This is a genomic window from Marinomonas sp. TW1 (assembly GCF_001625355.1).
Classification (GTDB): domain Bacteria; phylum Pseudomonadota; class Gammaproteobacteria; order Pseudomonadales; family Marinomonadaceae; genus Marinomonas.
In genome coordinates, this window is sequence record NZ_JSEE01000014.1 from 57672 (window position 1) to 115342 (window position 57671).

Annotated in this window: 57 protein-coding genes and 1 riboswitch (2 of these 58 cut by a window edge); of the genes, 8 read left to right on the forward strand and 49 right to left on the reverse strand. The window is 44.4% G+C overall.

The window, feature by feature from the left end; genetic code table 11:
• The 33 genes from OA79_RS13615 to bioB all read right to left on the reverse strand — a co-directional run.
• On the reverse strand, nucleotides 1–1113 hold the beginning of the coding sequence (locus OA79_RS13615) for a chemotaxis protein CheA (protein WP_063333786.1). It extends 1197 nt beyond the left edge of the window; the window shows 1113 of its 2310 coding nt (coding positions 1–1113); it begins with the start codon at nucleotides 1111–1113; the stop codon falls past the left edge of the window.
• 12 nt (nucleotides 1114–1125) lie between these two features.
• Nucleotides 1126–1911: a protein phosphatase CheZ gene (locus OA79_RS13620; RefSeq protein ID WP_063333787.1), complete on the reverse strand. Its 786-nt coding sequence runs from the start codon at nucleotides 1909–1911 to the stop codon at nucleotides 1126–1128.
• A gap of 10 nt (nucleotides 1912–1921) precedes the next feature.
• Nucleotides 1922–2302 (reverse strand): chemotaxis response regulator CheY, encoded by a 381-nt coding sequence (locus tag OA79_RS13625; protein WP_013795356.1) that lies wholly within the window; start codon nucleotides 2300–2302, stop codon nucleotides 1922–1924.
• A 55-nt stretch (nucleotides 2303–2357) separates the two neighbouring features.
• Nucleotides 2358–3095 carry an RNA polymerase sigma factor FliA gene (locus tag OA79_RS13630; RefSeq protein WP_063333788.1) on the reverse strand — a complete coding sequence of 246 codons (738 nt, stop codon included), beginning with the start codon at nucleotides 3093–3095 and terminating at the stop codon, nucleotides 2358–2360.
• A gap of 96 nt (nucleotides 3096–3191) precedes the next feature.
• Entirely contained in the window at nucleotides 3192–4592 is a 1401-nt protein-coding gene (gene flhF, locus OA79_RS13635; protein WP_063333789.1) for a flagellar biosynthesis protein FlhF, read from the reverse strand.
• Nucleotides 4593–4693: 101 nt separating this feature from the next.
• Entirely contained in the window at nucleotides 4694–6811 is a 2118-nt protein-coding gene (gene flhA, locus OA79_RS13640) for a flagellar biosynthesis protein FlhA (protein ID WP_063333790.1), read from the reverse strand.
• Between the two features lie 34 nt (nucleotides 6812–6845).
• On the reverse strand, nucleotides 6846–7982 hold the full coding sequence (flhB, locus tag OA79_RS13645; RefSeq protein ID WP_063333791.1) for a flagellar biosynthesis protein FlhB: 1137 nt from the start codon (nucleotides 7980–7982) through the stop codon (nucleotides 6846–6848).
• Nucleotides 7975–8757, reverse strand: coding sequence for a flagellar biosynthetic protein FliR (fliR, locus tag OA79_RS13650; RefSeq protein WP_063333792.1), 783 nt, complete (start codon nucleotides 8755–8757; stop codon nucleotides 7975–7977). The genes flhB and fliR overlap by 8 nt, the downstream gene beginning before the upstream one ends.
• Nucleotides 8757–9026, reverse strand: a complete 270-nt coding sequence (gene fliQ, locus OA79_RS13655; protein WP_013795350.1) for a flagellar biosynthesis protein FliQ — start codon at nucleotides 9024–9026, stop codon at nucleotides 8757–8759. Before fliQ ends, fliR begins: the two co-directional genes overlap by 1 nt.
• A 2-nt stretch (nucleotides 9027–9028) precedes the next feature.
• Entirely contained in the window at nucleotides 9029–9769 is a 741-nt protein-coding gene (gene fliP / locus OA79_RS13660; RefSeq protein WP_063333793.1) for a flagellar type III secretion system pore protein FliP, read from the reverse strand.
• Nucleotides 9766–10182 carry a flagellar biosynthetic protein FliO gene (gene fliO, locus OA79_RS13665; RefSeq protein WP_231908875.1) on the reverse strand — a complete coding sequence of 139 codons (417 nt, stop codon included), beginning with the start codon at nucleotides 10180–10182 and terminating at the stop codon, nucleotides 9766–9768. Before fliO ends, fliP begins: the two co-directional genes overlap by 4 nt.
• Nucleotides 10183–10192: 10 nt before the next feature.
• Nucleotides 10193–10660 carry a flagellar motor switch protein FliN gene (fliN, locus tag OA79_RS13670; RefSeq protein ID WP_063333795.1) on the reverse strand — a complete coding sequence of 156 codons (468 nt, stop codon included), beginning with the start codon at nucleotides 10658–10660 and terminating at the stop codon, nucleotides 10193–10195.
• Between the two features lies 1 nt (nucleotide 10661).
• The gene (gene fliM, locus OA79_RS13675) at nucleotides 10662–11639 is read right to left on the reverse strand and encodes a flagellar motor switch protein FliM (protein ID WP_063333796.1); all 978 of its coding nucleotides are present in this window, start codon (nucleotides 11637–11639) and stop codon (nucleotides 10662–10664) included.
• A 6-nt stretch (nucleotides 11640–11645) separates the two neighbouring features.
• Nucleotides 11646–12155, reverse strand: a complete 510-nt coding sequence (locus tag OA79_RS13680; protein WP_063333797.1) for a flagellar basal body-associated FliL family protein — start codon at nucleotides 12153–12155, stop codon at nucleotides 11646–11648.
• 129 nt (nucleotides 12156–12284) lie between these two features.
• Entirely contained in the window at nucleotides 12285–14153 is a 1869-nt protein-coding gene (locus OA79_RS13685) for a flagellar hook-length control protein FliK (protein WP_063333798.1), read from the reverse strand.
• A 45-nt stretch (nucleotides 14154–14198) separates the two neighbouring features.
• Nucleotides 14199–15908 (reverse strand): fused response regulator/phosphatase, encoded by a 1710-nt coding sequence (locus OA79_RS13690; RefSeq protein WP_063333799.1) that lies wholly within the window; start codon nucleotides 15906–15908, stop codon nucleotides 14199–14201.
• A gap of 5 nt (nucleotides 15909–15913) precedes the next feature.
• Complete coding sequence (locus tag OA79_RS13695; RefSeq protein ID WP_063333800.1) at nucleotides 15914–16219, reverse strand: STAS domain-containing protein; 306 nt, start codon at nucleotides 16217–16219, stop codon at nucleotides 15914–15916.
• Nucleotides 16220–16249: 30 nt separating this feature from the next.
• Nucleotides 16250–18127, reverse strand: a complete 1878-nt coding sequence (locus OA79_RS13700; RefSeq protein ID WP_063333801.1) for a hypothetical protein — start codon at nucleotides 18125–18127, stop codon at nucleotides 16250–16252.
• Between the two features lie 9 nt (nucleotides 18128–18136).
• Nucleotides 18137–20023 (reverse strand): hypothetical protein, encoded by a 1887-nt coding sequence (locus tag OA79_RS13705; protein WP_063333802.1) that lies wholly within the window; start codon nucleotides 20021–20023, stop codon nucleotides 18137–18139.
• A gap of 45 nt (nucleotides 20024–20068) precedes the next feature.
• Nucleotides 20069–20503: a flagellar export protein FliJ gene (gene fliJ / locus OA79_RS13710; RefSeq protein WP_063333803.1), complete on the reverse strand. Its 435-nt coding sequence runs from the start codon at nucleotides 20501–20503 to the stop codon at nucleotides 20069–20071.
• A 54-nt stretch (nucleotides 20504–20557) separates the two neighbouring features.
• Nucleotides 20558–21889 (reverse strand): flagellar protein export ATPase FliI, encoded by a 1332-nt coding sequence (gene fliI / locus OA79_RS13715; RefSeq protein ID WP_013795338.1) that lies wholly within the window; start codon nucleotides 21887–21889, stop codon nucleotides 20558–20560.
• Nucleotides 21890–21891: 2 nt separating this feature from the next.
• The gene (locus OA79_RS13720) at nucleotides 21892–22695 is read right to left on the reverse strand and encodes a FliH/SctL family protein (RefSeq protein ID WP_063333804.1); all 804 of its coding nucleotides are present in this window, start codon (nucleotides 22693–22695) and stop codon (nucleotides 21892–21894) included.
• Nucleotides 22696–22702: 7 nt separating this feature from the next.
• Nucleotides 22703–23716, reverse strand: a complete 1014-nt coding sequence (fliG, locus tag OA79_RS13725) for a flagellar motor switch protein FliG (protein ID WP_063333805.1) — start codon at nucleotides 23714–23716, stop codon at nucleotides 22703–22705.
• Complete coding sequence (gene fliF, locus OA79_RS13730) at nucleotides 23716–25389, reverse strand: flagellar basal-body MS-ring/collar protein FliF (protein ID WP_063333806.1); 1674 nt, start codon at nucleotides 25387–25389, stop codon at nucleotides 23716–23718. Before fliF ends, fliG begins: the two co-directional genes overlap by 1 nt.
• A gap of 27 nt (nucleotides 25390–25416) precedes the next feature.
• Nucleotides 25417–25779 (reverse strand): flagellar hook-basal body complex protein FliE, encoded by a 363-nt coding sequence (fliE, locus tag OA79_RS13735; RefSeq protein ID WP_063333807.1) that lies wholly within the window; start codon nucleotides 25777–25779, stop codon nucleotides 25417–25419.
• Between the two features lie 66 nt (nucleotides 25780–25845).
• On the reverse strand, nucleotides 25846–27195 hold the full coding sequence (locus OA79_RS13740) for a sigma-54-dependent transcriptional regulator (protein ID WP_063333808.1): 1350 nt from the start codon (nucleotides 27193–27195) through the stop codon (nucleotides 25846–25848).
• Nucleotide 27196: 1 nt separating this feature from the next.
• Nucleotides 27197–28351, reverse strand: coding sequence for a sensor histidine kinase (locus OA79_RS13745; RefSeq protein ID WP_063333809.1), 1155 nt, complete (start codon nucleotides 28349–28351; stop codon nucleotides 27197–27199).
• Complete coding sequence (locus OA79_RS13750; protein ID WP_063333810.1) at nucleotides 28351–28821, reverse strand: helix-turn-helix domain-containing protein; 471 nt, start codon at nucleotides 28819–28821, stop codon at nucleotides 28351–28353. Before OA79_RS13750 ends, OA79_RS13745 begins: the two co-directional genes overlap by 1 nt.
• Nucleotides 28822–28911: 90 nt before the next feature.
• Nucleotides 28912–29592, reverse strand: coding sequence for a dethiobiotin synthase (gene bioD / locus OA79_RS13755; RefSeq protein ID WP_063333811.1), 681 nt, complete (start codon nucleotides 29590–29592; stop codon nucleotides 28912–28914).
• A gap of 12 nt (nucleotides 29593–29604) precedes the next feature.
• A complete protein-coding gene (bioC, locus tag OA79_RS13760) occupies nucleotides 29605–30417 on the reverse strand; it encodes a malonyl-ACP O-methyltransferase BioC (protein WP_063333812.1) in 813 nt (270 codons plus the stop codon).
• Nucleotides 30401–31204: an alpha/beta fold hydrolase gene (locus tag OA79_RS13765; protein WP_063333813.1), complete on the reverse strand. Its 804-nt coding sequence runs from the start codon at nucleotides 31202–31204 to the stop codon at nucleotides 30401–30403. Before OA79_RS13765 ends, bioC begins: the two co-directional genes overlap by 17 nt.
• 12 nt (nucleotides 31205–31216) lie before the next feature.
• Entirely contained in the window at nucleotides 31217–32398 is a 1182-nt protein-coding gene (gene bioF, locus OA79_RS13770; RefSeq protein WP_063333814.1) for an 8-amino-7-oxononanoate synthase, read from the reverse strand.
• A complete protein-coding gene (bioB, locus tag OA79_RS13775; protein ID WP_197465398.1) occupies nucleotides 32382–33452 on the reverse strand; it encodes a biotin synthase BioB in 1071 nt (356 codons plus the stop codon). Before bioB ends, bioF begins: the two co-directional genes overlap by 17 nt.
• Before the next feature lie 290 nt (nucleotides 33453–33742).
• Between bioB and OA79_RS13780 the strand changes: the two genes are divergently transcribed.
• Both OA79_RS13780 and bioA read left to right on the forward strand, forming a co-directional pair.
• On the forward strand, nucleotides 33743–34234 hold the full coding sequence (locus tag OA79_RS13780) for a ComF family protein (protein WP_231908876.1): 492 nt from the start codon (nucleotides 33743–33745) through the stop codon (nucleotides 34232–34234).
• A 335-nt stretch (nucleotides 34235–34569) separates the two neighbouring features.
• A complete protein-coding gene (gene bioA, locus OA79_RS13785) occupies nucleotides 34570–35856 on the forward strand; it encodes an adenosylmethionine--8-amino-7-oxononanoate transaminase (RefSeq protein ID WP_063333816.1) in 1287 nt (428 codons plus the stop codon).
• Nucleotides 35857–35931: 75 nt separating this feature from the next.
• On the opposite strand, the gene OA79_RS13790 is transcribed toward bioA, so the two are convergent.
• From OA79_RS13790 to rpsF, 6 genes are all read right to left on the reverse strand, one after another.
• Nucleotides 35932–37494: a methyl-accepting chemotaxis protein gene (locus OA79_RS13790; protein WP_063333817.1), complete on the reverse strand. Its 1563-nt coding sequence runs from the start codon at nucleotides 37492–37494 to the stop codon at nucleotides 35932–35934.
• Between the two features lie 73 nt (nucleotides 37495–37567).
• Entirely contained in the window at nucleotides 37568–38944 is a 1377-nt protein-coding gene (gene dnaB, locus OA79_RS13795) for a replicative DNA helicase (protein ID WP_063333818.1), read from the reverse strand.
• A 122-nt stretch (nucleotides 38945–39066) separates the two neighbouring features.
• Nucleotides 39067–39510, reverse strand: a complete 444-nt coding sequence (gene rplI / locus OA79_RS13800) for a 50S ribosomal protein L9 (protein ID WP_063333819.1) — start codon at nucleotides 39508–39510, stop codon at nucleotides 39067–39069.
• Between the two features lie 19 nt (nucleotides 39511–39529).
• Nucleotides 39530–40393: a hypothetical protein gene (locus tag OA79_RS13805; RefSeq protein ID WP_063333820.1), complete on the reverse strand. Its 864-nt coding sequence runs from the start codon at nucleotides 40391–40393 to the stop codon at nucleotides 39530–39532.
• An 18-nt stretch (nucleotides 40394–40411) separates the two neighbouring features.
• Nucleotides 40412–40642 carry a 30S ribosomal protein S18 gene (rpsR, locus tag OA79_RS13810; protein WP_013662377.1) on the reverse strand — a complete coding sequence of 77 codons (231 nt, stop codon included), beginning with the start codon at nucleotides 40640–40642 and terminating at the stop codon, nucleotides 40412–40414.
• 23 nt (nucleotides 40643–40665) lie between these two features.
• Nucleotides 40666–41070: a 30S ribosomal protein S6 gene (gene rpsF / locus OA79_RS13815; RefSeq protein WP_063333821.1), complete on the reverse strand. Its 405-nt coding sequence runs from the start codon at nucleotides 41068–41070 to the stop codon at nucleotides 40666–40668.
• 236 nt (nucleotides 41071–41306) lie between these two features.
• On the opposite strand from rpsF, the gene OA79_RS13820 reads away from it, so the two are divergent.
• Genes OA79_RS13820 through OA79_RS13830 form a run of 3 tightly spaced genes read left to right on the forward strand, consistent with a single transcriptional unit; the run spans nucleotide 41307 to nucleotide 43888 of the window.
• The gene (locus tag OA79_RS13820; protein WP_063333822.1) at nucleotides 41307–42056 is read left to right on the forward strand and encodes a MipA/OmpV family protein; all 750 of its coding nucleotides are present in this window, start codon (nucleotides 41307–41309) and stop codon (nucleotides 42054–42056) included.
• A 14-nt stretch (nucleotides 42057–42070) separates the two neighbouring features.
• The gene (locus OA79_RS13825; RefSeq protein WP_082825474.1) at nucleotides 42071–42967 is read left to right on the forward strand and encodes a DMT family transporter; all 897 of its coding nucleotides are present in this window, start codon (nucleotides 42071–42073) and stop codon (nucleotides 42965–42967) included.
• Nucleotides 42968–42988: 21 nt separating this feature from the next.
• On the forward strand, nucleotides 42989–43888 hold the full coding sequence (locus OA79_RS13830) for a DMT family transporter (protein ID WP_063333823.1): 900 nt from the start codon (nucleotides 42989–42991) through the stop codon (nucleotides 43886–43888).
• Here OA79_RS13830 and OA79_RS13835 read toward each other — a convergent pair.
• From OA79_RS13835 to hldE, 7 genes are all read right to left on the reverse strand, one after another.
• Complete coding sequence (locus OA79_RS13835) at nucleotides 43885–44748, reverse strand: DMT family transporter (RefSeq protein WP_063333824.1); 864 nt, start codon at nucleotides 44746–44748, stop codon at nucleotides 43885–43887. The two genes, OA79_RS13830 and OA79_RS13835, sit on opposite strands and share 4 nt — an antisense overlap.
• 59 nt (nucleotides 44749–44807) lie before the next feature.
• A complete protein-coding gene (locus OA79_RS13840; RefSeq protein ID WP_063333825.1) occupies nucleotides 44808–45515 on the reverse strand; it encodes a thiamine ABC transporter ATP-binding protein in 708 nt (235 codons plus the stop codon).
• Complete coding sequence (thiP, locus tag OA79_RS13845; RefSeq protein WP_231908877.1) at nucleotides 45502–47085, reverse strand: thiamine/thiamine pyrophosphate ABC transporter permease; 1584 nt, start codon at nucleotides 47083–47085, stop codon at nucleotides 45502–45504. The genes OA79_RS13840 and thiP overlap by 14 nt, the downstream gene beginning before the upstream one ends.
• Nucleotides 47086–47105: 20 nt before the next feature.
• The gene (gene thiB / locus OA79_RS13850) at nucleotides 47106–48119 is read right to left on the reverse strand and encodes a thiamine ABC transporter substrate binding subunit (RefSeq protein WP_063333827.1); all 1014 of its coding nucleotides are present in this window, start codon (nucleotides 48117–48119) and stop codon (nucleotides 47106–47108) included.
• Between the two features lie 57 nt (nucleotides 48120–48176).
• Nucleotides 48177–48293: riboswitch (TPP riboswitch) on the reverse strand.
• 22 nt (nucleotides 48294–48315) lie between these two features.
• Nucleotides 48316–49542: a 3-deoxy-D-manno-octulosonic acid transferase gene (locus tag OA79_RS13855; protein ID WP_063333828.1), complete on the reverse strand. Its 1227-nt coding sequence runs from the start codon at nucleotides 49540–49542 to the stop codon at nucleotides 48316–48318.
• Between the two features lies 1 nt (nucleotide 49543).
• A complete protein-coding gene (gene msbA, locus OA79_RS13860) occupies nucleotides 49544–51328 on the reverse strand; it encodes a lipid A export permease/ATP-binding protein MsbA (RefSeq protein ID WP_063333829.1) in 1785 nt (594 codons plus the stop codon).
• Entirely contained in the window at nucleotides 51329–52756 is a 1428-nt protein-coding gene (gene hldE, locus OA79_RS13865; protein WP_197465400.1) for a bifunctional D-glycero-beta-D-manno-heptose-7-phosphate kinase/D-glycero-beta-D-manno-heptose 1-phosphate adenylyltransferase HldE, read from the reverse strand.
• Nucleotides 52757–52853: 97 nt separating this feature from the next.
• On the opposite strand from hldE, the gene OA79_RS13870 reads away from it, so the two are divergent.
• Both OA79_RS13870 and OA79_RS13875 read left to right on the forward strand, forming a co-directional pair.
• Nucleotides 52854–54002: an AGE family epimerase/isomerase gene (locus tag OA79_RS13870; protein WP_063333831.1), complete on the forward strand. Its 1149-nt coding sequence runs from the start codon at nucleotides 52854–52856 to the stop codon at nucleotides 54000–54002.
• Between the two features lie 49 nt (nucleotides 54003–54051).
• A complete protein-coding gene (locus OA79_RS13875; RefSeq protein WP_063333832.1) occupies nucleotides 54052–54879 on the forward strand; it encodes a glycosyltransferase family 2 protein in 828 nt (275 codons plus the stop codon).
• A gap of 65 nt (nucleotides 54880–54944) precedes the next feature.
• Here the strand turns inward: OA79_RS13875 and OA79_RS13880 are convergent, their stop codons facing one another.
• The 3 genes from OA79_RS13880 to OA79_RS13890 all read right to left on the reverse strand — a co-directional run bounded on the left by OA79_RS13880 (nucleotide 54945) and on the right by OA79_RS13890 (nucleotide 57407).
• Nucleotides 54945–55256: a hypothetical protein gene (locus OA79_RS13880; RefSeq protein WP_082825475.1), complete on the reverse strand. Its 312-nt coding sequence runs from the start codon at nucleotides 55254–55256 to the stop codon at nucleotides 54945–54947.
• 29 nt (nucleotides 55257–55285) lie between these two features.
• Nucleotides 55286–56455, reverse strand: a complete 1170-nt coding sequence (locus OA79_RS13885) for a nucleotide sugar dehydrogenase (RefSeq protein ID WP_063333833.1) — start codon at nucleotides 56453–56455, stop codon at nucleotides 55286–55288.
• A 115-nt stretch (nucleotides 56456–56570) separates the two neighbouring features.
• A complete protein-coding gene (locus OA79_RS13890) occupies nucleotides 56571–57407 on the reverse strand; it encodes a sulfurtransferase (protein ID WP_082825476.1) in 837 nt (278 codons plus the stop codon).
• 101 nt (nucleotides 57408–57508) lie between these two features.
• On the opposite strand from OA79_RS13890, the gene OA79_RS13895 reads away from it, so the two are divergent.
• A protein-coding gene (locus tag OA79_RS13895) for a TlyA family RNA methyltransferase (protein WP_063333858.1) crosses the window boundary here: on the forward strand, nucleotides 57509–57671 show its beginning. It continues 599 nt past the right edge of the window; 163 of the gene's 762 nt are visible here — the first part of the coding sequence; its start codon is at nucleotides 57509–57511; its stop codon lies beyond the right edge, outside the window.

A 57671-nucleotide genomic window follows, 5' to 3' on the forward strand; every position in this document is an offset into this window, starting at 1 on the left:
CGCTGGCGCTTCGGCTTCTTTCGTTGCTGCTTTTGGCTTAGGCTTGGCTTTTGGTGCTGCTGGGCTGGCTTTTGGTTTCGACGCTTCAGCTTTTTTAGGTTCAGCTTTAGGTTTAGCATCACTAGCAGGTGAAGCCTTAACTTGAGCTTTTTGTTCACTTTCTTTGGCTTGCAAACTGTCTAATAAAGACTCAAATTCATCTTCAGTGATGAGATCTGATTCCCCATTTGCCGGTGCGCTGTCTTTTTTAGGCTCAGATACTGACGCTTTTTCATCCTTCGCAGGCTTATCAGTCGACTCTTTCGCATCTGGTGTCCCTGGCGCACTTTCACCATGAAGACTGTCTAACAGTTGCTCAAACTCATCTTCGGTAATTTCATCAGACTCTGGCGCTGAATCGCCACCTTGTGGAGCGGCATCTTTTGCCTCCTCGTCCAAACCAGGAGCGCTACTGCCATGAAGCTGATCAAGTAGAGCATCAAATTCATCTTCAGTGATGTCATCATCACTTGCAGGTGCGGCTTCAGAAGCTGCTTTTTCCGGAGCTGGGGATGAGTCATCACCTAACGCATCCAATAAGGATTCAAATTCATCATCAGAAATATCAACGGATGCGTCACCTTCTGGCTTTTCTTCAGATGAAGGCTCTTCAACCGTTTCAGACACAGGCTCTTCTACCACTTCAGCCTCTTCCTCTTCGACACCAGCCAACTCTTCTTCTGTTGGTGGTACCGCATAGGTACTCAAGGTAGCAATAAGCTCAGGATCCGCTGGTTCAGGCTCTCCGCCTGCGCGAACAGTATCAAACATTTCGTTTACGGCATCTAAAGCTTGTAATACCGTATCCATCAAATCAGAATCAATTTGACGTTGCCCATTCCTTAGAATGTCAAAAACGTTCTCTGCGTAGTGACAGCAGTCAACCAAAGCGGTTAACTGTAAAAAACCTGCACCACCTTTAACCGTGTGAAAACCTCGAAATATTGCATTCAATAAAGGCTTGTCATCAGGATTTTGCTCTAGATCTACTAATTGTTCGGAAAGCTGTTCAAGGATTTCTCCAGCCTCTACCAAAAAATCCTGTAGAATTTCTTCATCGACTTCGAAACTCATCCTCAGCTCCTTCTAGAAACCAAGACTTGATAGCAAGTCGTCTACTTCGTCTTGACTATTCAGTACTTCAGGGTTGTTTTGTTTATTAATAGACGGGCCATGACCGCGTGTATCATCCTGTTCAGACTCTTTCTCTTGATGCTCAATGCCAGAGATACTGTCAACACGTCCAGCGACAGCAACCAGATGCACAAGTTTTTCTTCTACATCACGGATCAGTTCATTCACTCTAGAGATCACCTGACCGGTTAAGTCTTGGTAACCTTGCTCTAGAAGAATTGTGTTTAAGTTAGAATGCAAGGTGGTTGCGCTTTCATCTGCATAGGTTAGAAACACATCGATTCTTTTATATAAATCACGAAATTCTTGTGGGGTAAGGTCTCGTTGTATCAAGCGCCCCCAATCTTTGCGTAGCTCTCTTGCCTGGGTTTGTAGCTCACTCGCCACAGGCACGCTGCTGTCTACCATATCCATGGTTTTGTTGGCCGCTGAACTAGTCGTTTCGATGACATAATTTAGTCGGTCAGACGCATCAGTGATCTTATTAGCAGAATCTGCCCCTTCACCGACAACAAGGTCCATCGAGTCTATTTGAAAATCACGAATAGCATCATGCAGACTTCGCGTCAGATAACCAACTTCGTTATAAAAGTTATTGTGACGAGCTTCGCTCAATTCCTGGATTATTTTAATCGCACTACTGAAATCACCGACTTCAATATGGTTTAAAAGCTCCACTGCGCCATCTTTTACTTGTTTTTCAAAATCCACTAGTCCAGATCCCAATACGTTTGACATCTAAATATCCCTATTTGGCAGCATCGATTCGTTCGAATATCTTTTCAATTTTTTCTTTCAGTGCTACAGCGGTAAAGGGCTTCACAACATAACCATTTACCCCAGCCTGAGCGGCCGAAATAATCTGATCACGTTTGGCTTCCGCCGTTACCATCAATACAGGAATACTTTTCAATTTTTCATCAGCACGGACAGCCCTTAAGAGCTCAATACCAGTCATTCCCGGCATGTTCCAGTCCGTTACCAAAAAATCAATCGTACCAGCTTGAAGTATAGGCAACGCAGTCGTTCCATCATCCGCTTCAACTGTATTGGTAAACCCTAAATCCCGTAGCAAGTTTTTAATGATTCGTCTCATTGTCGAGAAATCATCAACAATCAGGATCTTCATGTTTTTATCCAATGCAACCTCCACACCCCAAAGGTATATTTCCACAACTCATAATTTAATCTCGCCAATCGCTTAATCTTGATCGTAATCTCATAGCCGCCTGGCTATGGATCTGACTGACTCTTGACTCACTAACGCCTAACACAGCGCCAATTTCCTTTAAGTTTAGCTCATCATTGTAATACAAGGACAAAACCAACTTTTCTCGCTCTGGTAGATTCTCGATCTCACTGGCCAATTGACCCTGAAAACCGTTTTCTTCTACCAAAGAGTACGGGGCATTTTCACTATCTGTTTCCGCCCCATCGAAATTGTTTGCATCAGAATCCAGCATTTCTTCGTAGCTGAATAACTGAGTAGACATGGATGAATGCAACATTTCATGATATTCATCCATTCCAATGCCCATATGGGCTGCCACTTCCATATCGGATACATCTCTTCCTAACTTTGCTTCTAATTCTTTAATTGCATTTGTCACCGCTCGGCCATTGCGACGAACAGATCTTGGTGCCCAGTCAGACTTTCGTACTTCGTCCATAATAGAACCACGAATACGAATGCCGGCATAGGTTTCAAAACTGGCACCTTTGCTTGACTCAAACCGCTTGTAGGCTTCAATCAACCCCATCATGCCTGCCTGAGTCAGATCATCTATATCCACACTATCCGGCAGACGAGCTAAAAGATGATAAGCAATTTTCTTTACCAAATACCCATACTGCTCAACAATCGCATCAATCGATAACGTTGCCTTCTTGGAATAGGTGTTATATCCACTTTTGGTTTGCATAAAATCGTTTGAGCAACCTTTTACAGTTAAGTTAGTTGCGCAATCAAACTGTACTACATAGTTTGGCGCAACGCTTTCAGAAATAACATAATTTTACTAACTACCATACTTTAGTGACCCAAAGAGCTGGCTGTAATGTTCGGCCGTGTATACTGCTCGGCTAATTAAGTTATGCGCTCGAGCTGGTTCAATATCATCTGGGATACGCTGACCATCTGCCAGATATACTACAGGCAAACCCTCTTCAATCACCACACTTATCGCTTCTCCCAAAGAAGCCGATTCATCCAGTTTACTCAGAACACAACCATCTAGCTGGACTTGAGAGTAAACATCTACAACGGTTTTCAACACTTGTCTTTGACTAGTGCAAGGCAAGACCAACAACTTTTTGAGACCTGCGCGTGCTCGCTTCATCATAAGCAATTGACGCTCTAAATTGGAATCTCGAGGATTCATACCCGCCGTATCAACCAATACTAAAGAATAGTGAGCGTACTTTGCCAATACTTCATTTAAATCAGAATACTCATTCACCACTTCAACAGGCACGTTTAAAATGCGCCCGAAGGTACGTAACTGCTCATGAGCGGCAATACGATAAGTATCTGTTGTAATCAGTACCACGCCATCTGAGCCATGTTTTAACACATGCTGGGCTGCGATCTTACCAATGGAAGTGGTTTTACCAACACCTGTCGGCCCCATGAAGGCAATGCAGCCACTCAATTCTGATCCATTAGAACGTACTGGGATGTAATCCGCTAAGTGAGCCAACAAACGATTCCAGTCGTCTTCTCTACCCTTTAAATCAATGTCATCCATTAAACGTGATGCGACTAGATCAGACAAGCCTAAGCCTTTTAATTGCTGGCGCGCCTTCATTTCCAAGCTATCACGCTTACCTTTACTTGACGAATCTGCTTTTTGTCGCTCTTCAAGCATAGCACGAACACTTTGCAACTCTTTTTCCATTTCTTTAAGTTGTTGCGTGCTATCAGAATGTCGAATAGACAAAGCCTCTTCTACTTCTGGTAATTCACCGTCCGCCGTAGCAGGCATATCAAATTGTGTCGTTTTAGGCTGATTGTGACGCGGTGAACTAGAGGAAACTTGCTGTGTTGGCGTTTCTGCTGGATGTCCATACCTAGAATTAACCGGTGCAGAATTGGTTTGAGATGACAGAGAGTCAGGACTATTTTGTTGTTTCGCTCGCTCAATGCGCTCTAAATAATCCAAACTTGGATCTTGGGCGGTATCCTGTTTAGAAGAAGGACTTTCGGTCGATGTTTGGCGAGTATAATCAGAGCGAGTAGATGCCGCTCCCTTTGTCATAGACGTCGGCATAGAGCCGTCATAATCGAGAGCCGCTACAATTTCTATTTCCCCTGTCGGGAGACGCTGATTTGATAAAATCACTGCGTCTGGACCTACGGCATCACGGACTTTCCGTATCGCTTGCCGCATGTCAGGTGCTCGAAACCGCCTAATTTGCATGAATAACCTAATCCTTCCAGCTTATTTTTCTTACAAATCCATAGCTTACCCGAAAGATTCAGATAAATATAGCCACAATATTTACCATTAATAGGCAAATTTTATTGGCCAATTACACCAACTACAGTAATACGCTTATGATCAGGCACCTCTTGGTAAGACAGCACAGCCATATTCACCATACCATAACGCATAAAGCGAGCGAGCATAGGCCTGATTGGGGCTGACACAATAAGAATTGGCGTATTCCCCATCGCCTCTTGCTGCTCAGCAGATTGACGCAATGACGTTTGCAACTGTTCGGCCATTTGCGGTTCAAGAATAAGCGCCTCTTCGTTTTTGATGCCTGACTGCTGACTCTGCTGTACCGTTTGCATCAGCATTTTTTCCAACTGAGGCTCCAGAGTTAATACTGGAATTTCTTCAACACCATCCGCTAAGGTTTGAATAATCAAGCGTGACAAAGCGGTTCGAACGGCGGCGGTTAATATCATGGGGTCTTGAGTTTTTGGCTGCACCCCCATTATCGCCTCAGCGATGGTTCGCATATCTCGCAGTGGCACACCTTCAATAAGTAAGTTCTGCAACACTTTTAGCAACACACTTAAAGGCACTGTATTCGGTACCAACTCCTCAGCCAACTTAGGATTGTATTGTTTTAACAAACTAAGCAATTGCTGAACTTCATCATGACCAATCAACTCATAAGCGTGCTTATGCATGATTTGGTTTACATGAGTTGCCACCACTGTACTCACATCCACCACAGTATAACCATAAGTTTGAGCTTGATCGCGTTTTTTAGGATCAATCCAAACCGCGTCCAAGCCAAAAGACGGGTCCTTCCCAGGTACACCCTCAATAGTGCCGAACACTTGACCGGGATCAATCGCCAAATCTTTATCTGGGTGTACTTCCGCTTCAGCCAAACTCACCCCCATTAAGGTCACTCGGTAGGCGTTTGGCATCAGATCCAAGTTATCTCGGATGTGCACACTTGGCACCAAAAACCCTAAATCTTGAGACAACTTACGACGTACCCCTTTGATACGCGCCAACAACTCACCGCCTTGAGTTTTGTCAACCAGAGGGATCAAACGATACCCCACCTCTAACCCAAGCATATCGACAGGAGCCACATCATCCCAACTCAAGTCCTTCGCTTCAGCAGGCATAGGTGCATCACCAGAGGCGGAGGCAGACGGTTTTTGACCCTCTTTGAGTTTTTGTTTCTTGCGATATTCAAGGAAATACGCCAACCCACCTAAGCAAGCCGCCAAGGAAAGGAAAGAAAAGTGCGGCATACCAGGCACAATGCCCATAATAGTCATGACGCCTGCCGCAATGTAAAGGGCTTTAGATGAGCCAAACATCTGCTTAACAACCTGCGACCCCATATCCCCGGTTTCATTGACTCGGGTAACCATAATAGCCGCTGCGGTGGACAGCATAAGAGAAGGCAACTGTGCGACCAAGCCATCTCCAATCGTTAACAAAGAGTATCGTTCAATCGCTTCCGTAAAAGACAAATCATGCTGCGCCATACCAATGGATAAACCACCAATAATGTTAATTCCAAGAATCAACAGGCCAGCAATCGCATCCCCTTTAACAAATTTAGAAGCACCATCCATAGAACCATAAAATTCAGCCTCTGATGCTATCTCGGTACGGCGCTGCTTAGCTTGATCCGCATCAATCATGCCCGCATTTAAATCCGCATCTATGGCCATTTGCTTACCCGGCATCGCATCTAAGGTAAAACGCGCACTGACTTCCGATATACGTCCCGCACCCTTAGTCACAACGGCGAAGTTAATGATCATCAATATGGCAAAAACTACAAAACCGACGACATAATTACCGCCAATAACAACTTCACCAAACGCTTGAATCACCTTACCAGCTGCATCACCACCCTCATGACCATTCAGCAACACCACTCGAGTAGAGGCGACATTCAAGGCCAAACGCATCAGAGTAGAGACCAACAACACGGTTGGAAACACAGCAAAGTCTAAAGGTCGCATTGAGTAAATAGCCACCAACAGGACAACGATGGCCAAAGCAATATTGAAGGTAAACAACACATCCAGCAAAAACGCTGGTATAGGTAGGATCATCATCGCCAACAGCGACAACAATAAAACAGGTATTCCTAAATTCCCGCTAAAAATACTCTGAACTTGTCCAGCAACACGGCTCCGGTCGAAATTCACACAATATCCCTAGCAGTTAAAATTAAAAACATGATCAATTACCATCCCATTGAAATTCATCAGGCACATCTAAATTGGGCATAACATCTGGCATTGGCGCCCCTGTCCGAGCATTACGCAACTGGTAGACGTACGCCAACAACTGCGCAACGACCTTAAACAAACCTTGCGGTATTTCCTCACCAATTTCCGTATGATGATAGACCGCACGAGCCAATGCAGGGGATTGTATCACAGGGATATCATAATGATTTCCCACTTCGCGAATCTTCAAGGCGATAAAATCCCCACCTTTTGCTAACAAAATAGGAGCTTCGCCACTCACTTGATCGTATTTAAGTGCCACTGAGAAATGCGTCGGGTTGGTAATAATAACATCCGCTTCAGGCACATCAGACATCATTCGACTCATTGCCGCTTGACGTTGCAACTGACGAATACGACCTCGCACTAAGGGGTCACCTTCTTGCTGTTTAAATTCGTCTTTTACTTCTTGCTTGGTCATTTTCAATTTTTCTTTATGAGACCAAACCTGAAAAGGCACATCAATCGCGGCAATAAACACCAAAGCCAAGGTCACAAAAATAAATGACCAAATAATGATATCAATGCCATGCTCCATCGCCAGCTCAATGGTTTGAAACGTCAACCCTATAGTTTCTGGTAAAAAGTGCAGCACGACCAACACTGAAATCAACGCCACCAAACCTACTTTAGCAATGGCCTTAAACAACTCAACCAAAGACTGCACCGAAAACATTCGTTTCAGTCCCGCGATGGGGTTCATTTTACTGAGTTTAGGAATCAAAGGCTCCCAAGAAAAATTCAAGCCTCCTAGCGCAATACTACCAATGATACCTGCCGCTGCGAGCACAGACATCAACAACACCATTGAATCCATCATGGCTACCACCGACTCATAAAGGTGAAACACCATGCGATTAAGATCAAACAAATCCGATCGTTCGACCAAAAAGTTAAAATCAAACAGTAACGCCAAATCTCTTACTAGCAAAGTACCAGTGCCATACAAGGTGACAGCAGCAACGATCAATAAGAGCGCCGTACTCAAATCTTTAGAACGAGGAATATTGCCTTTATTACGAGCATCTTGAAGCTTCTTACTACTGGCACTTTCCGTTTTTTCACTACCGTCTTCGTTTTCAGCCATTAACCTGAATCCCCCAAGTGACCTTAAGCCAATTTGTCATCTCTCCAAAGAATAGAGTATAGATGCGCAAAAACTCTTCCAACATAATCCAAAAGAAAAACAAAGAAAACAGCATGATAATAGGAAAACCAAGAGCAAAGATATTTAACTGAGGTGACGCTTTTGCGACCACCCCAAATGCCAAGTTAATAATAAGAACCGCTATCGCCAAAGGCAACACAATCAACAAAGCTTTCTCAAACATCCAACCGCCAAGCAACACTAACTGCCAATATCGCTGACTATCAAAACCACCGCCAATTGGCCAATAGTTAAAACTTTCTGCCAGATACTCAATCATCACCAAATGACCGTTGGTCCCCAGAAACGCCAACGCCACCATAGATAGATAATACTGCCCCAGTGTGGCTACTGAAATGCCGTTAGCCGGATCATTCGACATCGCAAAACCCAGACCTGCCTTCATGGCAGCCAGCTGCCCTGCTAACGAAAACAATTGAAATAAAATCGTTACCACAAACCCAAGCACAAACCCAATCACCAACTGCTCTGCAATCAACAAAATATAGCCGGGTGAAATAGGATCATAAGTCGGCACATTAATCACTGGCGTGATAATAATAGACACAATAAAGGCAAAGGAAATTCGAACAGGAGGGCTGACCAAGCGACTACCAAATAATGGCAAGGCCATAAAAAAAGCGCCGATACGAAAGAAAGGTAATAAAAAACTGATGGTTAATTCGAGTAGCTGTTCAGTATTAAGCTCAAGCATTAGCCGATTATCATTGGGATATTAATAAACAAGTTGGTCGTGAAATCCATTAATTTCGTTAGAATCCAAGGCCCAAGTTGCATAATCACCAGGATCGTCACGATCAACCTTGGTAAAAACGATAAAGTCTGTTCATTTATTTGTGTTGCGGCTTGAAACACACTCACCATCAAACCCACCAGCAAACTTGGCATCATCACCACACCGACAATCAAGACAATAAGGTAAAATCCTTGTCCGTATAGATCCAATACCACTTGCGGGTTCATAACTAAATCCCAAAGCTCGCTGCTAGTGTTCCCATAATCATAGCCCAACCGTCCACCATGACAAAGAGCATAATCTTGAACGGCAATGAAATGATGATGGGAGACAACATCATCATACCCATGGCCATCAACACACTGGCCACCACCATATCAACGATCAAAAAGGGAATAAAAATCATAAAACCAATCTGAAATGCAGTCTTTAACTCACTCGTCACAAAAGCCGGCATCAAAATAGTGAAAGGCAAACTTTCCAAAGAATCGATACTGCCCTCTCGTCCCGCCAACTTCACAAACAGACTAATATCGTCTTCTCGTGTCTGAGCCAGCATAAAATCCCGAATTGGCACCGACGCGGCTTCAACCGCTTGCACCGACGTCATTTCCTCATTCAAATATGGCTGCAACGCCACTTCATTCACTCGATCCAAGGTCGGCGTCATGATGAACAAGGTCAGAAACAAAGCCATACCAATCATAATCTGATTAGACGGTGTCTGCTGTAAACCAATGGCCTGACGCAAAATCGCCAACACGACCACAATACGAGTGAACGAAGTCATCATCATTAAGGCCGCAGGCAACAGCGTCAGGGCCGTCATAATGAAAAGAATTTGCAGAGAAACTGAATATTCCTGACTACCATCAGGATTGGTCACCAACTTAACCGCCGGCAACCCAACTTCCGCCCAAGACACACTCGGCATGATTAGCAAAAAAGACAATAACAGCAGACGAATCATTTATCCTTATCCTCCGCCGATGCGGATTGCTGTTGAGCTTCAGCCAACTCATTGGTAAATGAAGTGCCCCTTACCGGAAAACTTTTAAGATGTGAAATAGTCTGTCCCGTTACGCCAATCAGAATTTTTTCATGCTCGACTTCAAGCAGCATAATCTTTTCTTTTGCACCGAGAGACTGAACACTTAATATTTTAATGTCTGATTGACGCCCCAATTTCATCTGCGTTAATTGAAAGCGTTTAACCAGCCACAAACAAGCTGGGATAAAAGCAATAATGAACACCAGTGAGGCAACTACTTTCCACATTGAAGAAGCGACAGACATTTCCTGTACGCCAGATGCAGAAACGCCAGCAGCATACAAAACGATACCACTGGCCAGTAAAATTTTATTAAACATTGATAAAATCAAAGTAGGCTACTTACTTAAGACGTTTAATACGCTCAGAAGGACTGACAACATCCGTCAGACGAATACCGTATTTATCATTCACGACAACCACTTCACCATGAGCGATGAGGGTACCATTAACCAATACGTCCAATGGCTCACCTGCAAACCGATCTAACTCGACAACCGAGCCTTGTGTAAGTTGCATCAAATTACGAATGGCGATGTCTGTATTACCTAATTCCATAGACAACACAACGGGGATATCCATGATAAGATCCAAATCAGATCCTACACCACCGTCAGGTACATTCGGTGCCGTCAAGGTCTCTAGCTTAACCGGCTCCGCTTCCTGCTCATTCATGGCGGCGGCCCATTCATCGTCCACAGCACCTTCATCCGAATCGCCAGTTTCACCTGCTTCAGACATAGCGGCTGCCCACTCATCCGCCAAGTTCTCGTCCATTCCTTCTTGATCTGGTGATTGCTCTTCTGCCATGTTATTTCGTTACCTTGCTCGATTTAATATTCTCTGTCACCTGAATCGAATAGCGTTCATTACTGACGCCTAATTTCCCTTTAAAGCTGGGCACACCATTAGCACGAACCGTAATGTATTCAGGCATTTCTACGGGGATAATATCACCCGTTTTAAACTTCAAGACCTCTCTCAGTGTAGTCTTTTTATTCGTCACATTCACTGAGAGTTTAACACCAATATCTTGCACATCTTGCTCTAGGGATTTTCCCCAGCGATCGTCTTTTTCATCAACATCACTCTGGACACCAGCATCTAACAACTCGCGCACAGGTTCAATCATAGAATACGGCAAGGTAATGTGCAGCTCACCGCCACCGCCATCCAATTCGATATGAAATGTCGATACCACAACCACTTCACTCGGACTAACAATGTTGGCCATCGCCGGATTCACTTCCGAACTGATATATTCAAGCTCCAATTTTAAAACAGGCGCCCAAGCTTCTGTGAGATCCACAAACACTTGCTCTAACATCAACTGAACAATACGAATTTCGGTAGGCGTAAACTCACGACCTTCAATCTTCGCGTGACGACCATCACCACCAAAGAAGTTATCCACCAATTTGAAGACGAGCTTGGCATCCAATATAAACAAAGCGGTACTGCGTAACGGGCGAAATTTCACTAAATTCAAACTGGTTGGTACATACAGAGTGTGCACGTACTCGCCAAATTTCATTACTTGCAAACCACCAGAAGACACATCCGCTGTACGTCGTAACATGTTAAACAAACTGATCCGCGTGTAACGCGCAAAACGCTCATTTATCATTTCCAACGTTGGCATTCGCCCACGAACAATACGCTCTTGACTGGTTATGTCATAGGACGCAACGCCATTTTCATCTGCATTATCATCGTCAGCAGGCTTTTCATCAGCGCCGTGTAAGAGCGCATCAATCTCGTCCTGGGATAAAAGATCTTGAGCCGACATAATTTTTTACTGCATCACAAAATTAGTAAACAAGACACCATCAATACCGCCTTGCCCAGTTTCTTGTTCGAGAATGCCATTAATGGCATCCAACGCCGCAAGCTTCAACGCTTCCTTACCTTCTGTGGTTTTTAACTCATCAAATGATTGACTGGAAAAAAGCAACACTAGGCTATTACGAATCAATGGCATGTGAGATGTCACCGCGTCCATTTGCTCTTCATTTTTCGACTTAACCGTCATATTTAATTGCACATAACGCTGTCGATCATCCACCATCATATCAATTGTAAACGCAGGCTCTAGAGGCAAATAAATCGATGGCTCGCTTGCCAAGGCCGCCGCCTCAGCCTCCGCGGAATCTGCTGGTGTAGCAGAACCACTGAACATCAAAAAATACGCCGCCGCACCACCACCTAATAACAAAACCACTAAAGCAATGATGATAATAAGTTTCTTTTTACCACCCGGCTTACCTTCCTCGGAGCCTACATCTAAACCGTCTTCTTCAGCCATATTCCTAAACCTTAGGTGCAATCAATTTTTTTAACGAATACTTACGTTAAACAACTAACTCTATATTCTACAAAGAATAATACAGAGCACCATCTATTTCTTAATCATTTATCCGTCGACAACAGTGAATCAGGCGTAATAATCCACCCCGGTGGCAGAGACATAAGACATTACGCCAGGCATAACATCATCCGCTTCCTCATCACCTTTCCCATCAGAATTATTTGCCACTCTAGTCTGACCCGCATCTTTTTGAGTTCCTGAGGCATCCTGTTGAGACACATCAACCTCTGCGCGACTTAAATCCATTCCCTGCTGCGCTAACATATCACGCAAACGCCCCATTTGCCCTTCTAATAAGTCACGAGCTTGTGCCGTTGCTGCAACAAAATTGATCTGCGTATTGGAATCACTGTCTACCGAGACTTTTACCGTCAGACTCCCCAACTCAGGAGGATCCAAGCGAATGTGAGCTGTATGGCCTCCTTCTCGAGCCACCCAAGCCACTTTTTGCCCCATCTCAGCCGCCCAATTAGGATGCCCAGGCGGCACACTCATTGCCATATTCAGTGATTGATTGGCGCCGGCTAACTGACTCGCAACACCAACAGTAGCCGCTGCTCTACCGATTTGCTGATTGAACGATGAACTCAGTCCACCCACATCATCAATTTTAGCATCCACATTACCTGCCATACGGCCTAACATGGCTTCATGTTCTTTCTTTCTCAGTTCCAGTGGTTCGTTTCCAATCATGTCATCTAACGTTAAATCAGCTTCTTGCAACAAGTCTGTTGCTGAACCATTGGTAGAGTCCGCATTCAACTTACCCGCCACGCCAAGCGCTAAACCGGCACCAGCAAGACCAGCTGACTTCACTCGCTCAGCTTCCGACGCCTCGGCTAGTAAGCCCGTCACTACACCATCTGGTGATGCTTTTCTCGGGGTCGAGCTCATTTGATCAAGCACCCACGACAATTCCTCATCACTCCCAGCAACCACATCTTGTCCCGGTGCCATGGTTTGACTCACTCCAGTCGCAACCGCTGCAGCAACTGGCGCCATTACAATAACACCAGACTCATTCAATCTCTCTAGGTCACTTCCTTCCAGTAAAGGCGCTTCAGTCACTTGATCACTGAGAAGAGCATCAACTTGACCACTAGCCTTACCGTCAACCGGCATAGCAACCTGACCAAACTCTTGGGGCGTTGGCGCATTCACTCCTGACAACCCTTGTACACTAGGTTGCTGAACAACAGAGCCGTTGTCCAATAGAGCATTTTCAGTTTGACTAGGATTCATCAAACCTTGTTGATGCACTTCATCACTGGTCAAGGCAATGCCATTTCCTGAGGCCTCATTAAGGGAGACCTTAGTCTGCCCCCCCTCAACGACTGACAACAACTCATCAGCATTTTGTGCAATTTGATCCTCATTAAGCTTTGCTACCCCAGCCTCAGATGACTTGGCGAGCGCTCCAGCCGCAATACTCCCTGCAACCACGTTCTCACCAAGTAGTTGAGCCTCTTCACCCTTGGTGGTGTTATTTGTTTCAGGAGAAGCTTCGCCACTTAACTGCAATTTTTTGCCGCTTTCACCAGCTTGATCAGCACCGGAAACAGTGGATTGTGTCCCTTCCCCAACCTTAACAGAGCCAGGTTCTGAATTGTCCGATTGCGTATCAACCGCTTTACTCTGCGGTGCAGACGTCGTCGTTTTCGACGTAACAACAGGCGCTTGTTCAGACGTATTAATACGGTCATCTTTAGTACGCTGATGGCTTAATTTATCAGAGGTTACGGAGGGTTTTCGTTGCTCATCAGCATGAACGACTCGATGTTTGTCGTCATATTTGCTGCCTGACATTACGTCTTTTGCTCGGTTAAAATCCTCGGAAAAAGCCGCCCCTTGTTTTTCAGGCACTCTGTTCATCGACGATTTTTTTGATGCTGAACCGGAAGCAATCGGTAATAGGGTATTAGAATCTGTTCGCATAATATCCTCCAAAGATATGAAGGGTTATGCAATTGCAAGGCCAACCTAACTATCTTGACCTACTTGCCAGTGATAATAGGCGGTGACGCCACGTCCACCTTTGCTAAATTCGAGCTTATGACATAACTGATCCAACAACGCCAGACCACGATTATAAAGAAGTTCACTACTGGACATATCGAAACTAATGTTCTGATAATCAAAGCCAGAACCACTGTCCTCAACATACAAAGCCAAGACTCTTTCGTTACCACTTGAGGTCACTTTCACAGAAATTTTAACATACCCTTCTTTCAGAGCTGCCAGCTTTTGCTCTCGTTCATCATAATATTGAGAGAACCCATCACTGGAACTCTTTTTATATGAACTAAGACCAAGTACACCGTGCTCTAGGGCATTGGAATACAACTCAGACAAAATCATAAAAATCTGACTGGAAAAACTGCTTAACCCAGGGACTGTGGTAATAATTTGCAACACATAAGGCAACGGGTCGGTATTACGTAACGAATCTGCATTTAGCAGGTATTCAAATGAAAAGTCAGCTGGCGCCTCATGATGACTGGTTGGCACACCATGATCTGGTGACTCAATCCCAATATTGCTGTCCAAACGAACCGACAAACATGAAATATCGTCATGCGGGTTTTCTAACACCCCTTCTTGAGTCAGTTGCTCAACCATCCAGTCTAATGCTCGATCGTCTGCAATCTCCCCTTCATATAAAGGGTTCAAAACAGAATGACAAAACATGGCGCCAGACTTATCCTGCGCTTCATAAACCCCGTCAGAAAACACCACTAGGCGATCACCCGGAACAAACGTCACGGGATCAATTTGGCATTCAAAAACGTCAGGCGGTAAAATACCAAGGGGTAAGTTTTTTGACTCAAAACGCGCTGGAATCTTTGATTGCTGAGAAAAGAACAACAAATCTGGCAAACCACCGTTCCAGATTTCAATGCTTTTATTGTTGACCTTAATATCAACAAACGCGGCACTACAAAACATATTAGCCGGCAAAATGCTTTTTAATCTGGCGTTAATTTCAGGAATAATTTGCCGCATTAAGAAACCTTTCTTGGTCCAATCAAAAAAGATATCCGCCAGCGGTAAAGCACCAATCGCGGCCGACAAACCATGCCCTGTAAAATCTCCCAACAGCAAATGCATTCCGCCATTTGGCTTGTAGGCCGCTAAAATAACATCACCATTAAACGTGTGAGTGCCATAGTGGACCGTTGATAAGGCTGGATCTTTCAGACAGTTGGAATGAGTAATATTTTCATAAACCACTTTGGCGACATTCTGGTCATGAACCAACTGTTCATTATAAAGGGACATCGCGTCCCTTTGTTCTTCCAGTGTTTTTTGCATCACTAAAAGACGAACAATGGCATTTAATTTTGCTGTAATGAGTGCCGGGCTGTAGGGTTTAGAAATGAAATCTGTACCACCAATGCGCAAGCAATTAGACAAAGCAATGGGATCTGCCACACCAGAAAGGAAAATAATCGGAACAAACAAATCACCGGCAGCACGCTGAATCTCCAAAGCGGCTTCCCAACCATCTTTACGCGGCATTTTGACATCTAAACAAACCAGCTGAATGCTATCAGGGTCAAACTTCTCTACCGCGTCTTGACCATCCACCGCTGAAATAACATTATGACCAAACTGACTCAGAATCGCTTTTAACAGGATTCGATCAGACGGATTGTCATCTGCTATAAGGATGTTCAAGATTTGTTCCATACAACTTACTCTTCGATGTCAAAAAGTCGATGGAAGTTAGCAATTTTAAGAATATCCAACACTGCGCCATTCGGCTTCTTTAAACGCACATCCGCTTTTTCACCACCAGCATGATCCCTTAACAATAAAAGCATCCCTAAAGCTGAACTGTCTAAATAAGTCACTCGAGATAAATCTATTTCATAGACACTGGCTGCTTTATTGGCTGAAACAAACGCCTCTTTGAACAACTTGTGACAGCTATAATCAAAACGCCCATCAACAAAAATCGTCAGACATTCTGTTTTATCATCAAAAGAGCTCTCAACCACTGAACACCTCACAAGCTGCCATGAAAAGCACTACCACTCTTCCCATTCTTCATCTAAATCAACATCGACTGTTTTTGGACTCTTATCTTCTAACTCTGTCGATGGTTCGGTCGTTATTATTTCAATTCGTTTAACGATGTCTTCAACGGTTTCTCGAACTCTTATTAGCCTAGCATTTCCGACACTTCGATCAGATTCGAGCAAAGATAAGGTCGTTCCGATCAAAGAGGACATTTCTTGCACCTGACCTTGAACTTCACTTATGTCATGATCAAGATCAATGGCGAAACGATGACGAATTGCATCACTTTCCCCTTCGCTGGCTGCCAAGCTAGATAATACACCCGCTCTAACCTCATTCAGACAACGGCTCACACTTTCTAGCAAAATAACGTTGGAGGACAAATCTTTTTCCACCAACAACAAACGCTGAATAATCATCTCATACCCTAACAGCAGAGAATCTTGAATTTGATCTGAAAGATCCATCACTTGACGCACATTCAGTTCAGATACTGATATAGGGACAATCGATGAAGTGCTTTCTTCTACAGAATCATTGTGGTCTGTTTTTGCGTCAATAAGGGATGCTATTTGTTGTAATTTAGTAATCTTTTCAGCCTGATCTGTAGTCATCACGAACTTATTACTTGCACGAAGAATATCTGTCACCTTGATGCGAATTTGCTCTAGAGATTGCGCAAAAGGAGCATAAAGTGAGTTATCACGAGCAAGACGGATCGGCGCATCCCAGACATCCTTAGACATGAGTTTTAAACTGTTGAACAAAACATCAAACTCAGCGGTTTCTGATTTATGCTGAATCTGAATCAAGTAACGCATACGAGTCTCTTCACTCTCGACATCAAATTGCCTTACCGTTAATTCATACACACCATCAGACAACGATAATCTTAATGGCTCATCAGACAACAAGATAGATTCCGCGACTTGCTCTCCAACAGGGGAATCCAGCCCTGGATCGATACCAAACATAGATTCAAAGAACGGAGTGTTTTTATTCCATAATCGCTCAGCGCCATGGGTTTGCCAGACAATATCACGCTCTTCATTCACCATAAAAAATGGCAATTCAATGACCGACATAGCCTCATCAATTAATGACAGTCGACCTAACTGCTGACGGATGTCCATATCTCGCGAAGAGATTTCATGATCGATCAAATGACTCAAGTCCGTTAACTCATCAACCAAAGGACGCTCTGGTAACACAGAGGCATGACCATGCTTCCTGTGATCGATGACATGATGAATGGTCGCAAAGCCAGATGTCAGCTGACGACTTAATCGGGCAGCAAGTACAATGACCACGAGCACAATCACGACAAATAAACCTACTGGAGCCCAGACCATTCGACCAACAAATAACTCACGCTGATAATCCAGCGCGACTCCAATTTGCACTAATTGGTCACCCAAGGCTTCTAGATTCTCGAACTCTTGATAAGCCTGAATACGCTCTGTATTAGAAAGAGGGTAAGTGTCTAACTCTCGACCAGAAAACTGAGTCAACAACATCATTGCACTCGATAAGTCGACTTTTTGAGCATCATAAAACGTACTAAGCTGATCTTGAATGAGCTTATATTCACTGATTAATAATTGATGGTAATGACTTGCAGGCGAGGTATCCAAGTTACTATCAATGGCATTAAGGTCTTCTATTAATAGCCATTCCAACCAATGCTCTTCAGCGCTGTGCACTAAACCTAACAGCTCTGACAGCTGTTCTTGTTTGGCATTTTGTTGCTGCAAGTTGCTATTCATCAAATAATACAGACCAGCAAAAGCCAACAACAGAAAGAACAGTAAAATCACGACTGTTTTCTGCAGCCCATTAATTAACTCTTTTCGCGGCGCACCGAACGGTGAATGCAATGTATTCATAGTTAATAATCACTTACAAGCTGGCACTGATGACAAATGATCAGTGACAAAAGACAAATAGTTTTTTCTATCTAGCACAACAAAACCTTCATGTTCTAGGTTGTTACTAAGCTCGCGGCCACTCCCTAGCTCAAGTGATGGCGACTCTTCATACCAATCAAAAGAAGCAAACTGCAATGCAACGGAGACACAATCAGCTTCAAGAATAACAGAAAAACCGAGCCGTGAGTTTGTTTCTCTAAACCCTGACTCTAATGTATTCATGGCAATCAGTTCAATGCATTGATTCCGATTTGCCAAAAAAGACCGTTCTTCTCGTCCCGACTCGTCAACAAAGAAGAAGGAAGCAGGCATTTTATTGGCGACGACGTCCACCACCAATTCAGCAGACACAATCAAACAAGCCTTTTGGCTTCGCCCCAAATAATACCCCTTCTTGACGATACTCGAAACCGCTTCAGTCCTTATTTTTTGCAACTTTTCCTGATCAATTTCACTCAACCAAGGTTCAAGTAGCAATTGCCCAGATTTATCCTGCCAAATATTTTTTATGCCTTGAACCCTATGCTTAACAAGCAATGGAAAGGCCTCTAAACGACGCACAGAGCAAAAAGGAATCGCTACATGATTGCCAGCCACAGCAACAACCAGAACATCTTGCTGGCCTTCTTGATCAAATAACAAACAGGCAGCATCCGAACCAGTAAAGACATCCAATGATAAAAGCAATTGAGCTTCATGACCCGATGTCAGCTCAACATACGCCGTGCCATCACGCCAAATCAGTTCTTCCCAAGTCACTTTATGAAAAAAACTCTCGTTTTGATCAAATACATAAGTATGTGACAAATAGTTAATTTGATAGAGCGTACTTAATAATATGTCTTCTCCTAAGCACGCACTAAAATAAGGTTCTTGTGGCCGCCCATCACTCGAATTAACAACAGCATAGTAACAACCACCAAAACGAAGCGGATAAGCGTGCTCTCCTACCGACAAGGCAATTTTCTCAAGCGCCACGCCAGGAACAAGTCTGTCTGCCTCTCCCCGTTCACCACTCGCCACATCATCAAGCGCGAAACAATTCGCGAAAGGCCGATAAAAAGCTTCTTTCATCATCTCTTCATAATAGTTCAAAAGCTGATCGCGCTCTGAATAAGACAATTTTTTTAGCTGGAACCAAGACAGAAAGCCAGACCTCATTAATGACAGCATCTGCTCATTAACGTGAGAAGGAGCACTATTCAAAGAAGGAGAAAGATCGTCAGATAGCTCATCAGGCGCAGATTCACACTGACGCCAACTTAATTGCGGAAATTGCTCATTAAGCCTTGCCATCGCTTGAGTGGAGTCCAAGTAAAACACACCACTCAATCCTTCCTCATCAATTTCTTCTACCTGAAAAGACACCTGACCAAACTCTGCCAGCGCACGAAGCAATGGCTCTATTGACACTTGTGAAGAAGACGCTATACGCCCTTCAAAACGATATTTTTCAGTGACTAATTCAATTTGAGATAGCAGGTTATTAAGCTGTTGCCAACAAGGCTGATGTTCGGACAAGGCATGACTTTGCGCTTGCAAATAGTCTCGTCCCAATGGCGCGGCTATTGCTAGCTGAAATAACGCATCGCTTGCCGTTAACATCACCAACTGACAGTCAGATCGATAAGGTGAGCCTGAAGTGATTAATTGCGTCACAAGACGCTGAAGTGAGGTAATACGCTGATGAAATAATGGTAGATCAAGATCCGCAACCTTGAGAGCAAAACAATCCAAAGATGACCGCAAGCTCAACAAAGAAGAACGAGGTGTGATGGCATAACGAACAACAGCACGCTCAATGTCAGCCATAGGGAAAGAAATATCCATGTTCCCTAAATCACATTCTGACATAGCAAGTCCTAACCATAGTCATTATCCTCTCAGACCGGTTTTGCGCTATCGATTTGCATCAAAAAAACGCCGCATGGCGAATTCATCACTTTGACGCTGCTCTCTTTTATCTTCGATGGTTTGCTCAATTTTTATATTTTTTTCTTTTAGCACATCCATACTTTTTGTTTTAGAACGAGCTTGCAACCATAAACGCATACTCATGTCTGCTTGTTGCTCAGCTCGCCCAACCGCCGCCTCTTGTTGAGCAATGGCTTGCTGCACTCGATCGACAAAGTGTTGATAATTGGTTGTTAAATATGGGCTTAGGCCAAGCAAGTTACGCTCAGACTCATATTGTTGAGCGTACTCTTTGAGTTCAGCCAGTTTTTGCATGTCATGCTGCACCTTGGCCTTATCCCTTGCCAATTGCTGAGCTACCGAGTCCTCTTTGCGTTTGGCAAGATCGACCAATATTTGCATCCGATGAGATTTCTTCATGAGCAACCTATTTATTTTACTCAATAAATAGTAGACGTTTTTACAAGCTTACGTCTACTGCCCTTTGGTCATCGCCGTTACCAAAGCCTCTAAGCTTTGATCTATGGTAAAACTCTCTCCTAATGCTTGCTGCAAGAAACTGCGTATTTCTGGCATTTGCACAATGGCTTGATCCAAATCTGGATCACTGCCCTGAGCATAAGCACCGACTGAGATAATATCTTGATTTTGTTGAAACTTGGAATACAACTGCTTCACTCGCATGGCGCCGTACAAATGATCTTCGCTAACGATTTGTGGCATTGCACGAGAGATCGAGGCCTCTATGTCAATGGCAGGATAATGGCCTTCTTCTGCAAGACGTCTCGACAATACAATATGACCATCCAAAATCGCTCGTGAAGCGTCGGCAATCGGATCTTGCTGATCATCACCTTCAGTCAATACAGTGTAAAAAGCGGTAACGGAACCACTGCCCTCATGCCCATTTCCGGCACGCTCAACTAACTGAGGTAATTTCGAAAAAACCGAAGGCGGATACCCCTTAGTTGCAGGCGGCTCCCCAACCGATAAGGCTATTTCCCTCTGGGCTTGTGCGTAACGAGTCAAAGAGTCCATCAAAAGCAGAACATTCTTTCCCTGATCGCGATAGTATTCCGCAATGCGAGTCGCCAACATGGCCGCCCGAAGTCGCATTAAAGCAGAATCATCGGCAGGTGAAGCGACAACCACTGAGCGAGCCAATCCCTCTTCACCAAGAATTTGCTCTATAAACTCTTTAACTTCTCGTCCACGCTCACCAATCAACCCGACAATGGTAATGTCCGCTTCGGTAAAACGCGTCATCATACCAAGTAAAATACTCTTACCCACACCACTACCAGCAAACAAACCAAGCCGCTGGCCTTTGCCCACGGTCAACAAGCTATTAATAGCTTTAATACCCACATCCAACGTTTCGGTGATGGGCTTACGCTGTAAAGGGTTAATAATGCCGCCATGAAGACCAACTGAATCTTGCGTATTAATCGGCCCTTTACCATCCAAAGGCTTACCTAAGCCGTTGACAACACGCCCTAGCAATTCATCTCCAACCGGCATTTTACTTTCGTCTAATAGAGGGCGAACACGAGCACCAGGTGAAATGCCCTCAATGGCTTCCGTTGGCATCAAATAGGTTAGATCTCCGGTGAAACCAACCACTTCGGATTCCACCCAACGCTCTTTACCAACCTGAACAGCACATCGGTCTCCCAGCGCCACGACACAACCAACCGCTTCCATAGTTAAGCCAACCATGCGCGTTACCTTACCTTCCAACTGAGGCTGATAAGGGGAAGTGAAGGCGTTATTTAATTTGGCAAGTCTTTCCTCAAGAGTGGGCACAATTAGTCCTGCTCAACCGAAGTAAGATGACGGAGCTCTTCGTAAACCGCGGCTAAGCGTTGTTCTACACGTCCGTCTATATGAAAAGATTTCGAATCTAAAACAAAACCACCACTGACCATGGCATCATCTTCTTCTATCTGTATTGTGAGCCTATCCCTCACTCCTATCGCATCTAATACTGCGATATCACCGGAGTTCAAACGGATGCGGATACGACCTTCGTACTCACCAATTTCATCAAACACTCTGACCAACTGCTCTTTTAGAGCGGCCTGACCATCTTCCTGCATTTTGCTAAGACAGACATTTTCAACCATTCGCACCATGGTTTGATAGAGCAAATTTTCAACAGCGGCTCGACTGGCTTCCAACGGCTGAGCAATCTCAGCGGTAACGGCTTGAAGTAATTGCTCCACTTGAGCAAACTGAACTTTTGCTTCTTCTTGTGCCAGCTGACGACCTTCTTCGATACCCGCCGCTAAACCATCGGCTTGGCCTTTCTCATAACCATCGACTTCGCCTTTTGAAAAACCACCCTCATAGCCTTTCTTATGACCTTCTTCTTCGCCTTGTATAAAGCCTTCATCATAAGCAGCGGCACGAATTTCTTCCAATTGAGAGGCGGTAAGAGGCTCATAGATCAGCGAATCTTGATCGACCTCTTCCGAGGTCATCACGGTGTTTTTTTGCACCAGTATGGCAGGACCCGTTGTTTCTTTCACATCGGAGCTTTCCAAATGGGGGAGCTCCCAACGCTCGTAAGCCGTTAACTTACGCTCTTCTTTATTATCCTTGTCAGACATATTCTAATTAAACCATCTGCTCGCCACCGCCGCCGAGAACGATTTCACCGTTATCAGCAAGGCGTCTAGCAACGGCCAAAATCTCTTTCTGTGCCACTTCCACTTCACTCACACGAACAGGGCCTTTGGCTTCCAAGTCGTCTTTCAGCATATCCGCAGCTCGGGAGGACATATTTTTGAAGATCTTTTCTTGCATATCGGGATCTGCCCCTTTCAACGCCAAAATCAATGTCTCTGATTCCACTTCACGCAAGATAACCTGAATACCACGATCGTCGACTTCCAATAAGTTATCAAACACAAACATCAAATCTTGGATGGTATTGGCAAGGTCTTCATCCACATCTCGGATAGACTCCATCAGCTCGGTCTCAACAGAACTATCAATGAAGTTCATTATGTTCGCCGCGGTACGAACCCCACCAATGGTCGTCGATTGTGTTGAATTATTACCGGAGAATTGACGTTCTAGAATGTTATTTAATTCTTGCAGAGCCGCTGGTTGAACTGTTTCAAGTGCCGCTACCCGCAACACAATATCCAAACGCACCCGCTCATCAAAGTTAGCTAAAATATCAGCCGCTTGGTCAGGGTCAAGATAGGAAATAACAATGGCTTGGATCTGCGGGTGCTCATAACGAATTACATCGGCAACGGCTCTCGATTCCATCCATTTTAATGTATCTAAGCCGGTGGTATTACCGCCCAATAAAATTCGATCAATTAAACTGCCGGCCTTTTCTTCACCTAACGCCTCACGAAGCATATTACGAATATAGCCGTCTGCACCAAGTCCCAATCCAGTCTGATCGCCAACCAGCACCAAAAAATCATCTAGGACTTTTTCGACTTGATGACGTTGAACATTGGCTAACTGAGCCATGGTCTGACCAATTTTTTGGACTTCTTTGGGCCCCATGTGTTTCAGAATCTGAGCAGCATCAGACTCCCCCAGCGACATTAATAGCACTGCGGCTTTTTGAACTGAGGTTAAATCTGCACCTTGGCCTGTATCACTCATTAACTTTCCATTACCCACTGTTTAACAACTTGCGCTACACGTTCAGGCTCTTCGGCAATCAAACCGCGTATCGCATTAAGTTGACGATCAATTTTCTCAGGGGAACCTGGTACGAGAATATCCTCAGCACTGACGAGAGAGACTTGATCGTCTGAAATTTCATCTGTCTCATCTGAGAATATAGCGGCTTCTGTGTCCTCTGCAACTGCAATTTTGTTTTGCTCACTGAGGGTTTTCAATATTGGTCGAACCACAATCAGTAAAAGAATCAATACAAACACACCAACCAAAGTAGGCTGCAGTAAATTCAAGAACCAAGTTTGTTTATAGAACGGCGGCTCAATCACAGGCTCTTCCGGGTCAGGAAGTGCGAAAGGCGAATTAATCACACTGACACTGTCCCCGCGTGAAGGATCATAACCAACAGCGTCACGAACCAATAAGGTCAAACGACCCAGTTCGTCATCACTCCAAGGTGTTCGCACTATGGTTGATGTATCCGCATCTAAACTGGCTAAATCATCAACCACTACAGCGACGGATAAACGTCGAACCGTACCTTGTTGGCGCTTGGTATAACTGATACTGCGATCCAGCTCAAAGTTACGCGTCGTTTCTTCGCGCGACTGACCATTAGCAGCGGCACCATTCCCACCAATTGGCGCACCATTTTCATCCACCGCTTCCGGAGCCGAGACAGCCCCTGGCGGTTGATTCGTCAATGCACCTGGTATACCACTGGCCGAAACGCCAGCACTGCGATTCTCTTTGAGCGTTTGCTCACTTCGCAATGCTAATAAATCTGGGTTGTATTGCTCATCGGTTTTTTCAATCGCAGTAAAGTCCACATCGGCCGACACTTCCGCTTTAAAACGACCTTGACCTACCACAGGGCCAAGAATGTTATTTACTCGTTGCAGCAACACATCTTCCACTTTACGAGCATAGTCGAACTGCTTGCCAGCCACAGACAATTCTGAATTCGAGTCTTTTTCCGTCAACAAGGTGCCACGCTGATCTACCACAGTGACATCTTTGTCACTTAGCTGTGAAATGCTTGATGCCACTAAATTCACAATCGCATCGACCTGACTACGATCAAGACGTCGCCCTGGGTATAACTCAAGAAACACAGAGGCAGAAGGCTTTCTCGTATCCCGCACAAAAACAGATTCTTTCGGAATCGCCAAATGAACTCGCGCGGATTTAATACTTTGCAGACTGGAAATGGTTCGACTCAACTCGCCTTCTAGACCACGACGATAACGAGTTGTCTCAACAAACTGAGAGGTGCCCAGACCCTGTTCTTGGTCCATGATTTCCAGACCAACAATATTGTCTGACACTATCCCAGATCCCGCTAATTTTAATCGGGCCTGATGGTAGTAATCGGCTTCAACCAGTAAAGCGCCTGTATTTTCATCTAACTTGAAGGGAATATTGTTAACACTCAGGATTTCAACAATCTGATCCGCGTTGTAATCTGTAATGCTACTTAAGACAGGTTTATAGTCTGGACCATTAGTCCATAACACGGCCGCCAAGCCAATTGCTATAGAGGCAGCCAAGCCGACCATTAAGGCCAACTGACGTATCACCGTTAGCTTATTAAAGCCTGTGACTAATTCTAAATAGAGCTTACGCTCCGATTGTTCTGCAGGGACATTATCCATTAAAAAGCGCCAAGCGGTTTATCTAGCCTAAATCGGCATGTTCATGATTTTTTCGTACGCGTCTACAAGTTTATTTCGTACTTGAGTCATCGCCTCAAAAGAGACACTGGACTTTTGTAGACCAATCATGACTTGAGGCAAATCCACCCCTTCGTCACCGCGCTCATAAGATTGGGCTAATTGCGTCGCATCTTGTTGTAACGAATTTACATTATCAACGGCACTTTTCAACATCTCAGCAAAATCAGCACGTTCAACCGCCTGACCAGCTTCCACATTGCCAGCAGCCTTTGCAACATCAGACACCGCCGAACCAGGCGCCTGAACCTGCGAGCGGAGATCCCTCATTTGGGATAACACTTGATTAATATCCGGTCGACCCGAAATCATGCTCTTCACCTAAAAAATCACATTTCATAAGCTTAGCATAAAGCTAATTAAAACAAGATACAAAAATCAATCGACGTCTATACCACTTTCTCGCATTTTAGCGATTTTGTATCGCAGTGTTCTAGGGCTAATCCCTAATTTATCAGCAACCTCTTTACGCTTGCCATTTGCGTCGATCAAAGCTTGAGCAATAATCCTAAATTCGTGTTGTTGCACCCCTTTACCCAAAATCGACGCGGCACTTTCTTCCTCTTCGACAACCGGCTCACTTGGAGGCGGTGTGCCGCCCATCATATCAAAGGCAATGTGCTCGTCATGAATCTGTCCATTAGGGCTTAAAATCAACGCTCTTTGAATCACATTATCCAGCTCTCGAACATTCCCCGGCCAAGGATGCGCTTCCAATTTACTTTGGGCTGAAGGCTTCAAGGTCGCTGCGGATATACGCATCTTAGTGGCATGTTTATGCAACAAATGTTCTGCAATCGGCAATATATCCCCTTTCCGTTCTCGAATGGGCAACCAGCGCAGCGGAAAAACATTCAAACGATAATACAAATCTTCCCTAAAACCACCGTCTTTTACATATTCAGCCAAATCTCGGTTCGTGGTGGCAATAATACGCACATCAAGCGGGATCGACTTCTTACCACCAAGCCGCTCCACCTCTTGTTCCTGCAATACTCGCAATAGCTTGGCCTGCAGACCAACATCCATCTCAGTGATTTCATCCAGCAATAAAGTGCCGCCATTGGCTTGCTCAAACTTACCCGCTTGAGAGGAAACAGCCCCTGTATAGGCCCCTTTTTCATAACCGAATAAAATAGCCTCTAGCATGTTTTCTGGAATGGCTGCACAGTTAATGGCAACAAAGGGTGCATTACGACGACCAGATTGATTATGAATATAATGCGCCAACACTTCTTTACCTGTGCCACTTTCACCGCACACCAATACGGTAGAGTCGGTTACGGCAACACGCTTTGCCAAATCCAGCAACGCCAAACTCGCGGAGTCTTTTGCAATAGGTTGACTCGTCGAAGATGAAGCCTGCTTCACGGTATATTTGGCAATGGCATTTAACAGCTCTTCTTCTTGAAACGGTTTAAGAAGGTAATCCACCGCACCATCACGCATGGCTTCAACGGCATGAGCAATGTCACCATACGCTGTCATCAACATAATCGGCAGTTCAGGATAAGCGTCTACCACATGATGCAACAGCCCGTAACCATCCATACCGGGTAAATTAACGTCCGACACCACCATATCAAACTGACTGTGTTTTAAGGCAATGACAGCCTCTTCAGCACTGTACACCATTTTACATTGGTAACTTGCTAGCATGAGCGTGTCTTCTAACGCTTCCGCCAATCCCTTGTCATCTTCAACAATTAATAATTTCACATCCGACATGCTATACCCTTACGAGAGGAATGGTTAAACTGGCCGTTGTCCCAGCCCCTTCAATACTATCAATTTCAAACTGCCCATGGTGTGCTCTGGCGATGGCTTTTACAACCATCAACCCCAACCCAGTACCATGCTGCTTAGTGGTGACAAAACCTTCTTGAACATGTTCCAACTGTTCTTTTGACATGCCAACACCACGATCTTTAAACACAAATACGGCGCTTGCTCCCACCGTGCGCCAAGACAATCGAACCTTACTGCCTGAATGCTGTGAATCAATGGCATTGTTTAGCAGATTCAATAACGCTCCCAGCAAGGTTTCTTTGTTACACTGAATGACTTCGTTGTGAGCAAATTCAGGACCAGATAAATCCAACGTGACATTTTTTTGCTCGCACACCTCTTCGCACTGAGAGACTAGATCTGCAGCAAAATCATTCAATAGAATGGTTTCATCTAACTTAATTTCACTGCGAGAAAAAATCAGCATATCACGGATCTGCTTTTCAATATTTCCTAATCGATCCGCCAGTTTATTGGCAAACGTTTGTCGCATCACTGGGGCTAAATCGGCTTTCTGTAAATGCCCTGCATACAGTGAGGCTGACGATAATGGCGTTCGAATTTGGTGCGCTAATGCCGCCACCATTTTTCCCATATTCGATAACCGCTCATGATGATTAAGCTTTTTCTGTAAAAAGTAGGCTTCCGTCAAATCCACTAGAATCACCAACTGACCAGGCACATTGCCCAGTGACGCGGTCTCTACCCGTACGCGGCGCCCCGTCACCATAGACACATCATGACCATCGTCTTCTTGTGGGCGAAAACTGCGGGGCACAATCTCTCCCCAAGCTTCACCAATCAAAGACAAATTAAACAAACGCTCGGCCACCGGATTCGCCATCACAATGACACCCTCTTCATTTAACAGCAAAACTCCCACCGGCATGGACTCAAACAGTTGTTGAAACTGCAGAACTAACACTCGATTTTTATCTTGTTCTTGGCGCTTATCTTGCTCTGACTTCTGCAACTGCTCTTGCAGACGAACCACCTCTTGCTGTAGGTCCAAGTAAGATTTCGCCAACACATCCGAAGACTCAGAAAACGCCTTAAAAGCGGCTTTAAGCTCCGCTATTTCTTCATCTTTAGTCACTAAAACTCCGATTTGTCAATATTATAGCGACGCATTTTTTCGATTAGAGTAGTACGTTGTATTTGTAAATTCTGCGCCGCTTTAGAAACCACCCCTTGGGTTGACACCAAAGCCTGACGAATTAATAACGCTTCTAAATGTCGAACATGCAGATTCAAATTGACGCCTGATGCCTGCGGAAAAGTATGTAATTGTTTGATTTCTTTTAATATAGAAGACAGGGCTTGAGATCGCCAAGGCAAAGGACACAACCATACGTTTTCACCATCAGGCGCAATTAAGGAATGACTCAATGAAATTACCGGCACCATTTCATCCAGTTCAAATGACTGAACTTGACTTCCGAGAACCACAAAATCAGGTAATTGAAAGGCCGTTAAAGAGGTACTGTGCTCGATACCGATAAAAGTAAGTATACTGGAAACACTGGAAATTTCGTCGTCATCTAAACCACATAACCAAGCTTTCACCTTACCACCTCAACCGTTACTGTATCTTCGCATTAATATAGTTAGTATTAATGCGTGTTTATCCAAGACTTTCAAGCTTTGAAGGGAAATTTATAATGCGGATAGCAAGTTATCAAATTCTGCTTGTGCCATTTGTTCATTTTCACACCAAGACAAGGTTCCCAATAACGGCGCCGACAACATAGTCTGCAGGGTCGCTAAATTCTCATCATAGCAGGCCATCTTATCCGGCCCAGCCGTATTAGCAACCCATCCGGCCAGACTCAATCCATCTCGAACAATGGATTCTGCCGTTAACAAAGCATGATTAATACAGCCAAGCTTCATGTTAACCACTAAAATCACAGGAAAACCGATTGATTTCGCCACATCAGACAAAAGCTCTCTATCATTTAAAGGCACGCGCCAACCACCAGCCCCTTCAACCAAAGCCAAATCATGCGATGTTAACAAGGCCCCTTTAATAAAACCTTCCAACCGTGACGAAGTGACGAGTCGCCCTTCTTGTTGCGCAGCAATATGAGGCGCAATAGCAGCCTCCAATAAAACCGGATTAACCTGCTCATAAGCCAATGAAACACTGCTAGCCTGTTGAATTCTCCAAGCATCATCGTTGCGTTTTACACCATCAATTAATTCAGCTCCAGCCGCCACAGGCTTTAAACCAATCGCCTTCTGCCCCACTCTTTGAGCGGCCGCTAATAAACCTACGGTAAAGTAAGTTTTACCTGCATCTGTGTCCGTTCCAGTAACAAAAAATCGTTTTCTCACAACCACCTCGATCTAGCTAACCTGCTTACGGGCGACAACAAATGCCACCTGATAACTCAATGGAATGCCTTTCACTTGACGCTGTTTTTCATACTGCTGCAAAAAAGCCTTCCAAGTAGAAGGTGATATTGCTTGCGGCTTTTGCGTTGAAATCAGACTAGCGCCAACCTTTTTTAAAGACGCCACCGCGGCGTCAGGCGAATCAAACCACATTTCGACCCGCTCGACGGATAATGACTCAATTTGCCATGATGCGTCTAAGAGCTGTTTTTTTAACGTTTCTTCAGTGATGTACTGATGAACATGCTCACGTCCGTCCACACCTAACCAAGCGGTCGATAACTCCGGCATAGAACCCACTAATAAGGTCGAGAAAACCAAACGCCCTTCATGACGGCTAGCCGCAAACAAGGAACGAAACAAACTTTCCGGTTGCAAACACCACTGAATCGCCAAACTGGAAAAAATCACATCAAAAGAGCTTGCAGCAAAAGGAAAGGTTTCCGCATCAGCACAGACATAATGAATTGGATAATCATCAGACATACGAGCACGTGACACCGCCAACATAGCCGGAGACAAATCGAGAGCCACACAATGCTTTGGCGCACATTTGGTCATTAACGATGGCAAAGCCAAGCCAGTTCCCGTCCCTAAGTCCATAATGGTATGGGTTGGAGAATCTGGGAAACAAAGTAGCAACCTGTTGAGAACATCCAATTGGAACTGAGCGTAAGCATCATACGACAAAGCAGCACGATCAAAACGCTTTGCAAGCTGCCGTTTATAGGCGCTTGCCGAAGAAAGGTTAGGAGTTATTAGCATCTATAAAGTTTTCAACCGCTTGCACACAAGCCTCTTCCTCTTCCAGAAACGCTTGATGGGCACAATTTGGCATAATCAAAGTCTCTTGTAGAGGGTTTACGTCCGTCTGCTGCTCTAAACATTGCGCAGACACGAGCGCATCCTTACCACCAAATATGTGTAAATTTGGTCTATCCAATAAAGACAGTTCACGACGCACATCAAGTGACTTAAGCATACGCAAACCACCAATTAAAGCCGCCTGATTCAACGTAGCGACAGGCAATAAGGATTGCAATTGCTTAACCAATTGACGGTCGTTCTGTGCTCCTTTAGCCTGCAACATCACAAAACGCTTAAGACCTTGCTCTGGGTGTTCATCAACTAAAGCAGCAAAGGCATCAAAATCCGCGTCTGACATAGCATTAGACCAAGCCTCTCGCTGCACAAAACTAGGGGAGCTGGAAACGGTAATAAGCCCCTTAACGCAACTAGAACGGCGAGCCGCGACATAAGTTGAGATCATCCCTCCCAAAGACCACCCCAACCACCAAGCATTGCTCGGTGCTATATCAATAAACTGCTCAGTCAACGCATCAATATCATAATTTGGCCCAATGCGAGTACGAGAGATCCACTGTTCATCAAGAGAAATTCCAGGCAAGTTCGCGACCACAACATAGAAACGCTCACTCAAGCGGCGCGCAAAATTCGCCATTACCTCTTTTGGCATGGCCCAACCAGACACCATAAATATCGCTTGGTTAGACTCGTCGCCGAAAGCTTCCGTTTCAATAGGTGTGCGCATGTTGCCCCTCAATTATTTAGCTGTTAATACTCGCTCAAGTGCATCACATAATAACACTAAATCTTGCGTTGAGTGTCCAGCACTCAGGGTAATTCTCAATCTCGCCTTACCATTTGGAACAGTCGGCGGCCGAATCGCAGTACACCAGATCCCCAATGCTTTAAGCTGCTCACTCACCGCCAAGGCGGCCGAACTATCGCCTATCACAACTGGCTGAATAGCGGTTTCAGACGCCATCAACTCAACCGGCAAATCCGACATACGCTGACGAAAATAATCGATGTGCCCAGTCAATTTCGCTCTCCGATCTTCCCCTTCTTGAGAACAGATCAGCTGTAATGCAGCCATGCTTGCGCCAGCCATAGCTGGAGAGATTGACGTGGTATACACATAAGGGCGAGCGAACTGAGTCAAGTAGTCCGCGAGATCCTGTGTCGTCGCGACAAAAGCTCCTGAGGTTCCAAATGCTTTACCAAACGTCCCCATTAACAACGGGACTTGAGCCATCCCTAAAGCGGATAGAGCTAAACTACCTCGCCCCTCTTTCCCCAAACACCCTAATCCGTGCGCATCATCAACCATAAAAGTCCAATCATACAAAGAAGCCAAAGCCGACAACTCAGATAAAGGCGCCATGTCTCCATCCATACTAAAAACGCCGTCCGTCACCAACAACCCACTTTGCTCGGATTTCGCCATCAACTTTTTAGCACTCAAAGGGTTGGCATGAAGATAGCGACGCATTGGCGCCTGCGCTAACTGAGCACCATCAATTAAAGAAGCATGATTTAATTTATCTTGAATGACAGGGCGTTGCTTATTCGCTAAGGCAGAGATAACCCCGAGATTGGCCATGTACCCCGTACTAAATAACAAAACACGCTCATACCCAAGCCATTCAGCCAAAGCGTCTTCCAGTCTTTGATGAGGAGTAAGGTGCCCTGCCACCAAATGTGAGGCACCGCCACCCACACCATATTCATCAGCCGTTTGCTGCATGGCTCGAATTAATGAAGGATGATTTGCCAACCCCAAATAATCGTTAGAGCAAAACGCAGTATAAGGCTGACCATTGATTTGAGTATGGGGAACTTGAGGACTATCTAAGGTAACCGTGTGACGCATCAGGTCTTGACGACGCCGTTCATCAAGCGCCGCCAACACCCATGAAGGCGTATTAAACGCTGGCTTCATAGAAAAACTTAGCATCTTCTTGTTTGACGACTTGAGCCGCAATGGCTTCGACCACCGCTTCGTCAGAATGCTCTTCTCGCTTCTCTGGGTTGATACCCAATTTTGCAAACAACGCCATGTCTTTATCTGCTTCAGGGTTACCTGTGGTTAGCAGTTTCTCGCCATAGAAAATGGAGTTTGCACCAGCCATGAAGCATAACGCTTGTGTCTGTTCATTCATTCCTTGGCGGCCAGCCGATAAACGCACATGAGATTTAGGCATAATGATTCGAGCCACCGCGATGGTGCGAATGAATTCAAATGTGTCTAAGTCATCTACATTCTCAAGCGGTGTGCCCTCTACTTTTACCAGCATATTGATTGGCACACTTTCTGGGTGTGGTTGCATTTGCGACAATTGACGCAACAATCCAACGCGATCCTTTTGCTCTTCACCCATCCCCATAATGCCGCCACAACATAACTTAATGCCCGAATCACGGACACGAGAAAGAGTATCCAAACGGTCTTGATAACTACGAGTCGTGATAATGCTGTCGTAATATTCCGCTGAAGTATCTAAGTTATGATTGTAATAATCCAAACCGGCATCCGAAAGACGTTTAGCTTGATCATCATTCAACGTACCTAAGGTAACGCAAGACTCTAAACCAAGAGACTTAACCCCTTTGATCATTTCCAATACGTAAGGAAAATCTTTTTCCGAAGGGTGCTTCCAAGCCGCGCCCATACAGAAACGACTGGCACCCTTTTCTTTTGCAAGAGCGGCCTCTTCAAGCACCTTTCTCACTTCCATTAATTTCTCTTTTTCAAGCTCTGTATTATAGTGACCACTTTGCGGACAATATTTACAGTCTTCCGGACAAGCACCTGTTTTAATGGATAAAAGGGTGCTTACCTGAACCTCATTAGGCGCGAAATTTTCTCTATGGACGGTCTGAGCACGAAACATCAAATCCATGAACGGAAGATCAAATAAAGCTTTTATCTCTGCATGGGTCCAATCAAAACGTGGACCAGAAGAATTCATTGAAGCGGTGTTTGAAACAGACATAATACCCTCGAACATGAAATAATGGAGCAATACTAATGGACTGGAAATTGCTGTCAACTACAAAATTTAAAGAGATTTACTACAGGTTGATTTTTAGACAGTGCTATTTATGCCAATCCTCTAGCAAACACACCTTTTGCCATCACTGCCAAAAAGGCCTTAACCCAAACCTAATTTGTTGCCAGCAATGTAAACGCCCCAGCAACCAAACACAATTGATCTGCGGACAGTGCCAACGCAACAAACCAAGCTATCAAGTTTGCGTTGCTCCTTATCTATTTAACGGCACCATGAGAACCCTTATCCATCAGATTAAATTTAACCATGGCGGGCATTTTATTCGCCCACTGACAGAACGCATGTGTCAACATTTAGTATCCGAATATCAATCTCGTCTCTGGCCACAACAACTGCTCTTTGTCCCAAGCCACCCCAAGCGCATTCGACAACGAGGCTTTTGCCAAACTCAACTTATGGCCAAGCAGCTGCACAAACAACTTCAACCAATACTCGGAAAAGCGACACCAAACCTTCCCAAGACAAACCCGATCATCAAGATGATACACAGCCAAGCGCAACACACCCTGCCTCGTAAAGCTCGATTAACCGCCCCCAACAAAAGCTATCAGATACAAGGTCAGATTGCGGAACATGTGGCGTTATTTGATGATGTTATGACAACAGGCAGCACAATCGAAGCCTGCTGCAAGCAACTATTAAAAGCCGGCGCTAAACGCATTGATGTTTGGGTCATTGCCAGAACACCAGACAAACCTCATTAACCTAAGGAAGGTGCGAATAAGTCTACTAAGACTCAGTCTTTTAGAGAAATCGTCACATAAGGCGCGATTCTGAAGGAATGTAGGTACCTTTCAAAGAGTCGCAACGCAGTTGGACGTTTTCTCTGAAAGACCCGCAGAGCATGGTCTAAAAGACTGTTATTCTTTGTTGAGTGCCTCAACAATAGGCCAACTATTTCACATTCGGCACTCGCCTTGAATAACAGGCTTTTATCCACATGCTGAGGCAAGAGGACTTGTTCACACCTTCCCTAACCTCTGGTCATTTATATTGGCTTTGTTTAGTATGCCCGCAGAATCCATAAAGGCGTCACATTATGCAAGATGAGCTATCACAACAAGATTATTTAGCACTAGACAAACAACTACTCTGGCACCCTTACACCTCTATGAGCCACCCAAGCCCACAGTTTTTGGTCGACAGCGCCCAAGGTTGTGAAATCACCTTAAGCAATGGTCAAACTCTCATTGACGGCATGTCTTCTTGGTGGAGTGTCATTCATGGCTATAATCACCCAACCATGAACCAAGCCATACAAGCTCAGTTAAGTCAGTTTGCCCATGTCATGTTTGGTGGCTTAACACACAAACCGGCTATTCAGCTCGCCAAACAACTGATCGAAATAACGCCAGAGCCATTACAACGAGTCTTTTTCTCAGACTCGGGCTCCGTTTCTGTGGAAGTGGCTTTAAAAATGGCGATCCAATACTGGCATACCCAAGGCAAAGCCGACAAACAATTCTTTGTCACACCAAGAAGCGGTTATCATGGCGACACGTTCGCAGCCATGTCAGTTTGCGACCCTGAAAATGGCATGCACAATCTATTCTCAGGTGCCCTCACCCAACAACATTTTATCTCTCCACCACCAACGGGCATACACTCGCCAGTCGACCCAAAATACCTTGCTGAAATCCGCCACGTGCTAACAGAAAACCATCAAAACATTGCCGGATTCATCATCGAGCCTGTTGTACAAAACGCCGGCGGCATGCGCTTTTACAATCCAGATTATCTCAATCACATTCGCTCACTCTGTGACGAATTCGACATCTTGCTGATCTTTGATGAAATTGCCACAGGCTTTGGCCGAACGGGAAAACTCTTTGCCACCGAACACAGCAACATTTGCCCTGATATTATGTGTGTTGGTAAAGCCCTAACGGGGGGCTATATGACCTTAGCCGCCACTTTAACTAACGATAAAGTGGCCCTTGGCATTAGCGAAAACGGCGGAGTATTCATGCACGGGCCAACCTTTATGGCTAACCCTTTAGCCTGTGCTGCCGCGAACGCCAGCTTATCCTTACTAGACTCTACTGACATCAGCCAAACCGTTGCCCAACTTGAAGACTGGCTTAATGAAGCGCTCTCACCTTGTTTGTCATTAGACCCTGTCAAAGATGTCCGTTGCTTAGGTGCCATTGGCGTCGTCGAACTTCATGAGCCAATCGACCTAAACGAAATACAACCTAAGTTCGTTGAACTTGGCGTTTGGATTCGCCCATTTGGAAGACTCATCTATCTAATGCCACCTTATGTCATCAGCCAGCAAAACGTTCAAAAGCTGGGACAAGCCATCCACACCATTCTCAATCAATAGAATAAAAAAAGCCCTTTGCGAATCACTTCAAGCAAAGGGCTATTTCATTCAGACTGATGTTAACTCTAAAAACCTCTATTGCTTCATGCGCTCAGCAAGATTACCTTGCTCATAAGCCTCTTCTTCAATATGAGTAATATTCAACACAATATTTTCAGCTCGCTCGATACTGTTAACACTCAACTCATCAACCACTTCCATTTTGTCGTTTAAGTTACGCGCCACTCCGGCTTGCTCTTCTGAAGAAACATTAATTTGTGCGGTCATCTCTACTACACGCTGAATAGATGCCTCTATTTCACTCATTTTTTCGGCGACCTGATTCACGCTCTCAACCCCTTGTTGGGCCACTAAAGCGCCTTTATCTATGGTCGACGTGACATCAGAGGTTTTCTTTTTCAATTCCTCTGTCATGCTATGAATACTTTGTGTCGCATTTTGCGTGCGAATGGCCAAGGCTCGCACTTCGTCCGCTACCACAGCAAAGCCTCGTCCCGCTTCGCCAGCTCGAGCCGACTCAATCGCCGCATTTAATGCCAATAGATTCGTCTGCTCAGCAATATCACTAATCGAATGAACTAACTCGTTAATCTTATCGCTTTGCTCAGATAACACAGAAACCACTTGTTTGGCATCAGCCACCTCTTGGTAAACCTGACCAATCGTAGTGCCTGTTTGCTGCGCAAGGTGACGACTTTCCAGTGTTAAACTGCCGACCGCTTCTGTCGCTTCAACGGCCACCTGAATATGAGATGACACTTGAGTCACACTAGAAAGCAGCTGTGAACTTGCTGCCACAACGTCTTGGAACGTTCCACGCTGTTTGTTAAAGTTCGTCAAATTGGTGGTCACGCTGGCTTTCGCGTCCGAAGCCCGCTTACTTAATTGATTCGCCCCTTCTTTCAGACGATAACGAAATGTATGGCCGGCCGCTTCTTGATGAATTTTATCAAAGCGAATGGCGGCCTTGGCCCCCACAGAGCGACAATACAGATACTGCCCAATCGGATTCTTCGACTCTTCAGATAACAAAGCAACCAACTCATTAACAGACTGACTTTGAAGAAACACCAACCCCGCTCCCAACAAGGCCAATAGAGGCGCTAACACCTGATAAAATAGATTTCCAGACAACACACCAGCACAAGCCAATAATAGGAAACACAAGAACACAGGCCAGCTCGCATTCGCCAAATGTGAGGCCACTTTAGTAGACCAAGGTAAAAGACTTTTTCCCGCATTAATTCGATCATAAATGGATTGAGCATGCTGTTTTTCAGCCTTCGTCGCTTTTCGACGGACGGATTCATAACCAATGACTTTACTGCCATCCAACAGGGGACTCACGTGAGCGCTCACCCAATAATGATCGCCATTTTCACAACGGTTCTTCACTATCCCCATCCAACTGCGACCCTGTTTTAGATTCGCCCACATATCAGCAAACACAGCAGATGGCACATCTGGGTGTCGAATCAAATTATGAGGCGCACCAATAAGGCTCGCTTGCTGATAACCCGCCACCTCACAAAACGCATCATTAACAAAGGTAATTCGCCCTTTCACATCCGTGCTGGATACTAAAACATCGCTTTCAGGGAAATCATTTTCCTTTCCAGTTACAGGCATCTTACGCATACATCATCCTCGACCTAATCGTTATTATTTTAAGATGCGAGCCATCGCATCCAAGCTCATTCTTAGTCACACATTATTCGTCATCAAAATCACGGTAAGCATCTGGCGCTAAGTCTTCGAAGCGAGTGTACTTACCTACAAAGGCCAAGCGACAAGTACCAATTGGCCCATTACGTTGCTTACCAATAATAATTTCGGCAATTCCTTTATGTGGCGTATCTTCATGATACACCTCATCACGGTATACAAAGGAGATCACATCCGCATCCTGCTCAATCGCTCCGGATTCACGCAAATCCGAGTTAACTGGGCGCTTATTGGGGCGGTTCTCCAAACTACGGTTTAGCTGGGAAAGGGCCACCATAGGGCAATCCATTTCTTTGGCTATGGCTTTTAAAGACCGAGATATTTCAGAAATTTCATTCGTTCGACCTTCAGTAAAACCTGGAATCTGCATTAATTGAAGGTAATCGACCATAATCATGGCCACACCTCCATGCTCTCGGGCAATACGACGAACGCGAGATCGCATCTCAGTCGGACTAATACCACCCGTATCATCAATGAATAACTTTCTGTCTTTCAGCATTTTCACTGCAGACATCAATTTATCCCAGTCTTCTTGAATCAACTGTCCCGAACGCATACGCGTTTGATCAATTCGCCCTAGCGACGACAACATACGCATCATCAAGGACTCTGAAGGCATCTCCAAACTAAACACAATAACAGGAAGATCACTGATCATCGCGGCATTTTCAACTAAGTTCATCGCAAAGGTCGTTTTACCCATAGATGGTCGTCCCGCCACAATAACCAAGTCTGCAGGTTGCAAACCTGCGGTCATAGCATCCAAATCGGTAAAACCAGTACTGAGTCCAGTGATCGCACCGTCTTGATGATAAAGTTCATCAATTTTATCAACCGTTGCACTCAAAATATCAGAAGCAATACGTGGACCGCCTTTTTTCTCACCCCCTTCGGCAATTTGAAAAATCTTACGTTCCGCCTCATCCAATACTTCCGCTGCTGTCATCCCTTCAGGATGAAAAGCACGAGAGGAAATATCATTGGTGGTCGAAATCAAACGCCGCAAGATTGAACGCTCGCGCACAATATCCGCATACGAAGCAATATTGGAGGCGCTGGGGGTCGCCTCGGCCACCTCAATCAGATAAGCCATCCCACCAATTGCTTCAAGATCCCCTCGCTTATCTAAGCGCTCACCAATGGTCACCACATCAACCGGTTCAGATTCATCCGCTAACCGAGCTATCACCGCAAAGATCAGCTTATGCTCAGGACGATAAAAATCATCAGCAATGACCAGCTCGGACACTTTTTCCCAAGCCTGCGGGTCCAACATCAAACCGCCAACGACAGAACGTTCAGCTTCTACCGAATAGGGAGGCAACTTAATAGAAGCCACTTCAGAATCATCTAATTGCACGCAACAATATCCATCTATAAAAGGTCAAAAAACAATGGGTTTAGCTTATCACGGCCACAAAAAAAGGGCATCTTGCAATCAGCAAGACACCCTTTTTTTAGCAAATAATTTATCGAAATAAATTATTCAGCTGTAACAGCCAATGTCACAGTAACAACAACTTCAGAGTGAAGTTGAAGATCGATCTCGAAAGAACCTGTGTGGCGGATTGTACCTTCAGGTAGACGAACTTCGGCTTTAGATACTTCTACTTCTGCAGAAATAACGTCAGCGATGTCACGAGTACCGATAGAACCAAAAAGTTTACCTTCATCACCAGCATTTGCTGCGATTGTGAAAGTTTTACCTTCTAGTGATTGAGCACGTGTTTCAGCTGCAGATTTACGCTCTGCTGCTTGAGCTTCAAGCTCAGCACGACGCTCTTCAAAGCTAGCCAAGTTAGCTTTTGTAGCCATTACAGCTTTTTTGTTTGGAATCAAAAAGTTACGAGCGTAGCCTGGTTTAACAACTGCAACGTCACCAATACCGCCTAGCTTGTTTACTTTGTCGAGTAGAATAACTTCCATCTCGATCACCTCTAATTAATCATTCGCTATCACTTGAGTTGGACGCCTTACCTTGGATCTTGGAACGTATATCCACAAAACTATCAATCACGCAAAGCGCGATCAAAAGATTCGCAAAATAAACATTCAGGATAAAAAATCCCACCAGGTAAAATGCGATCAGTCCAACAACCCCAATTTCTTTTTTTGCTAAAATACCGTGTATTAATGCTAACCCTGGCAATATCAAAGCAGGTACAGCGGCTTGAGAAAGCACCGAAAATGCCCCTCCTACACTTTCACCAATTAATATCATAGTGCCAAGCACTAGACTGAATGCCACAGGCAATCTTAACTGATGAAATTCACTACGTAACCCACCCGGATTATAGAGCCCTGCCTGCCACTTTCTTGCCAATAAAAGCGCAAGAACCGCAATCACCACTTGGAAAATGGACACTGCCATCACCGCCTGGGAGAAGATCATTGATCTTTCAGGTATATCAACCGCCTCTTTCTGTAAAACAGTCTGAACTAAGTCAACAGCGAAGTTCAAGACATCAGACATCAGCAAAGGTTGAATCAGGGTATTAAATGACGCCAGTAAACTGCCGACCAATAACACCCAACTCCACGACCTTGTTACTCTTAATAAATAAGCTAACAACGCCACATCTAACATAACCAGCAATGCTGTCGCATCGCCTTGGAGCATCCAGATAACGAAACCTGGCAAACAGCCCCAAGCAAAAACCGGTATTCCTTCTTTTACACCTTTACGAAGTACCACTAAACCTAAAATGGCAGCAGCCAGCCAAAACATAACAGGGATCAAGCCAAACGCCATAACACCTATGATGGCGTTACGACGTTTATTCATTACCCATTTAGCTAAACCACTCATTAAGGTACTTCTTGCCTATTAATTAAAGTGGCTATCAGTGTAAGGAAGCAAAGCAATGTAGCGAGCGCGTTTGATTGCAGTCGCTAGCTGACGCTGGTAACGAGCCTTAGTGCCAGTAATACGGCTAGGTACGATTTTACCAGTTTCAGTGATGTAACCTTTTAGTGTGTCTAGATCTTTGTAATCGATCTCTTTAACGCCTTCTGCAGTGAAACGGCAGAACTTACGACGACGGAAAAAACGAGCCATGAGTATCTCCTAATTCAAATAGATTAATCTTCAGATTCTTCAGTAGTTTCTGTAGACGCTTCAACGTTACGCTCTTCACGCTGTGGTGCAGAACGACGATCTTCACGACCTTCAGATGCTTTGATAGGAGAAACTTCTGTTACCGCATCTTTACGACGGATCACCAAGTTACGGATGATGGCATCGTTGTAGCGGAACGTTTCGTTTAGTTCAGACAAAACACTATCAGAACACTCAACGTTCATAAGAACATAGTGTGCTTTGTGAATTTTGTTAATTGGGTAAGCAAGTTGACGACGACCCCAATCTTCGAAACGGTGTACTTGACCACCATCTTCTGTGATTAGGTTAGTGTAGCGCTCAACCATTGCTGGTACTTGCTCGCTTTGATCTGGGTGAACCAGAAAGACGATTTCATAATGACGCATTTAAGCTCCTTATGGGTTCTTAGTCTCCACGCTTCCCCTGTTAAAAAGCTGTGAGACAAGGAGTATTGATTTACAGGGACGCGAATTATATAGCAAGGCTGCCTATTAAGTAAACGCATTAAACAACATTTCGATGCTTTCATGGCCTCTATCTAAGCTAAGCCGGTTTTACAGCCTGCTTAAAAGATCATAGAATCACACCACCTTATCGCGCTTTTATGATGGAACGAAAAAACATGGAATCACACTTTTTAAAGTACAGCCTGATCTCTGCATTGACGGCTCTCTCGTTATCGGCCAACACGGTAAAAGCCAACGGTAGTGTTGGTCTGTTAGGCGCCGTTTCTGAATCCATCTATAAAGGCGTTGAAACCGACACTCGACTTATCCCAAACCTTTCTTATAAAGGTGAACGCTTTTACGTCACCATACCCGACATCGGCTATCATTTGATTCCACAAACCAAAATGCAAGCGCTGTCAGCTGGACTGTCCTATCAAACAGCCGGCTTTGACCCTGATGACTCGGACAATAGCGACATCCAAAAGCTCAATGATCGCGATGACAGTATTATGGCCTTCGCCAAATACCGATTTGGCTTACTGTCCACCAAAATAGCTCAAGATATTAGTGGTACACACGATGGTTACTACATCCGCTTAGCTATTGGCTTACCCATACCGAACGGCAACTGGGTCTTTATCCCCTCTATTAGCCACCAATACACCAGTCGTAAAATGAGTCAATATTTATACGGTGTCTCACAGACAGAGTCAGATCGAGTTTCTGGCAGTATTGCAGCTTATAATGCCGATGCCACATCGGTCTCCAGCATTGGTTTAAGAAGCATTTATAAACTCACACCAAATACGAATTTCATGCTAGCGGTTAAGCACAACCAATACAGCGACAATGTATTAGACAGCCCAATTGTCGAACAAAAGCGCTCTAATTCTATTATTGCCGGCATTATCTATCACTTTTAAGGCGATCAAATCCCATGCAATCCATCTCAAACAATACAAAAGCCATGGCCTTTGGGCTGGGGGCCGTTTTTCTCTGGTCAACGGTTGCCACTGCGTTCTCCCTGTCATTAAAAAGCCTGTCCCCGACACAGCTTCTACTGATTGCCTGCGCTGTCTCTCTAATTTTTCTACTTGCCGCACTTGGCTATAACGGCCAACTAAGCCAACTTAGAGATCATGCCAGACAATCTTGGAAAGCCTCTTTATTCTACGGTGTTATTAACCCTTTCTTGTATTACCTCATTTTATTGCAGGCTTATGACCTATTGCCGGCACAGGAAGCGCAAGCCATTAATTACACTTGGGCGATTATGTTAAGTTTTATGGCCGTCCCTATTTTGAAGCAACGACTGACGCTCGCTGATTACCTAGCCGCCGCCTGTTGTTATTTTGGTGTTTTGTACATTTCCACCCGAGGCGAAATCACGACACTGGCGTTTTCCAATATCATTGGCGTAGGGTTCGCACTACTGAGCACCATCATTTGGGCGCTTTATTGGCTGTTAAACACAAAAGACACTCGACCAAATTTAATTGGACTGACACTCAACTTTGCCTTTGCTCTACCCATTATCCTGATCTTTGCCGCGGCAACTGGTGAGTTAACACATTGGCAACCCGAAGGCATTTGGGGGGCCGTTTATATCGGTTTATTTGAGATGGGAGTCAGTTTTGTTTTATGGAATCGAGCCCTGAAACTCACCAGTAATGCAAGCCAAGTTGCTAACCTGATTTTCTTAGCGCCATTACTGTCTATTGTTTGGCTGTCACAACTAGCTAACGAACCCATTTTAACCTCGACATTAGTGGGTCTTAGTTGTATTTTGCTCGGCTTATTTATACAAAATTGGTCTAAAAGAAAGTCATCTTAAAAATAATAAAGGGAAGCACCAATGCCAGCATTTGTCTATTTGCTACTGCCCATACTTTTTTGGTCAGGTAACTATGTCTTAGGCCGCATGACAGTCTCTACTGGCATTGACCCTTACACGATTTCATTTCTGCGCTGGAGTTTAGCTTGCCTAATCCTTCTACCTTTCGCTTATAAAAAGCTTTACCAAGAAAGACACATCATTCGCCAACATTGGCCTTTGCTCATTCTTTTTGGTTGGCTAGGGATCTGTAACTACAACTTATTTTTGTACATAGGTTTAACTTCAACAACCGTTACCAATGCCGTTTTATTGAACTCCATCATGCCAGTGATGATTCTCATCACTGCTCGAATTTTATTAGGCAACACAACAAACTGGCGACAAAACACAGGCATCATTATCTCCACAGTCGGCGCGATCATCATTGTTAGCCGAGGCAGTTTAGACACCTTTTCACGTCTCACCATATCAAAAGGTGACCTATGGATTTTAACGGCGGCAGTCAGTTGGGCCATTTACTCAGTGATGATTATCCGCCGCCCAAAAGACATGTCATTAATTGGCTTCTTTACTTGCACCGCACTTATCGGCACCGGGATCCAAGCACCACTGTTCTTACTTTTCAGTGAAACCTCATTAAGTGAACTGACTTATACCAACTGGGGCAGCATTATATACATGGGAATTTTTGCTTCGATTGGCGCATTCTTATGCTGGAACATTGGTATTCAAAAACTCGGCGCCGCCACAGCAGGACACTTCATCCATCTGCTACCCGTCTTTAGCATTAGTCTATCAGTGATCTTTCTTGGTGAGCGATTGTTTAACTTCCATTACATCGGCATATTATTGATTTTTACTGGCATCTTTGTCGCAACCGTTTTAAACAATATAAAGCCCAAAAGCACCAACAACTAACCTCTATTCCGCGCGATTCTAGTACTGATTAAGATACTCAAAAAAATCAGTACCACGCCCATAATGGCGTAAATATCTGGTACATGATGCCAGATCACGAGCCCCCAAAAGCCACTAAAGACCACACCAATATAACTAATAGGCGAAACGATACTGGCAGGAGCATAGGAATAAGCCTTGTTATACAAAAACATGCCAACATAGAGCGATATCATAACCGCCCCAACAAGAGGCCAAACATCAAATGGCACAGCTACCCCATCCCCCTGCCAAAACATCAAGGGTATGGATAGCAGGCAAGAGACAGCAAAATATACTAATAAGGTTTCTTGACCTGACACCTGATGGGACAGCATACGAGTGGTCACCATAGATAAGGCCAAGCCAATTGCAGACACAAACCCGACCAGATGCCAAGGATTTAAATGACTCGGAGTCGGCTGAATAACGAACGCAACCCCAGCAAAGCCGACCAACAAAGGAAACCATCTGGCTTTAGGGATACGAATACCCTGCATTGCCAACACAATAAAAGGCACACACAAAGGCGCACAAGTTCGCAATAAAGAGGCTTCAACGAGTGGAATATGATTCAGCGCCCAGTAATAAAACAGAAAGCCAATAAAGCCGCCGAAACTACGCAATAAATGGATACGCCAAACCGACCAAGGACGCTTTTGCCAGCGGCCACGCATTTGTGGCAAAAGAATCAAGACACAAAAAAGGCTTTGCCAAAAAACCAGTGTGGATACCGCAATAGTCGTTTGCGCTTGCTTGGCCGCCATGGCCGTCAAAGACATAACAAAGGCATAAGCAATGGTCGCTAAAATCCCTTTTTTGATTAACTCTCTATCGTCCATTAAGACTAAGCGCCTACTTCAATTCACTAAATAATTAAGCAATATGTAACTTAATCCATCTAGCTTGTCGAGCTTTTCGACTCACCCAAATATTGCGTAAACGCGATGGGAGTCTGCTTACTGGCTAAAACGTCCGACGCTTCATGGGCAACAACCTGACCTTGCTCTATCAGAATCACGCGCCCACCAACCAACAAGGCGTCACTGGGCAGATGAGAAACCAGCAAGGTAGTTAAAGAAAAGGTCTCTGTCACTTGCTTCACTAAAAACAGCATCTCCTCTCTGAGCGCTGGATCAAGAGCACTGAATGGCTCATCCAATAATAGGATTGGTTTTTTTCTCACCAGCACTCTGGCAATCGCGACACGCTGCGCCTGTCCACCCGACAAGGCCTGAGGATAAGCATCCGCTTTGGCGGCTAACTGTGTTTGCTCTAATGCCCAAGCCACCCTTTCGCATTGCTCTTCGTTTAAACGAAGATGCGGTGACAATCCGATGGCCACATTCTGCCATACTGTCAACTGCGGAAATAAATTATCGCTTTGAAACAAGGTCGAAATGGGGCGCTGGTAAGCAGGCAAAGCCAACAGAGATTCGCTCTGGTAATCCAATACACCATGACCTTGTAAAAAGCCGCCAAGTAAATGCAGCAAGGTGCTTTTACCTTCACCACTGGCACCCAATAAAGTTGTGATACCTTGATCAATCTGCACTTGATAATGGGCGTGGAAACGCTCCCAATCGTATTTTAAATCAACCTTGAGCATGCCACCTTCCCCCAACCACACGAGAAAACAACACATACAATCCCAAGCACAACAAAATCAATACCACGGCGACACAAGCCCCCTCTTCTAAACGATAAGCACCGATCAATTGAAACAAATACAAAGGCAATGAGACCATGCCCTGACTGCCAAATAATGCGATCACCCCCATATCTCCCAAAGATAACAGCAAAGCAAACGCAAATGCCTGTGCAACAGAGCTTCGCACCAGCGGCCATTCTATTTTGCAACGAGACCAAGCCTGAACCCCTAAACTGGAATACAGATGCCGAAAGCGACGTTCTTGCTGATAAAAACAGGGCATCATACAACGCAACACAAACGGCAAAGCCATCACGGCATTAACCCACACCACGATCCAATAACTGGATGAAAAGCTCAGCCCCAAATCTCTCAACCATAAAAACAAACCTGTCGCGATGACCAAACCAGGCACCATTAAAATCAGATTACCTAACTGCTCTAACTTTGTAGACCAGATATTGAGCTTTCCTCTTCCCATACAATAACGCGCTAACACACAAAAACTCAGTCCAAGCAGCAAGCTTATAAAAGCAGCTGGGAAAGCAATCTTGAGCGACACTAAAACCGCCAACCAAAGCCTCAATGAGCTAAGTGTGTGAAGAAACTGCGTGGAAAACATTGGATCGAAAATGGCAATAAAAGGCGGCAACACAAATACCAATACACATAGAAATGCGATCACGTCTAAACATTTGGCACCGTAGGAATCTCGAATCGGAAAACGGGATTGCGTTAACAAACTTGAGTCCTGATGATTAACAGGGGCCAGTTTGTACACAAAAAGGGCGATCACAGTACAAATGAGCACCTGCAATAAGGCTAAAAAGCTGGCTTTATTCAAATCAAAATCAAATCTTAATGCTTGATATATGGCAACTTCAAGGGTACTCGACTTAGGGCCACCGCCCAAGCTGAGCACCACGGCAAAACTGGAAAAACAAAGCATAAAGATCAATACAAACGCACCTGGTAAGGCTTTACGCAAATAACTCCATTCGATAAAACGAAAGGCAGACCATCGATCAAAACCTAACTGGTAAGCTTGACGCCACTGCCCCGTTGGAATCAATGCATAAGCCTGCAATAACAACCTAACCGCCAATGGCATATTAAAAAACACGTGCGCCAACAAAATGCCGGTCACACCATATAATGGAAACTCAATACCAGAAATCTGTGCCAACCAACCCGTTCTCCCATACACCACAACGATCCCCAGAATAGCAACTATGCTAGGCACCACCATAGACACGGAAAACAACTGCAACAGAAAAGATCGCCCCCAAAAAGAGCGATGAAATAAGCAGGATGCGACAGGCACCGCAATAACAAGACTCAGCAAACTGCTTAATAAAGCTTGCCATAAAGAGAAGCGAACCAAACGCCATAAATAAGGCTGAGACAAAAAGGACGACCACTCAGCTACATCACTGTAGCGCAATAAAGCCATCAGGCTAAAAGCCCCCATATAAACAAACAAGCCCACTCCCAGCATAGCGGGAAGCAGGCTTGATATTCTAATCATTCGATTCAAACTAATTCAGCTTATTCAGTGGTCGCATTCAACCATTCATTCACCCAAGTTTTGCGCTGTTCAGCCACTTGGGCCGCAGGCAATATCAAACTTGGCGCAGGCTTCATCGCCGATGCAAATGCCGCAGGTAAAGGCTGATCAAGATCAACTACTGGCAGCATCCAATTACCCGTCGCGATCGTTGCCTGAAAGTCGGATGTTAGAATGAAAGACATGAAACGCTCGGCTAAAGCTTTATTGGGTGCCGATTTCATCATCGCCGCCACTTCAACTTGAGGATAGCGGCCTTCTTTCGTTTCAATCGCTTGATATTTGGTCTCGCCTTCCGCCACGATGTGATAAGCAGGCGACGTGGTATAACTCAACACGACATCCGCTTCACCTTTCAAAAACAAACCATATGCATCAGACCAGCCCTTAGTCACCGTGACGGTATGAGACGCTAACTTCGACCATGCAGACGCGACTTCATCCCCATACACAGACTTCATCCAAAGCAATAAACCCAAACCAGGCGTACTGGTACGAGGGTCTTGATAAATCACTCTTAAATCTTGGTTTTCTACAATCTCTGCCAAACTTTGAGGAGGATTGACCAATGCTTCCGAATTATAAATAAACGCAAAATGCCCATGATCAAAAGGCACAAAGTCTTTATCAGACCAACCACCTTCCAAGTTTACCACCGAGGTATCAACGCCATGCTCAGCCAACAATCCTGTTTTTTTGGCGGCTTGCATCAAATTCAAATCCAGGCCTAATAGCACATCAGCAGATGAAGAACGCCCTTCTAATTGCACGCGAGACAGAATACCAACAGAGGAATCCAAAGCGACAAAGTTGACCTCACAATCACACTGTTTTTCGAAGTTTTCTTTAATCTTCGGACCAGGCCCCCAGTCGGATGCAAAGGAATCATAGGTATAAACATTGAGTGTTTGAGCCGCTAACGAAAGCGCTGAGAAAGACAGCGTAACCGTCGCCAAAGCAATACTAGAACAAGTACGAAAAGAAAGTGTTTTCAAGGTGTCGCTCCTAAAAATAAGTGAGCGGCGTATAGGTGAAACGGCAAGATGTGATTGACAGACTTGCTACCTCAATTCCTACGCCAGCATAATCTGGATCAGGTTCAATGGGTTAGCGAGCCCTCGCTTCTCAGCTTTGGTTTTTTTATCAACCAAGCACCCCATGAGATAATGAGCAATTATTGTAAAGAGTCCCCTAATGAAAGTCTATTTCATTCAAAACTCTGGTCACGGCACCTTGGCTTTTTTCTGCAAAACGTAGCGCCGACTGGCCAATCCGTAAACGCTGTGAAGTTTGTGATGCTAATACCAACACGAATTCAGTTAATTGCGCTTCGTCTTGGCACTGCAATGCTCCTTTTTCTAACAGAAGCTGATCGGTAATGTCTTGGAAATTAAACACATGAGGCCCCACAACAATCGCTTTCGCCAGTAATGCAGGCTCAATTGGGTTGTGCCCACCTCGCTTCACTAAACTGCCACCCACAAAGGCCAAATCCGCCGCTTGATAATACTGCATCAGCTCCCCCATTGAATCCCCAATGATCACTTCGTATTCAGACCACTGATTAAAAGCCACCTGGCTTCGCAACCCTACACGAGAAAATGCAGCTTGCGCCAAAGCAAACACAGACTCGAAACGCTCTGGGTGTCGTGGTACTATGATTAACAATGCTTTCGGCTGCTTCGCTAACAACACCTTATGAGTGTGCAGTACCAACTCATCTTCACCTTGATGAGTACTGGCCGCAACCCAGACAAAGGTTTTGTCAAAGTCATCGCGCCATTGATGTTGCTTCACGTCCTCTGGCACGCTCAAATCAAATTTAATGCTACCAGTGACATACACTTTTTTCGCACCCAATTCTTTAAAGCGCTGAGCATCCGCTTGCGCATGAGCTAAAAACTGATCCGGCAAGGCAAAAAGGTGGTGAGAAATGGCTGAGAATGTTTGATAACGTTGATACGAACGTTCACTCATTCGGGCATTCACAATGCTAATATGCAGACCTTTTAATTTTGCTTGTTCAAGCAAATTTGGCCAGAGCTCGGTTTCTATAATTAACAATCGAGGACAGGTTAAATGACGCAACGCCCGCTTCACCGCTAAGCGCCAGTCCATCGGTAAATAACGATGCAATGCAAATGGAAACACCTGTGCTACTTGCGCTGCACCGGTTGGCGTCATGGTGGTTACCAATAATGTTTGATTGGGATATTTCTCTCGCCATTGCGCCACGAGAGGTCGAGCAGCCAGCACCTCACCGACAGAAGCACAGTGAATCCAAAGGTCCGCTTCCACTTTTCCCCAACGGCCAAACGCTTCTTTGGCTCGATAGCCAGGGTAATTTTTTTTGAATCGTCGAACCTTCAAGCAAATAATAGGGGTCAATAAAGCCAGAAGGAAACGGTACAACCACATATTAGTCAGCCGTCTCACTGAATTGCTGATTATGTAACTGAGCATAAGCGCCATTCATCGCCAATAGTTCAGTATGAGAACCTTGCTCGATAATTTCCCCATGATCAACCACCGCAATAATATCGGCATTTTCAATGGTCGATAGCCTGTGAGCAATGGCAATCGTAGTACGGTTTTCCATCAATCCATCCAAGGCCATTTGAATCGCTCGCTCAGACTCGGTGTCCAATGCTGACGTTGCTTCGTCCAGGATGAGAATGGGCGCATTTTTCAAAATGGCTCGTGCAATAGCGATACGCTGACGCTGACCACCAGACAGTAAGACTCCATTCTCACCAACCATGGTCGCTAAGCCCTGATCCAACTCTTTAATGAAGCCCCACGCATTGGCCGCTTTTGCCGCCTCAATCACTTGATCATCACTGGCATCACGCAAATGCCCGTAAGCAATGTTTTCACGTATGGTGCCATTAAATAAAACAACCTGCTGGTTCACCAAAGCAATGTTGGTTCTTAGAGAATCTAATTGGTAATCTGAAATGGAAACGCCATCAATGTTTAACTCACCTTCATCCAAGTTATAAAAACGCGGAATCAAATTGGCCATAGTCGACTTACCACTGCCAGAACGACCGACCAATGCTAGAGTTTTCCCTGCGGGCAAGGATAGCGTAATCTTCTTAAGAGCCTGTTTTTCCGCATTTGGATAGGAGAAAGACATATCTTTCCACTCAATATCCCCCTTTAGGGATTGTGCGAGAATCTTGCCATCATCAGGTTCAACCGACATATCCAAAAATTCGAAAATACTTTGCGAAGCCGCAATGCCTTTTTGCAAAACACTGTTAACATCGGTTAATTGACGAATTGGCTTACCCAACATACCTGCCGCCGTCAAGAAAGCGATAAAGTCTCCTGGCGTCATGTGCTGACTAATGGTTGGACTAAGCGCAAACCAAATCAAAATCGCCATCGCAAATGCCAAGATAAATTGCACAATTGGAATATTTAGAGAACGAGTTTTTTCCATTTTCAGTTGCGAACGACGATTTTCTTGGGCGGCTTGACGAAAACGCTCAATTTCATACTCACTACCACCAAAAATCTTCACCACTTCATGGCCTTTGATGGCTTCCGACGCCACATCCGTGACCCCACCCATAGCATTTTGAATGCGAGCACTCAGACGACGAAAACGCTTTGAAGCGTATGAAACAATAATACCGATTAAAGGAATCACCAACAAAAACAGTAGTGTTAGCTTCCAGTTCATATAAATCATGTACCCCAACAAGCCAACAACAGTAAGCCCTTCTCGCAAAATAATACGAATCGCTTGGGTGATAGAACCGATTACCTGTTCAGTGTTGTAAGTCAGCTTTGCTAGTAAACGCCCCGTTGGTATTGAGTGGAAATAACTGGATGGCATTTGCACCATTTTGTTAAACATACTGGTTCTAAGGTCAAACACAACTTTATTGGCAACTTGCGCCATGAAGTAGCCACCCAAGAAAGTACCGATACCTCGGACAATAAAAACCCCTAAAATGGCCGCAGGAATCAGAATACGGCTTTCTGTAATTTTGCCATCTGAAACAACGTCAACTATGTGTTTTAACAAGGCCGCTAGAGCAGGCTCCATGGAAGAATACAAAGCATAGCCGATAAAACTTAATAACAAATACCCCCATGAGGCACCGACATAACTCAAGAGTCGAAGGTAAATTTTTGCTCCTGACTGTGGAGGGTTTTCCATTTCTGATGTCATCTTGTTTGGCTGTTGCATTTATAGATTCGCTTTTTCAATAATCGATGTAGTGGAGTAACCATCAACAAAAGACAATACTTTTACTTCGCCACCCTGCTGTAACACATGGTCAGCACCGACAATTGTATCCAACGTATAATCTCCACCTTTCACTAAAACGTCTGGCGTCAAAGCCGTAATAATTTCTTTCGGTGTATCTTCATCAAACCAAGTCACCCAATCAATGGCACCAACTCCCTCAAGAACCGCCATGCGATGAGTCAAATCATTAATCGGTCGCTTATCTCCCTTCAGACGCTTCACAGAAGCATCCGTGTTGACTGCGACAATCAATCGATCTCCTAAGGCTTTTGCTTGCTTCATGTAGGCAATATGCCCTGGGTGAAGAATATCAAAACAACCATTAGTAAAAACCACTTTTTCCCCATTTGATTGCGCCATCTTGATTTGTTGCTGTAACGCTTCTGGTGACAACACGCCAAAGTTTGTGGAATGCGTTCGCTGATACATTATGGCTTCAAGTTGTTCTGCCGTGATAAACGCCGTTCCCAACTTACCCACTACATAACCAGCAGCTTGATTGGCGTATTCAACGGCATCAACAAAACGTTTACTGGTGATATAAATAGCCGTTAATACTGCAATGACAGTGTCACCAGCACCGGTAACGTCGTAGACTTCTTTTGCTGTGGTAGCAAGTGAGAACGGCGCTTTTCCATCTTCAAACAAGACTAAACCATCTTCACCACGAGTCACCAATAAGGCTTGCCAGCCATAGGATTGTTTTAAGGCCATACCTTTATCTTGGATTTCTTGATCTGACAGACAAGGTCCGACAATGGTTTCAAATTCAGAATAATTCGGTTTAACCAATGTGGCGCCTTGATAAATAGAAAAATCATGACCTTTTGGATCAACCAAACTGGGTACATTGGCCTTATTCGCCAATTGAATCAAATTCGAAACGTCTGCTAAACAGCCTTTCGCATAATCTGAAAAGATGACCGCATCAGCCGTCGGCAGCACACTCTCAACCACTTCAGCTAACGCTTTGTTTTGCGACAAGCTGTCTTCACGCTCTTCAAAATCCAAACGAATTAGCTGCTGATGACGACTCATCACTCTCAATTTGGTAATGGTTGGAAGCGTATCAGAACGAACAAAACGGCACTTTACTCCTGACGCTTCTAGGCATTTTTCAAGAATATCGGCGTTTTCATCTTGCCCTACGACACCAACCAACGTAACCGGAACACCTAGTTTAGCCAACCCCAATGCAACGTTGGCAGCACCACCTGGACGGTCTTCAACATTAGAGACTTTTACCACTTGTACAGGCGCTTCTGGCGATATTCTAGACGTTCCTCCATGCCAATAACGGTCCAACATCACATCCCCAACAACCAGAATGTGTTTATCCTTAAAATTCAAATAAGAGGAGATCATAGCCATTTAATCATCGATTTTTCAAAGCGCCCATCTTATCATACTCCCCCATTAAGTTGGACATACTAATCTCATCAGAAATAAGGCTATTGACAGCATGTTAGAGTCAGCAATTTTGGACTGCCAATCTTTTGTTTTTAATAAACTGCTTCCTCAATGGGCGAAACACGGCCTAAATCAGAAGCAAGGTTATAGCTACGAAAGCTTGAACCTAGATTGGAGCATTAATGCCATAGGCCGAGTTCGACTACTAACCCAGTGTCGCCAACTATACACACTTAGCCATGCTTCGTTATTGCAGGAAGACAAGGCATTACAAAGCAAACTCAAGCCTTTGTTTGACTTCATTATCAGTCAATACTTTATAGATGGTCGTTGGATTTTCTCCCTGAACGACGACTTGTCCCCTCAAAAAACAGAATCAGATACTTACGCATTGGCTTTTGTCATGCTTTCTTTTAGCTCGTATTACCAATGTTCTCAGGACAACCAAGCCTTAGACTATATTGAAAAAACGCACCATTTTTTAAATCACGACATGTTAGCCAATAATGGTGGTTTCTATGAATCCTATCCGCTCGATATCAGTCAAACACGCCGCCAAAATCCGCATATGCATTTGCTAGAAGGCTACATTGCTGCTTTTAAAGTCACCCAAAAAGAAGCCTACAAACAAACCATACAATCACTGTTAACACTGGCATTGACTCATTTTTATGACGAAAAAACCAAAACCTTAAGAGAATTTTTTCATCATGATTGGCAACTTCATTCGGAAAAAGGCTCTCAAATAGAACCGGGACACCATTTCGAGTGGGTTTGGTTATTGTTTCAGGCCAATCAGATTATTCCTCACTCGGACCACACAGATTTAGCCCAATCACTCTGGATAACTGCGACACGTCATGGCATGGCAAATAACGGCGGTATTTACAACCAAATAGACGCCGAAACATATCAACCGTTGGATAGAGAAAAGCGTATTTGGCCAATCACAGAATACATTAAAGCCATTACGGTTATGCCAATTGGCCTAGAAGAAAAAAAGCATCGTTTAGATGCTGCTTTATCTTTCATGCTACAGCACTATCTTTTAGATGATGGAGGCTGGAATGAATACCTAGATAAAGATAACATTCCAAAAGATTACCCTCTCCCTGGCACAAGCAGTTATCATATTTTTCTTGGTCTAATAGAGGTGTTAAGATGGAGCGAAGCACAAGGCATTGTTAAAAACGCGCCTTAGCAAACCAACTTCATAGCAGTCACTCAAACCCATAAACTCAGGCGATCGAATGAAAACCAGCATTATCTTCACTACCTACAATTCACCCGCATGGCTAGAAAAAGTATTGTGGGGTTTTTTTGAACAAAGCGCTGATGATTTTGAAATCGTCGTTGCCGATGACGGTTCCCGTGAAGAAACTCGCGAATTAATCGAACGCATGAAAAGTGAAACAGACATCCCCATTAAACATGTCTGGCAAGAAGATGATGGATTTCAGAAATGTCGAATTCTAAATAAAGCAATACTCGCAGCCGAAGGTGAATATTTAATCTTTACCGATGGAGACTGCATTCCACGTAAAGACTTTATTGCTCAACATTTGCGCTTATCTGAGCCAAACACTTACTTATCTGGCGGCTATTTCAAACTACCAATGGACATAAGTAAGGCCATTACCCGCGAAGACATTGTCAATCAGAATGCTTTCGATGTTGATTGGCTAATCAGCATGGGCTTAAAGAAAACGCACAAAACCATGAAGCTAACGGCAAAAGGTGCTTGGGCTGACTTTTTAAATCGCATCAGCCCAGCCCGCCCTACGTGGAATGGTCACAGCGCCTCTTGCTATAAAAAGCACATCCTTGCGGTCAATGGTTTTGAAGAGACTATGCAATATGGCGGACAGGATTGTGAGTTTGGCGATCGTCTGGTCAATTATGGGCTTAAAGCAAAGCGCATCCGCTACTCAGCGGTGTGCATCCACCTTGACCACAAACGTGGCTATGTAACACCAGAAATGCTGGCGAGAAGCAAAGCCATTCGTGAAGACACAAAAAAGAATAAAGTAATCAAAGCCAGAGTGGGTATTCAGGAGTCTTTAGAGCACACCAAGTAATCCCGAAAATAGAATATTTCAGAAAACCTCGCTATAAAGAGGTTTTCTGAAGCTTAACTGAAGTCTTATATTTTATTTAAAATTTCTCTAAGTTTGGTACTGGATGTATGAGAAGTGTATGGGAAATAATGAATCTCTACTCCAAACTCACCAAACTCCGCTTCTAACTGATTCCATTTATCAGTTCCTTTCCAATCATCTCCTACAAACATTTTATCAAACTTCCAATTATTCCAAGCTTCAACTTTATCGTAGTTTACTTGTGGAACAACTTCATCAACAAATTTAATTGCTTCAACAATCTCCATTCTTTCTTGAAATGGAATAATTGGTTTTTTATTTTTAGCTGACTGGTTAGAGAAGTTATAACGGGCTATTTCATTCGCTCATCATTAAATCTTTGCGATCAAGCATCCCCACCAAAGAGATCGCGGGTATAAACTTTTTCTTCAACATCCATTACATCATCTGTTAAACGGTTTGCAACGATCACGTCTGATAAGCGCTTAAACTCTGCCAAATCAGTAATCACACGAGAGTTAAAAAATTCAGGTTCGTCTAAAGCGGGTTCATAAACCACCACCTCTATGCCTTTGGCTTTAATACGCTTCATGACACCTTGTATGGCCGACGCTCGAAAGTTATCAGACCCGGATTTCATCACTAAGCGATAAATACCAACAATTTTAGGTGATCGCTTTAGTATGGATTCAGCAATAAAGTCTTTACGCGTGACATTGGCATCTACTATGGCACGAATCAGGTTATTGGGTACCTGATCATAATTGGCTAAAAGTTGCTTGGTGTCTTTCGGTAAGCAATAACCACCGTAACCAAAAGATGGATTGTTGTAATGTTTGCCAATTCTAGGATCCAATCCCACCCCTTCGATAATTTGGCGGCTATCCAATTGATGAGATTCGGCATAACTATCTAGTTCGTTAAAGAAGGCTACTCGCATGGCCAGATATGTGTTGGCAAATAACTTAATTGCTTCGGCTTCAGTAGAACCAGTCAGTAATACATCTACTTCTTCTTTTAATGCGCCTTGTACAAGCAAGTTAGCAAAAATACGGGCTCGCTCAGACTCTTCGCCAACAATGATGCGAGAAGGATATAAGTTATCATGTAAAGCTTTACCTTCACGTAAGAATTCAGGAGAGAATATTAAGTTATCCGTTGCGAATTGCTGTCGCGCAGATTGAGTAAAACCAACAGGAACGGTCGACTTAATCACCATCACCGCACTTGGGTTCAAGCGGCATACGTCGGCAATGACGGACTCAACGTGACGGGTATTAAAATAATTCGTTTCTGGATCATAATCTGTCGGTGTCGCAATGATGATGTAATCAGCCCCTAGATAAGCCTCTTCTTTATCCAGTGTGGCTTTGAAATTCAATTCTTCTTGAGCAAGACTGCGTTCAATATCAACATCTTCAATCGGAGATTGTTTGGCGTTTAGCATGGCCACTTTTTCAGGCACAATATCCAGTGCAACCACTTGGTTATGCTTAGCCAACAACAAAGCATTCGAAATCCCTACATAGCCAGTTCCAGCCACCGCAATTTTCATCAAACTCTACCTTTCCAGCAAATAGTTACATTTTGAAATATATCCCTATTTTACAGTTTGAGAGTGAATTAAAAATGCCTTATCTAACTTTTCTTTACTTTTACATGAAAAATTATTATGCCTTAGCCAAACGTAACATACGTTTCGCCCACTGACTCCAAGAGCCAACATACACCAGCTTGGCTTCAATACCAGAATAATTTAAGGCCAGTACATTGTGGCAAGCCGTCACACCTGAACCACAATAATAGACATAAGGATCTTCCTCTTCAGAAATCCAATCCTGCCATTCAACATGCAACTGTTCTGCAGGTTTAAAATAACCAAGCTCATCAAGGTTATCCATAAAGGGACGATTAATCGCACCAGGGATGTGTCCTGCAACAGGATCCATAGTCTCATTCTCACCCTGAAAACGGTCAACTGCTCTGGCGTCCACTAATTGAAATTGGTTTGTCTCAAAATTCTCAACAATTCTTTGCTCATCTATGGCCCAAGGGAATGCCACAGCCATGACGTCATTGCTTTTTGTACCTGTAAATTGTTGATATGAAACCTCTTTATTCTCTCTTAACCAAGCAGGATAACCACCATCCAACACTCGAACTTTAAGGCCTTGTTGAACCATCATCCACCAAGCCCGAGCAGCGATAGCACCGCCCATATCATCGTATACCACCACATCACTTTGCTTATCAATGCCCCACAGTTGCAACTGTTCAGAAAAGCTCTGTGGGGATGGCAAAGGATGGCGTCCAGACATCTCGTTTTCAGAGCCCGCTAACTGATGATGTACATCGACAAAAATCGCATTGGGAATATGACCTTCCTGATACAGCAAATTTCCTTTAGTCAAATCCGTTAAATAAAAACGACAGTCTAATACAACTAAATTTGGCGAATCTAAAAGCGACTCTAATTCTTCTGTGGTTATCAAGGTTGTCGGTATCACAGGCTCTCCTCAGATGGATGCTAAAGCACCATTTACTAACCTATTTTGCTTGGTCTAATTTTGATAATATAGCAGCTAATATTGTCATTAACGGTTTCATTATGTTACGCATTGATCTTTTGCTTACCGAACAAGGTCTAGCCAAGTCTCGCTCACAGGCACAAAATTTTATCAGTGAAGGCAGAGTGTCTTATTTATTAAATGATCAATGGCATCCCATTACCAAAGCCAGTTTAAAACTCTCAACAGACACCAAGTTAAACA

Coding starts and splice junctions, on each gene's coding strand:
- OA79_RS13620 (WP_063333787.1), bottom strand. CDS start 1,911: ATGTCAAACGTATTGGGATCTGGACTAGTGGATTTTGAAAAACAAGTA.
- OA79_RS13625 (WP_013795356.1), bottom strand. CDS start 2,302: ATGAAGATCCTGATTGTTGATGATTTCTCGACAATGAGACGAATCATT.
- OA79_RS13630 (WP_063333788.1), bottom strand. CDS start 3,095: ATGCAAACCAAAAGTGGATATAACACCTATTCCAAGAAGGCAACGTTA.
- flhF (WP_063333789.1), bottom strand. CDS start 4,592: ATGCAAATTAGGCGGTTTCGAGCACCTGACATGCGGCAAGCGATACGG.
- flhB (WP_063333791.1), bottom strand. CDS start 7,982: ATGGCTGAAAACGAAGACGGTAGTGAAAAAACGGAAAGTGCCAGTAGT.
- fliR (WP_063333792.1), bottom strand. CDS start 8,757: ATGCTTGAGCTTAATACTGAACAGCTACTCGAATTAACCATCAGTTTT.
- fliQ (WP_013795350.1), bottom strand. CDS start 9,026: ATGAACCCGCAAGTGGTATTGGATCTATACGGACAAGGATTTTACCTT.
- fliP (WP_063333793.1), bottom strand. CDS start 9,769: ATGATTCGTCTGCTGTTATTGTCTTTTTTGCTAATCATGCCGAGTGTG.
- fliN (WP_063333795.1), bottom strand. CDS start 10,660: ATGGCAGAAGAGCAATCACCAGATCAAGAAGGAATGGACGAGAACTTG.
- fliM (WP_063333796.1), bottom strand. CDS start 11,639: ATGTCGGCTCAAGATCTTTTATCCCAGGACGAGATTGATGCGCTCTTA.
- OA79_RS13680 (WP_063333797.1), bottom strand. CDS start 12,155: ATGGCTGAAGAAGACGGTTTAGATGTAGGCTCCGAGGAAGGTAAGCCG.
- OA79_RS13685 (WP_063333798.1), bottom strand. CDS start 14,153: ATGCGAACAGATTCTAATACCCTATTACCGATTGCTTCCGGTTCAGCA.
- OA79_RS13690 (WP_063333799.1), bottom strand. CDS start 15,908: ATGGAACAAATCTTGAACATCCTTATAGCAGATGACAATCCGTCTGAT.
- OA79_RS13700 (WP_063333801.1), bottom strand. CDS start 18,127: ATGAATACATTGCATTCACCGTTCGGTGCGCCGCGAAAAGAGTTAATT.
- OA79_RS13705 (WP_063333802.1), bottom strand. CDS start 20,023: ATGTCAGAATGTGATTTAGGGAACATGGATATTTCTTTCCCTATGGCT.
- fliJ (WP_063333803.1), bottom strand. CDS start 20,503: ATGAAGAAATCTCATCGGATGCAAATATTGGTCGATCTTGCCAAACGC.
- OA79_RS13720 (WP_063333804.1), bottom strand. CDS start 22,695: ATGTCTGACAAGGATAATAAAGAAGAGCGTAAGTTAACGGCTTACGAG.
- fliG (WP_063333805.1), bottom strand. CDS start 23,716: ATGAGTGATACAGGCCAAGGTGCAGATTTAACCTCAGTTCAAAAAGCC.
- fliF (WP_063333806.1), bottom strand. CDS start 25,389: ATGGATAATGTCCCTGCAGAACAATCGGAGCGTAAGCTCTATTTAGAA.
- fliE (WP_063333807.1), bottom strand. CDS start 25,779: ATGATTTCGGGTCGACCGGATATTAATCAAGTGTTATCCCAAATGAGG.
- OA79_RS13740 (WP_063333808.1), bottom strand. CDS start 27,195: ATGTCGGATGTGAAATTATTAATTGTTGAAGATGACAAGGGATTGGCG.
- bioC (WP_063333812.1), bottom strand. CDS start 30,417: ATGCTAATAACTCCTAACCTTTCTTCGGCAAGCGCCTATAAACGGCAG.
- OA79_RS13765 (WP_063333813.1), bottom strand. CDS start 31,204: ATGCGCACACCTATTGAAACGGAAGCTTTCGGCGACGAGTCTAACCAA.
- bioF (WP_063333814.1), bottom strand. CDS start 32,398: ATGAAGCCAGCGTTTAATACGCCTTCATGGGTGTTGGCGGCGCTTGAT.
- bioB (WP_197465398.1), bottom strand. CDS start 33,452: ATGTCTGTTTCAAACACCGCTTCAATGAATTCTTCTGGTCCACGTTTT.
- OA79_RS13780 (WP_231908876.1), top strand. CDS start 33,743: ATGAGAACCCTTATCCATCAGATTAAATTTAACCATGGCGGGCATTTT.
- bioA (WP_063333816.1), top strand. CDS start 34,570: ATGCAAGATGAGCTATCACAACAAGATTATTTAGCACTAGACAAACAA.
- OA79_RS13790 (WP_063333817.1), bottom strand. CDS start 37,494: ATGCGTAAGATGCCTGTAACTGGAAAGGAAAATGATTTCCCTGAAAGC.
- rplI (WP_063333819.1), bottom strand. CDS start 39,510: ATGGAAGTTATTCTACTCGACAAAGTAAACAAGCTAGGCGGTATTGGT.
- OA79_RS13805 (WP_063333820.1), bottom strand. CDS start 40,393: ATGAGTGGTTTAGCTAAATGGGTAATGAATAAACGTCGTAACGCCATC.
- rpsR (WP_013662377.1), bottom strand. CDS start 40,642: ATGGCTCGTTTTTTCCGTCGTCGTAAGTTCTGCCGTTTCACTGCAGAA.
- rpsF (WP_063333821.1), bottom strand. CDS start 41,070: ATGCGTCATTATGAAATCGTCTTTCTGGTTCACCCAGATCAAAGCGAG.
- OA79_RS13820 (WP_063333822.1), top strand. CDS start 41,307: ATGGAATCACACTTTTTAAAGTACAGCCTGATCTCTGCATTGACGGCT.
- OA79_RS13825 (WP_082825474.1), top strand. CDS start 42,071: ATGCAATCCATCTCAAACAATACAAAAGCCATGGCCTTTGGGCTGGGG.
- OA79_RS13830 (WP_063333823.1), top strand. CDS start 42,989: ATGCCAGCATTTGTCTATTTGCTACTGCCCATACTTTTTTGGTCAGGT.
- OA79_RS13835 (WP_063333824.1), bottom strand. CDS start 44,748: ATGGACGATAGAGAGTTAATCAAAAAAGGGATTTTAGCGACCATTGCT.
- OA79_RS13840 (WP_063333825.1), bottom strand. CDS start 45,515: ATGCTCAAGGTTGATTTAAAATACGATTGGGAGCGTTTCCACGCCCAT.
- thiP (WP_231908877.1), bottom strand. CDS start 47,085: ATGATTAGAATATCAAGCCTGCTTCCCGCTATGCTGGGAGTGGGCTTG.
- OA79_RS13855 (WP_063333828.1), bottom strand. CDS start 49,542: ATGTGGTTGTACCGTTTCCTTCTGGCTTTATTGACCCCTATTATTTGC.
- msbA (WP_063333829.1), bottom strand. CDS start 51,328: ATGCAACAGCCAAACAAGATGACATCAGAAATGGAAAACCCTCCACAG.
- hldE (WP_197465400.1), bottom strand. CDS start 52,756: ATGATCTCCTCTTATTTGAATTTTAAGGATAAACACATTCTGGTTGTT.
- OA79_RS13870 (WP_063333831.1), top strand. CDS start 52,854: ATGTTAGAGTCAGCAATTTTGGACTGCCAATCTTTTGTTTTTAATAAA.
- OA79_RS13875 (WP_063333832.1), top strand. CDS start 54,052: ATGAAAACCAGCATTATCTTCACTACCTACAATTCACCCGCATGGCTA.
- OA79_RS13885 (WP_063333833.1), bottom strand. CDS start 56,455: ATGAAAATTGCGGTGGCTGGAACTGGCTATGTAGGGATTTCGAATGCT.